The sequence below is a fragment of the Alkalihalobacillus deserti genome, from assembly GCF_020734105.1.
Classification (GTDB): Bacteria; Bacillota; Bacilli; order Bacillales; family Bacillaceae_D; genus Halalkalibacter; species Halalkalibacter deserti.
In genome coordinates this window covers 1-57671 of the sequence record NZ_JAJAFR010000007.1, presented here as the reverse complement: position 1 = coordinate 57671, position 57671 = coordinate 1, and the positions used below count along the sequence as shown (strand labels likewise).

General features: G+C 36.3%; 43 protein-coding genes, 14 tRNA genes and 4 pseudogenes (1 of these 61 running past the window's edge). 17 read left to right on the top strand and 44 right to left on the bottom strand.

What is annotated here, in order from left to right; translation table 11 throughout:
- The 3 genes from LDX58_RS14680 to LDX58_RS14670 form a co-directional block, all read left to right on the top strand.
- Positions 1-49, top strand: the 3' portion of a protein-coding gene (locus LDX58_RS14680) for a sigma-70 family RNA polymerase sigma factor (protein WP_227937582.1). The gene continues 455 nt to the left of window position 1, outside the view; 49 of the gene's 504 nt are visible here — the last part of the coding sequence; its start codon lies beyond the left edge, outside the window; the stop codon is at positions 47-49.
- 427 nt (positions 50-476) lie between these two features.
- The gene (gene ilvA / locus LDX58_RS14675) at positions 477-1682 is read left to right on the top strand and encodes a threonine ammonia-lyase (protein WP_227937581.1); all 1206 of its coding nucleotides are present in this window, start codon (positions 477-479) and stop codon (positions 1680-1682) included.
- A gap of 783 nt (positions 1683-2465) precedes the next feature.
- Positions 2466-3065: a CBO0543 family protein gene (locus LDX58_RS14670; RefSeq protein WP_227937580.1), complete on the top strand. Its 600-nt coding sequence runs from the start codon at positions 2466-2468 to the stop codon at positions 3063-3065.
- Between the two features lie 135 nt (positions 3066-3200).
- Here the strand turns inward: LDX58_RS14670 and LDX58_RS14665 are convergent, their stop codons facing one another.
- The 4 genes from LDX58_RS14665 to LDX58_RS14650 all read right to left on the bottom strand — a co-directional run bounded on the left by LDX58_RS14665 (position 3201) and on the right by LDX58_RS14650 (position 8822).
- Positions 3201-4583, bottom strand: coding sequence for an MFS transporter (locus LDX58_RS14665; protein WP_227937579.1), 1383 nt, complete (start codon positions 4581-4583; stop codon positions 3201-3203).
- Between the two features lie 336 nt (positions 4584-4919).
- Complete coding sequence (gene rocF, locus LDX58_RS14660) at positions 4920-5825, bottom strand: arginase (RefSeq protein WP_227937578.1); 906 nt, start codon at positions 5823-5825, stop codon at positions 4920-4922.
- Between the two features lie 571 nt (positions 5826-6396).
- Entirely contained in the window at positions 6397-8214 is a 1818-nt protein-coding gene (locus LDX58_RS14655) for a LysM peptidoglycan-binding domain-containing protein (RefSeq protein WP_227937577.1), read from the bottom strand.
- A 293-nt stretch (positions 8215-8507) separates the two neighbouring features.
- On the bottom strand, positions 8508-8822 hold the full coding sequence (locus LDX58_RS14650) for a hypothetical protein (protein WP_227937576.1): 315 nt from the start codon (positions 8820-8822) through the stop codon (positions 8508-8510).
- Positions 8823-9116: 294 nt separating this feature from the next.
- On the opposite strand from LDX58_RS14650, the gene LDX58_RS14645 reads away from it, so the two are divergent.
- On the top strand, positions 9117-9449 hold the full coding sequence (locus LDX58_RS14645; RefSeq protein ID WP_227937575.1) for a hypothetical protein: 333 nt from the start codon (positions 9117-9119) through the stop codon (positions 9447-9449).
- A 277-nt stretch (positions 9450-9726) separates the two neighbouring features.
- Here the strand turns inward: LDX58_RS14645 and LDX58_RS14640 are convergent, their stop codons facing one another.
- From LDX58_RS14640 to tnpA, 4 genes and pseudogenes are all read right to left on the bottom strand, one after another.
- Positions 9727-10365: a hypothetical protein gene (locus tag LDX58_RS14640; RefSeq protein ID WP_227937574.1), complete on the bottom strand. Its 639-nt coding sequence runs from the start codon at positions 10363-10365 to the stop codon at positions 9727-9729.
- A gap of 93 nt (positions 10366-10458) precedes the next feature.
- A complete protein-coding gene (locus tag LDX58_RS14635) occupies positions 10459-11178 on the bottom strand; it encodes a gamma-glutamyl-gamma-aminobutyrate hydrolase family protein (protein ID WP_227937573.1) in 720 nt (239 codons plus the stop codon).
- 1234 nt (positions 11179-12412) lie between these two features.
- Positions 12413-13465 (bottom strand): tetraprenyl-beta-curcumene synthase family protein, encoded by a 1053-nt coding sequence (locus LDX58_RS14630; protein ID WP_227937572.1) that lies wholly within the window; start codon positions 13463-13465, stop codon positions 12413-12415.
- A gap of 430 nt (positions 13466-13895) precedes the next feature.
- Positions 13896-14329: pseudogene (tnpA, locus tag LDX58_RS14625) on the bottom strand (IS200/IS605 family transposase).
- A gap of 262 nt (positions 14330-14591) precedes the next feature.
- Between tnpA and LDX58_RS14620 the strand changes: the two are divergent.
- Positions 14592-15017, top strand: a complete 426-nt coding sequence (locus LDX58_RS14620) for a hypothetical protein (protein WP_227937571.1) — start codon at positions 14592-14594, stop codon at positions 15015-15017.
- A 551-nt stretch (positions 15018-15568) separates the two neighbouring features.
- Here the strand turns inward: LDX58_RS14620 and LDX58_RS14615 are convergent.
- The 9 genes and pseudogenes from LDX58_RS14615 to LDX58_RS14570 all read right to left on the bottom strand — a co-directional run bounded on the left by LDX58_RS14615 (position 15569) and on the right by LDX58_RS14570 (position 24111).
- The gene (locus LDX58_RS14615) at positions 15569-16114 is read right to left on the bottom strand and encodes a CBO0543 family protein (protein WP_227937570.1); all 546 of its coding nucleotides are present in this window, start codon (positions 16112-16114) and stop codon (positions 15569-15571) included.
- Between the two features lie 632 nt (positions 16115-16746).
- Positions 16747-16878, bottom strand: a pseudogene (locus LDX58_RS14605) (family 1 glycosylhydrolase); the annotation flags it as partial.
- Positions 16879-16966: 88 nt separating this feature from the next.
- The gene (locus LDX58_RS14600) at positions 16967-17671 is read right to left on the bottom strand and encodes an OmpA family protein (RefSeq protein WP_227937569.1); all 705 of its coding nucleotides are present in this window, start codon (positions 17669-17671) and stop codon (positions 16967-16969) included.
- Positions 17664-19490 carry a MotA/TolQ/ExbB proton channel family protein gene (locus LDX58_RS14595; protein WP_227937568.1) on the bottom strand — a complete coding sequence of 609 codons (1827 nt, stop codon included), beginning with the start codon at positions 19488-19490 and terminating at the stop codon, positions 17664-17666. Before LDX58_RS14595 ends, LDX58_RS14600 begins: the two co-directional genes overlap by 8 nt.
- 400 nt (positions 19491-19890) lie before the next feature.
- Positions 19891-20931, bottom strand: a complete 1041-nt coding sequence (locus tag LDX58_RS14590; RefSeq protein WP_227937567.1) for a FecCD family ABC transporter permease — start codon at positions 20929-20931, stop codon at positions 19891-19893.
- Positions 20924-21819: pseudogene (locus tag LDX58_RS14585) on the bottom strand (FecCD family ABC transporter permease). Before LDX58_RS14585 ends, LDX58_RS14590 begins: the two are co-directional and overlap by 8 nt.
- Positions 21820-22029: 210 nt before the next feature.
- Entirely contained in the window at positions 22030-23070 is a 1041-nt protein-coding gene (locus LDX58_RS14580; RefSeq protein WP_227937566.1) for an ABC transporter substrate-binding protein, read from the bottom strand.
- Between the two features lie 145 nt (positions 23071-23215).
- Positions 23216-23767 carry a nitroreductase family protein gene (locus LDX58_RS14575; RefSeq protein ID WP_227937565.1) on the bottom strand — a complete coding sequence of 184 codons (552 nt, stop codon included), beginning with the start codon at positions 23765-23767 and terminating at the stop codon, positions 23216-23218.
- 206 nt (positions 23768-23973) lie between these two features.
- Positions 23974-24111 (bottom strand): hypothetical protein, encoded by a 138-nt coding sequence (locus tag LDX58_RS14570; RefSeq protein ID WP_227937564.1) that lies wholly within the window; start codon positions 24109-24111, stop codon positions 23974-23976.
- A 147-nt stretch (positions 24112-24258) separates the two neighbouring features.
- On the opposite strand from LDX58_RS14570, the gene LDX58_RS14565 reads away from it, so the two are divergent.
- Complete coding sequence (locus tag LDX58_RS14565; protein WP_227937563.1) at positions 24259-24429, top strand: phosphatase PAP2 family protein; 171 nt, start codon at positions 24259-24261, stop codon at positions 24427-24429.
- A 279-nt stretch (positions 24430-24708) separates the two neighbouring features.
- On the opposite strand, the gene LDX58_RS14560 is transcribed toward LDX58_RS14565, so the two are convergent.
- Positions 24709-27981: a DEAD/DEAH box helicase gene (locus LDX58_RS14560; protein WP_227937562.1), complete on the bottom strand. Its 3273-nt coding sequence runs from the start codon at positions 27979-27981 to the stop codon at positions 24709-24711.
- A gap of 551 nt (positions 27982-28532) precedes the next feature.
- Positions 28533-28994, bottom strand: coding sequence for an SRPBCC family protein (locus LDX58_RS14555; protein WP_227937561.1), 462 nt, complete (start codon positions 28992-28994; stop codon positions 28533-28535).
- Between the two features lie 399 nt (positions 28995-29393).
- Here LDX58_RS14555 and LDX58_RS14550 point away from each other — a divergent pair, with 399 nt between their 5' ends.
- Positions 29394-29597, top strand: a complete 204-nt coding sequence (locus LDX58_RS14550; protein WP_227937560.1) for a hypothetical protein — start codon at positions 29394-29396, stop codon at positions 29595-29597.
- Complete coding sequence (locus tag LDX58_RS14545; protein ID WP_227937700.1) at positions 29569-30594, top strand: MFS transporter; 1026 nt, start codon at positions 29569-29571, stop codon at positions 30592-30594. Before LDX58_RS14550 ends, LDX58_RS14545 begins: the two co-directional genes overlap by 29 nt.
- Before the next feature lie 612 nt (positions 30595-31206).
- Here LDX58_RS14545 and LDX58_RS14540 read toward each other — a convergent pair.
- Positions 31207-32058 carry a hypothetical protein gene (locus LDX58_RS14540; protein ID WP_227937559.1) on the bottom strand — a complete coding sequence of 284 codons (852 nt, stop codon included), beginning with the start codon at positions 32056-32058 and terminating at the stop codon, positions 31207-31209.
- A gap of 232 nt (positions 32059-32290) precedes the next feature.
- Here LDX58_RS14540 and LDX58_RS14535 point away from each other — a divergent pair, with 232 nt between their 5' ends.
- Both LDX58_RS14535 and LDX58_RS14530 read left to right on the top strand, forming a co-directional pair.
- Entirely contained in the window at positions 32291-32485 is a 195-nt protein-coding gene (locus LDX58_RS14535; RefSeq protein WP_227937558.1) for an alpha/beta-type small acid-soluble spore protein, read from the top strand.
- Positions 32486-32755: 270 nt separating this feature from the next.
- Positions 32756-34597 (top strand): cation:proton antiporter, encoded by a 1842-nt coding sequence (locus LDX58_RS14530; protein ID WP_227937557.1) that lies wholly within the window; start codon positions 32756-32758, stop codon positions 34595-34597.
- 382 nt (positions 34598-34979) lie between these two features.
- Here LDX58_RS14530 and LDX58_RS14525 read toward each other — a convergent pair whose 3' ends face one another.
- The 6 genes and pseudogenes from LDX58_RS14525 to LDX58_RS14500 all read right to left on the bottom strand — a co-directional run bounded on the left by LDX58_RS14525 (position 34980) and on the right by LDX58_RS14500 (position 40898).
- Positions 34980-35711: a YqcI/YcgG family protein gene (locus tag LDX58_RS14525; RefSeq protein WP_227937556.1), complete on the bottom strand. Its 732-nt coding sequence runs from the start codon at positions 35709-35711 to the stop codon at positions 34980-34982.
- 455 nt (positions 35712-36166) lie between these two features.
- Positions 36167-36446 (bottom strand): annotated as a pseudogene (locus LDX58_RS14520) (catalase); the annotation flags it as partial.
- 200 nt (positions 36447-36646) lie between these two features.
- Positions 36647-38341, bottom strand: a complete 1695-nt coding sequence (locus tag LDX58_RS14515; RefSeq protein WP_227937555.1) for a methyl-accepting chemotaxis protein — start codon at positions 38339-38341, stop codon at positions 36647-36649.
- A 336-nt stretch (positions 38342-38677) separates the two neighbouring features.
- The gene (locus tag LDX58_RS14510; RefSeq protein ID WP_227937554.1) at positions 38678-39004 is read right to left on the bottom strand and encodes a YnfA family protein; all 327 of its coding nucleotides are present in this window, start codon (positions 39002-39004) and stop codon (positions 38678-38680) included.
- Positions 39005-39477: 473 nt separating this feature from the next.
- Positions 39478-39630 carry a hypothetical protein gene (locus tag LDX58_RS14505; RefSeq protein WP_227937707.1) on the bottom strand — a complete coding sequence of 51 codons (153 nt, stop codon included), beginning with the start codon at positions 39628-39630 and terminating at the stop codon, positions 39478-39480.
- 308 nt (positions 39631-39938) lie between these two features.
- Positions 39939-40898: a LacI family DNA-binding transcriptional regulator gene (locus LDX58_RS14500; protein WP_227937553.1), complete on the bottom strand. Its 960-nt coding sequence runs from the start codon at positions 40896-40898 to the stop codon at positions 39939-39941.
- Between the two features lie 788 nt (positions 40899-41686).
- On the opposite strand from LDX58_RS14500, the gene LDX58_RS14495 reads away from it, so the two are divergent.
- A tRNA-OTHER gene (locus tag LDX58_RS14495) sits at positions 41687-41771 on the top strand.
- Between the two features lie 198 nt (positions 41772-41969).
- Here the strand turns inward: LDX58_RS14495 and LDX58_RS14490 are convergent.
- The gene (locus LDX58_RS14490; protein WP_227937552.1) at positions 41970-42362 is read right to left on the bottom strand and encodes a (2Fe-2S) ferredoxin domain-containing protein; all 393 of its coding nucleotides are present in this window, start codon (positions 42360-42362) and stop codon (positions 41970-41972) included.
- Positions 42363-42423: 61 nt separating this feature from the next.
- Positions 42424-43146, bottom strand: a complete 723-nt coding sequence (locus tag LDX58_RS14485; RefSeq protein ID WP_227937551.1) for a class I SAM-dependent methyltransferase — start codon at positions 43144-43146, stop codon at positions 42424-42426.
- 732 nt (positions 43147-43878) lie between these two features.
- On the opposite strand from LDX58_RS14485, the gene LDX58_RS14480 reads away from it, so the two are divergent.
- From LDX58_RS14480 to LDX58_RS14470, 3 genes are all read left to right on the top strand, one after another.
- Positions 43879-44811: a CobW family GTP-binding protein gene (locus LDX58_RS14480; RefSeq protein WP_227937550.1), complete on the top strand. Its 933-nt coding sequence runs from the start codon at positions 43879-43881 to the stop codon at positions 44809-44811.
- A gap of 120 nt (positions 44812-44931) precedes the next feature.
- Positions 44932-45792, top strand: a complete 861-nt coding sequence (locus LDX58_RS14475) for a metal ABC transporter permease (RefSeq protein WP_227937549.1) — start codon at positions 44932-44934, stop codon at positions 45790-45792.
- Positions 45793-45960: 168 nt separating this feature from the next.
- Positions 45961-46977, top strand: coding sequence for a metal ABC transporter solute-binding protein, Zn/Mn family (locus LDX58_RS14470; RefSeq protein ID WP_227937548.1), 1017 nt, complete (start codon positions 45961-45963; stop codon positions 46975-46977).
- A gap of 258 nt (positions 46978-47235) precedes the next feature.
- Here LDX58_RS14470 and LDX58_RS14465 read toward each other — a convergent pair whose 3' ends face one another.
- Positions 47236-48147, bottom strand: coding sequence for an AEC family transporter (locus LDX58_RS14465; protein WP_227937547.1), 912 nt, complete (start codon positions 48145-48147; stop codon positions 47236-47238).
- A 1038-nt stretch (positions 48148-49185) separates the two neighbouring features.
- Here LDX58_RS14465 and LDX58_RS14460 point away from each other — a divergent pair.
- Together LDX58_RS14460 and LDX58_RS14455 are read left to right on the top strand one after the other, a co-directional pair.
- Positions 49186-50268, top strand: a complete 1083-nt coding sequence (locus tag LDX58_RS14460) for a GerAB/ArcD/ProY family transporter (protein ID WP_227937546.1) — start codon at positions 49186-49188, stop codon at positions 50266-50268.
- Positions 50269-50337: 69 nt separating this feature from the next.
- Entirely contained in the window at positions 50338-51423 is a 1086-nt protein-coding gene (locus tag LDX58_RS14455) for a GerAB/ArcD/ProY family transporter (protein ID WP_227937545.1), read from the top strand.
- Positions 51424-51578: 155 nt separating this feature from the next.
- Here LDX58_RS14455 and LDX58_RS14450 read toward each other — a convergent pair whose 3' ends face one another.
- Together LDX58_RS14450 and LDX58_RS14445 are read right to left on the bottom strand one after the other, a co-directional pair.
- Positions 51579-52745, bottom strand: a complete 1167-nt coding sequence (locus LDX58_RS14450; protein ID WP_227937544.1) for a Ger(x)C family spore germination protein — start codon at positions 52743-52745, stop codon at positions 51579-51581.
- Positions 52742-54349: a spore germination protein gene (locus tag LDX58_RS14445; protein ID WP_227937543.1), complete on the bottom strand. Its 1608-nt coding sequence runs from the start codon at positions 54347-54349 to the stop codon at positions 52742-52744. Before LDX58_RS14445 ends, LDX58_RS14450 begins: the two co-directional genes overlap by 4 nt.
- 315 nt (positions 54350-54664) lie before the next feature.
- Between LDX58_RS14445 and LDX58_RS14440 the strand changes: the two genes are divergently transcribed.
- A complete protein-coding gene (locus LDX58_RS14440) occupies positions 54665-55288 on the top strand; it encodes a LysE family translocator (protein WP_227937542.1) in 624 nt (207 codons plus the stop codon).
- A gap of 741 nt (positions 55289-56029) precedes the next feature.
- Here the strand turns inward: LDX58_RS14440 and LDX58_RS14435 are convergent.
- The 13 genes from LDX58_RS14435 to LDX58_RS14375 form a co-directional block, all read right to left on the bottom strand.
- Positions 56030-56106: transfer RNA gene (locus LDX58_RS14435), tRNA-Arg, on the bottom strand.
- A gap of 7 nt (positions 56107-56113) precedes the next feature.
- Positions 56114-56198, bottom strand: a tRNA-Leu gene (locus LDX58_RS14430).
- A gap of 99 nt (positions 56199-56297) precedes the next feature.
- Positions 56298-56371, bottom strand: a tRNA-Met gene (locus LDX58_RS14425).
- Between the two features lie 157 nt (positions 56372-56528).
- Positions 56529-56604, bottom strand: a tRNA-Val gene (locus LDX58_RS14420).
- Between the two features lie 74 nt (positions 56605-56678).
- Positions 56679-56750, bottom strand: a tRNA-Glu gene (locus LDX58_RS14415).
- Between the two features lie 11 nt (positions 56751-56761).
- Positions 56762-56836: transfer RNA gene (locus LDX58_RS14410), tRNA-Asn, on the bottom strand.
- 6 nt (positions 56837-56842) lie between these two features.
- Positions 56843-56916: transfer RNA gene (locus LDX58_RS14405), tRNA-Ile, on the bottom strand.
- An 8-nt stretch (positions 56917-56924) separates the two neighbouring features.
- Positions 56925-56998 (bottom strand) — tRNA-Gly (locus LDX58_RS14400).
- Positions 56999-57167: 169 nt separating this feature from the next.
- A tRNA-Pro gene (locus LDX58_RS14395) sits at positions 57168-57244 on the bottom strand.
- Positions 57245-57266: 22 nt separating this feature from the next.
- Positions 57267-57343 (bottom strand) — tRNA-Arg (locus LDX58_RS14390).
- 14 nt (positions 57344-57357) lie between these two features.
- Positions 57358-57443, bottom strand: a tRNA-Leu gene (locus LDX58_RS14385).
- A 19-nt stretch (positions 57444-57462) separates the two neighbouring features.
- Positions 57463-57533 (bottom strand) — tRNA-Cys (locus LDX58_RS14380).
- 11 nt (positions 57534-57544) lie between these two features.
- Positions 57545-57616 (bottom strand) — tRNA-Gly (locus tag LDX58_RS14375).
- Positions 57617-57671 lie beyond the last annotated feature (55 nt).

The window sequence follows — 57671 nt, the reverse complement described above, 5'->3', positions numbered from 1 at the left end:
AAATGCTCTTAAAAAAATGCGGGAGAATGCCTTTGTTCTTAATCAATAAGGTGGCCAACTCATTCATGAAGTTAGTAAGTTTATTGGAGGTTGTTGCTTTAAGCGATTCATCAAAACGTAAGATTCGTATATTAAGAAAGAACATTTGTAGTATTTGAACATAAAACCTCTCTATAAAATAAAAAAGTCCTTCTGACAACTACATCTTCAGAAGGACTTAAATGTATCATAAAATGGCTTTTGCTCTTTCCAATCAATCATCTTTACAGTTAACACTTTAGGAGACCCAACCATTCATAATATACATTTTTTTAATCCTTTTCTTTATTTAAATCTCTACTTAAGTAGTTAATGCCCTATTGAATCAAGAGCTTAGCAGTAATGTTTGAATTTTGTTCCGAATAACCTTGTTCTTCCTGTAAAAACTAACGTAATACTAGTTCAACTGGTTTAAAGCACAACAAGGAGGGGCACAAATGGTTTTATTAAACGATATTGTAACAGCTCACGAAAAGATGATGGGCATCATACATAAAACTCCGTTAGACTACTCACTTACCTTTAGTGAATACTCAGATAACGATATTTATTTAAAGCTTGAGAATTTGCAAAAGACAGGTTCCTTTAAAGTACGCGGCTCCTACAATAAAATGATTTCATTGAGAAAAGAAGAATTAAAAAATGGGGTCGTTGCTGCTTCTGCAGGAAACCATGCACAGGGTGTTGCTTATGCCAGTACGATGCTAGGCATCCCTTGTACAATTATCATGCCAACAGGGGCCCCGTTAAGCAAAGTACAAGCAACAAAAGAATATGGGGCAAACGTTGAATTACAAGGAACCGTATTCGATGAAGCCCTTGCCTATGCTCTAGAGCTAAAGAATCAAACTGGTGCTGCTTTTGTTCATGCCTTTGATGATGAGGCCATCATCGCTGGGCAAGGAACTGTTGGACTCGAAATTATGGATCAGATTTCAGACGTCGATGCCATTATCTGCCCGGTAGGAGGTGGTGGTTTAATCGCTGGACTCGCAGCAGCAGTGAAAGAAAAAAATCCATCCGTCCAAGTATATGGAGTAGAAGCAGTGGCTTGTCCGAGTATGGCGCAGTCGCTTTTGGAAATGAAACCAATTACAGTCGATGCTAGCCCAACGATGGCAGATGGTATTGCGGTCAAAAGGCCAGGACAACACACTTTTCCATTAGTTCAACGATACGTGGATGACATGCTCTCCGTTGATGAAATGGAAATTGCCCAAACTATGCTCATGCTACTTGAGAGAAACAAACTACTCGTGGAAGGATCAGGCGCAGTTTCACTTGCTGCCCTGTTAAACCAAAAGCTTCCTATAAAAAACAAAAAAGTTGTACCCGTTATAAGTGGAGGAAACGTAGATGTCAGTTTTATTTCTAGAATTATTGAAAGAGGTATGGTAGAGGCCGGACGTTTTATGCGTTTCAATACCATTCTCAAAGATAAGCCAGGAAACCTTGAAAAGATTTTACAGGTTGTGACGGAACAACAAGGAAATATATTGGATATTTCCTTTAGCCATATGGGGGATAAAATTTACCCGAGCTATGCACAATTATCCATTTCTGTTGAAACACGAGATCGTCACCATATTGAAGAAATCTTTAAAGCGTTGCAGAAAAAAGGGTACACAACGGAATTGATCTAAAATCGAAAAAAGGTTCCAGACCGCCAGTACTTGCAAGCACTGGCGGTCTGGAACTCGTATAAGGGTCAGATTGCTAGCTGTTTAAAAGCAAAGTAAAAGAATCCTCCATTTAGAATCGTCAGCAAAGCAAGACTGATAAATACATTGCTATAGATGACCTCAGGAACCAAATCTAAGTACACCTAGCCTTTTATGAAGATTGTGTTCCTCAAGGCAGAGATTTGCCGCCGACTTCCTTCAGATTCTAGACGCCCCTGACACCCTTGTCTTAAGCTAACTCCTACTACTGTCTTCACAGTTCGGACTTGAACCCTAGAGAATGTGCGCATGCCTGGCGCAAAGCAACACAATTAATTTACATATTATGTTAAAAAAGGGTCATTCTAAGATTATACTCTGACTAAAAGATCCTTACTAGAAAACTAAGCAGTCCCTAGAGGACAAGACAAACACTAGTAGAGCTTGTTCAAAAAGGGAAGACCGCCCTTTTTGAACCTTTAATATCCTCTCTCCTAATGCGGCGTTGCAATGGCTTCACTCACTGCGCGTCTATCCGAGAAAACCACTCGGATCGACTTAAAACATTGCAGTGGCTTCGCTCATTGCTTAGAGCTTGTTCAAAAAGGGAAGACCGCCCTTTTTGAACAAGCTCTAGTATTTCCATATTGCATATTATTTTTTCAAAAGACAACTATTTTGAAAAAGAACGTTAGAATAGTCACAAAAAATGAGAGAACTCAAGTTTTTTAAAATGATGTTTCACATAAAAGGTGTGTAGTTACGATGAATGAATACATAAACATTGGACCAAATGTAGAAACCTTTATCTTTATAGGGGTTATAAGCGTTAGTATAATTGGACTATTTCTATTTATGAGATTAGATTGGAAACGGTATGGATCATTATTTTTATTTAGTACGATTGTCGGTTTTATACTTTGTTTTATATTTGTCAAATTAGGTTTTTACTCATATCCTTATCGTCTTTTCCCTAAACTTTCTTCTATGCCATTCATGACAATCGCAACCTCGTTTTCTTTACTCATCTTAGTAGGAGTGAGATATAGTCCGAGATCATGGCCTTGGAAAATACCTTTTTATTGGGCCATGATTCATATAGGTATTTTTTTTGAAACGCTCATGTTAACAGAGACGCGGATTATCGCGTATGGTTTCAAGTGGGATTTCTGGGACTCCTACACTTGGTGGTGGATTTACCTTCTCACATTTGAATGGATCGGTGGATTGATCATACCAAATCATTTACGTAAACCACTAAAAATCAGACATCTTCATTATGGGAAGATAGGTTGGTTTATTATCCATTTTATACTTATAGTGTCTATTTTCCTCGGTGGTTACTATCTAGGTTCGATACAATGACCAACAATTTATTAGCACCTCAAACCACAACAGTTATTTTTTCCTTACTGATCTAAGTGATATATTTCATTTTTTATAAAAAGATCCTGACCCCCAATGCTTTAAAGCGTTGGGGGTCAGGATCTCGTATAAGGGTTAGACCCCTAACTTTTTAAAAGTAAAGTAAAAGAATCCTCCATTTAGAATCGTCAGCAAGGCAAGACCGATAAATACATTGCTATAGATGATCCCAGAACCTTGGGCAACAGAAAATACGTTAAAGGCCTTGGTGCTTTCGTAATCTAACATTTTCCCGATTATGGCACTTCCAAAGGCACCAGACATTAGATTAAATAAATTATAGATCCCCATCCCAACCCCTATTTCATTTCTAGGCAGAGCTATTGAGATTAAACTTGCCGTCCCCGTCTGAATAAAGGGAAAAGCAATATAAATTATAATGATGACAATGCTGATCATCCAAGGACTACTTCCCGTAAAAGTCGATAACAGGAAGAACCCAACGGTCATGAGGACAAATGCAATGTAGACAACTTGCTTACTTCCCCTATTAACCGTTAACACCCCTGCCCACTTTCCTATATACGCAGCTGCCATCGCACCTGGAAAGAGAGTTAATCCGATAAATAGTGTATTTAATCCATTGACCTTACTTAGCATGAGAGGCATGATAAACATCATGCCAAACATCGTCATGATTCCAAAAAAACCGGCAATAATGGTTATTCGGTAAGGCGCGTTTTTAAACAAGTCAGGATGAATAAACGGATTGTCGCTATGGAAGATTCTCCAAGTAAACAAACTAAAGAAACAGATACTAATAACGATGTACCACCAAACAAAAGCCGTAATAAAAAGAATAAGAGTAGCTACCGCAATGGCGATAAATAACGCACCAAGGATATCCACTTTTCCTTCTTTCTTTTTTTCTTCAGGCATCCAAATACGAAAAAATGGAATCGTAAAAATAATTAATGCAGATATTAAAAATAAAAACTGCCAATTCAGTGCACCCGCAACAAACCCGCCGATCACCGGTCCAATCCCAGAGGCAAAGGCCATTGTACTTGAGACAATCCCAAGTACTTTACCTCTTTCTTCTGGAAAATACCTAGTTGGCACAATAAAAGCCAATGCAACGATAGAAGCTGCCCCCGCTGCCTGAATCATCCGTGCAAGAATAACGATCAAATAAGTTGGTGCAAAAAAACCTAAAAGTGAACCTGCCACAAAGAAGCTAATCCCAATCGTTAATAAAGTTTTCAATGGATATATATCGGCTAGTTTCCCATACATCAATGCCCCGACTGCATAAAGAATGATATACCCTATTACAACCCAGCTTACTTGTGAAGGCGAAAGGGAAAAGGAATTTGCAATATCAGGTACGGCAATCATGAACATGGTTCCATTCATAGCAGAAAATAATAAGACAGAACACATCAAGAAGATGATCTTCTTTTTTTCTGACTCGCTCAAATTATATTCCGCACTTTGTTGTCCAGTACTAGTTGTCACTTCTTCAGATCTCCCTTTTTCTATTATTTGTAAGCTATTTAAATAGCATAAACGGAACAACTGGAAAAAATCCAGTAAAGTGCTTCCGGAACCACACTTATCGACAGATGCTCGTGGTGTATATCCTTTTAATAGGATATGGATTTATAGGTCAAGCATTTCCGTCAATTGTTGATATGTTTTTCTGGCCAAGAGCTACAAAGTATGGTACGTTCTCGGGGGAGTTTTTTTAATACCACGCTAGAAGCTTTTTGGAACCCTAGGCCTAGCCTAGGGTTTTCATTTTCACAAAAAAGAGCGAACATTTAAACTGTCCGCTCTCTAAAAATCTTGAATTTAAAGGAGTTTCTTCCCTAATAAAGAACTAATTAATGCTGTAGCTATTTCTGCTGTTTGATTTTTATTGTCTAATATCGGATTAATTTCTACACAATCGGCAGATGTGACGATTTCAGCTTCCGCCAACATTTCTAAGGCGAGGTGCGTTTCCCGGTAAGTTATTCCTCCCATAACTGGTGTTCCGACTCCTGGTGCGTAAATGGGATCTACTCCGTCTAAATCTAAGCTTAAGTGAACTCCATCTGTTTTTTCAGCTAGATAAGCAATCGTTTCTTCAATTACTGTTGTCATCCCTAAACGGTCAATTTCATGCATGGTGTACACTTTTATGCCTTTTTCAAGAATGAACTCGCGCTCACCTTCATCAATCGATCTAGCACCTATTATCACTAGATTTTCAGGTTTGATTTTTGGTGCATACCCACCAATATTGACTAAAGAAGGGTGGCCGATGCCCAGGTTTACTGCTAAAGGCATCCCATGAATGTTTCCGGATGGTGAGGTTTCAATTGTATTTAAATCTGGATGTGCATCGTACCATATTACCCCTAAATTGTTGTAATGCTTAGCAATCCCAGCAATCGAACCGATACTGACGCTATGATCTCCACCTAATATAAGTGGGAACACTCCATCTTCATGAATACCATCCACTTTTTTATGCAACTCACTATTCACACTTACTACCTCATTTAAGTTTACTAGCTTTCCGCTTTCTGAAGGACTAGTAGCCTCTCTCTCGATAACTAAGTCACCACCATCTTTCACGTTATAGCCTAATCTCTCAATTTCTTCAATTAAACCTGCATACCTTAATGCACTGGGACCCATATCAACCCCGCGTCGTAATTGCCCTAGATCCATCGGTACACCTACAATGGAAACATGTTTGATCTTATTCATCTCAATGACCTCCACTTTTATCTAATTATATAAATGTAAATACTATATAAGCTTATATCTAAAAAGGGGAAAAAACACTCCTTTATTAAACCTATATTTCAAATATATCTTTCGTGTCACATTACCTGACTGAATTACTTACATCTCTTTAGTTACTTGTTATGATTAATTTATCAAAAAGAAATGAACATTTCAGGAGGAATACATGTCAAATACGCAACTTAAAAACCCAGGAATTTTAACATTGATGTTTCTTACATTTACGGTATTTTTCAATAAACCTTATTAATCATAAAAACTGAGTCCCTTATAGAGAGGTGGCTCAGTTTTTTCCAGGTTTGCACCGCCTGAATCTTGATGAAATTGCCTGGGAGTGGTGGATTAAACATGTGGGCAAATCACCATTCTGGCTTTAAGTACTTCTTAGTAGCGCCTGGTTGCTAACTAGTAATATGATTTTTATTTGCATTACAAGCGCTAAATTCTTAAGGCTTTAACATAATTCTCGACACCATCTCTTTTGGTATTATGAACAGCTACGTAACTACTTTGCATCGTTCGTAAAAAATAACTACCACAAAAATGTAAGTGTTGAGCTTATTTCGTTTAGGTGAGCCTGGTCCGCCCACAAGATAAAATAATTGTAAGTTATTCCCTCAATTTGAATTGGTTGTGGGTACTGGACGATCAGAGCTGCTTGACCTCTCATTTCTGGAGATTGGTCCTCTGACGGAAAAATAACACATGCCTCTTGTTGTTGAATTTGTCTTCTCATAATACGAGGATTAGAACCGTATGGTAATAATTGTTGGAATGCTTCATTTTGACATACACGGTTAATTGGTTCGTCTGACAAAATTGCTGAAATTTGAAAGAAGCCATCTGTACCTTCATATCTTTCATCCGTTATTTTTTGCCAATGTGCGGGATATTGAAATTGAATTTTATAGCTAGCACTGATATAGGTCTTTTTCAGCGGATAAGTTGGCATTGGGGACCATTGTAAAGATGTAATGACTACCCCTTCTATTAATCGAACAGGAACAGGGTGCGAGACCTCAATGGACCACATTTCGCTGGTAGTTCCTTGCTTATTACAGCCTGATAAATAGGCCAGCTTCCTACCATCTGGCGACCAGGTAACGGGAGTCGCCAAGCAATTCGAAATAGCTATTGTTCGGTCGTCCTCCCCTTGTCTCTCCGTCGTTCTAATAAGGGAAAAATAACCGATATCTTCGAAAGCAGTCGCACTGTAAGCGATAGTCGATGAATCAGGAGACCATACCGGAAAATAATTTTTCGCAAGCGGCCCTCCCCTCACTTCCCTTACTTTACCAGTTGCCATTTCCAAGGTGTAAATAATCGAGATGCTAACTCCAGGAGTTGTATATAGCACATGCGATCCATCAGGGGAAAGACGAACATTGTTAAACCGACCACCGGTATTTTGAGTAATTTGTCGTTTACTGGTTCCATCAGTTCGAATACGGAAAAGTTGACTGATCCCTGATTGATCAGGCGCTTGAAAAAGCAGTTCCGTCCCGTTTGGAAACCATTGGACATCAGTTGCACCAGACTGGGGGATTCTCTGGGCTTGATGTAAAAAAACATGATACAAGATTATATGATTCTGTTTCGTATAAGCTAGTTGTTGACTAGCAGGTGACCAATTTAAATAGATGCTTGCCCCATCTTCAAACTGGTCAATACGAGCAATGCCTCCTTCTGCTAAGTGGAAGACGTAAAGAATCCCATAACGTCCTACAAAGGCGATTCTACTACTGTCTGGTGACCAAAAAGGGATTGAAAAAGATTCTCCTAAGCCAGTTGTAAGCTGTATATTCACTCCATTACTAAGATTATATAGCCAGATATCATAGCTTCCCCCGCGGTTGGATGTATAAGCAATAAATCCTTGGTCGCCGGGAGGAGCATAAGGAATGATTAACTGCATCCCTGGAAAAATATCATTAGATGGAAGCTGGTTAATTTGTCTAATCAGCCCGTGGTTGCTGCTTCCTCCCGTTGTTACGTTAAATCGCCCAGCAATTTGAAACAGGGTGTCTCCCGGTTGAACTACATAGTAGGGGTTACCAGGTGGAACTTTCAACAGTTGACCGACTTGTATGGTATAAGGGGGGTTAAGTCGGTTTGCTTCGAAAAGAATAGCTTGTGGAACACCGAAAAATTGAGCAATTTCAAATACCGTATCTCCTGGTCTTACACGAATGACATCAACACCTGGAGGAACAGAAAGCTGTTGACCTACATAAATCGTATAAGGTGGATCCACATTGTTTGCGGCGATAAGGGATTCAACCGGAAGCTCCCAACGCCTCGCAATCTGATACAATGTTTCACCGGGACGGACTGTGTAAAAAAGTTGCATCATTACCCCTCCAATATTAACTTAATTTTAGTACTTACTCCGGTAAAAGGAGAAACTGCATCTCATCGATATATCAAGCGAATCCTAGAATCTTTTACATTAAAGTGAAAAAGTCATCATTAGTGCATCTTAGACGTACCGAATGCGTTGCAATTTTCGCCACTGTATCGATTTTCACACCATGTATTTTTCTACCTGCCTATAGATATTCACTTAAGCAGTCAAAGATTCATCTAAAAAAGGTTCCTGACCCCCAGTGCTTTAAACCATTGGGGGTCAGGAACCTTTTCAAATTAGGCTTTATTTTTGAAATTTATTTTATTAGGATCTAAGTCTCTTGGTCCTATAAGATAGCGAATTTTACTTATTTCTAAATTAGAATCAAATTCATCTTTGACTTCAAATACTTTAACCTCAACGTCTTCAATCTTAAAGCCATCACCTAAATTAAATCCGTCCCATTCTTCACCAAACTGTTGCTCTCTCAATTGTTTAGCGGTTCCCTCGAAGATAATCTTTTGATCAGATACCACTTCACCTAAAAAATAAGCAAGAATAACAATTGTAGGGTCTTTCAAGTTCAATTTTGCATTCGATTTTGGTTTCACTATCAACTCTCCTCTCGCCTATATATTCGACAAAAAAAGGTAATAACCTTCTTTATTCTACATTTACTCAAGTATTGCTGTTTGCTTAAACTTGCTAAAATATTCATAAATAACGTCAAGTTCATTATTTGTAGATATGCTATGTTTTATGTATAAAAAAATAGATTTAATTTCAACGGTAAAAAGTCGTATTCAATTCAACTGTTCCATTCAGGTGCCTAATTTTCATAAGGATAAGCTCTTATCCGCTACTTGTTCAATAGAATATCCTATCTCTTAAGAAAAGGTGATAATATGTTTCCATCTTCACTTCAAGGAATCAGGTCATTCTCTCCCTTAGGTTTTAGACACGGTCTCCATCAAGGGTATGGGTACTTCTGGCACCATCCTGGTTTCTACCCTGGATATCAAGGAAACGGGTATGAACACTTTGAATCTCAACTAGTTTATAATCACGGACATGAGTACCAATGGCATAACAAGTACCCTCCATATCAAGAACATCATGAAGCTCACTCCCAAGATAAACTTCATGTGAAGAGTAATAATGACTACCATTTGCATCATGGGTACCCTTATGGACAAGGTTCGGGTCAGTTCCCTGATTATTACAATCATCATTACTAATGCCAAGCAAAGTACTGTGTATATATGAGAGAAAAGGATGTTGAATTTACATTCCTGTGCGATATACCGTTGGTGACCAAATAACTGGAAAAATTTAGAGATCGCGTTCTTTGGAATTCTGTTATTACTATGACTATGCTAGTGATTGCTATTCTCTTTCTGATGACAGTGAAAATTGCAATGCTAGGGTCTCTACAGCAGCATTGTTGGTTTTATTTTAAGTTCCTGACCCCCACTGCACTTACGCTTTAGCACACTAGGGGTCAGGATCGCTAGACTAGTTAATCAATTTTCCTATATCACTATCACTATAACTACCCTTTACACCTGGTTTCGAAACAATATAATTTATAATTTCAGGATTGTGTAGCCCCACATACCTTTTCAAGCCTTCAATGATCATCGATAAATACTCCTTAGAGGGTTTATTAAAAGGTACATCTAAATCCCAATCAGCTGTAAAAGTATAGATCGGAATTCCCTCATCCTCACCTACATATAAAATGGTGCCATACCATGAATTTTTAAGTGTTTTATACCGATTCTTTTTCACGTAATCAAAATCAATATGCAACTCCTCACCGTTGTTTTCTTGTTTAACTACATCCATAAATTGCTCGATCGTTATTAAATACTTTCTGCTGTAAATAAGATGCTTCTTATCTTCTTGCAATCCTATAAAAGCAACTCCTTGACTTTGCCATCGAGTAGATTTTTTTGCGAAATATAGCGGGTAGTTCATTATATAAGTCTTTTCCTTTTTTGGTAACGTTTTATCTTTACAGCCAACTTCAGTTTTTTCAGATCCTTCCGGTTTTCCACCTCTTATGTAACATAAGAATCGATCCTTACTTAAATTTGAACCATAACTTGCATACCAAACATATTGAGGTGTTTGTTTATTTAGTACAATCATAATCACATCCTAGTTAAACCTACTTTATTTATTAATACGCATCGGTAAATGAGAATCTCATATCTCTTTGATTAGAACATACCTAATGAATTATCATCTGCACTCATTGATAAATGCTTCAAAAAGAAGTTGCATGGTCGGATCTTCACTAGCCATTTCTTCAGGATGCCATTGGACTCCCCACATAACTGGAGATTCAGGAATTCCCTCAACAGCTTCAACTGTACCATCTGGAGCTACCGCTATTTCTTTAAGATTAGATCCAAGCTTATCAATAGCCTGATGGTGCATGCTGTTTACTCGAATCGTAGATTTATGTAGTAATTTATATAACCAGCTATTTTCATTAATTTGAATGGAATGGGTGGGTTCTGGTCTTGCTGCTTTTTGATTATGATTGACCGCGTTAGGGTTGTGTGATGGAATATCCTGTACAAGGGTTCCTCCTAAAGCGACGTTTAACATTGTATTCCCTCTACAAATTCCTAAGATCGGCTTTTTCTTTTGTTTAGCTTGTTTTACGAGTGCTATTTCTAATTTGTCGCGCTTTTCATGCGTCTGTTTTAATTTGGGATCTGGGTTTTTATTAAATGAATGTGGATCAACGTCCTCTCCGCTAGTCAATATAATGCCATCACAGATGGAAGCCCATTCTTCAGCCATCTCATCTGTACCGCTTGGAATGATGAGCGGGATTCCTCCAGCTTTTTTAACTGATAGAACAAACCTTTGATGCAAATTCACACTCGGAATATTGTTGTGGTTAACAATTGAACTAGTCATTCCTATGACAGGTTTCTTAAGATTTTTCAAAGGTTATCTCTCCTAATGTACTTCTTCATTTTTGTTCAGTAAGCTTTAAGCAATGAGCGGAACCGTTGCTTTGTTTTAAAGCTTGCTATGAGTGGGTTTCTCATAGTAGGGGCGCAACGTGTGGAACCATTGCTGCTTCCTCGAATTTGCTAAAAGGGACTTTTTCAGTGTCCTCAAAAACCAGTTTTTTTCAGTGGCCTCTAATTACTTTTGTCTATTTCGAGCTAAAAAATACCCTGTTAACCTTAAGATATAGAATCAACTCATATTTAAAATTAATAAAAAGAAAACAACTTCAAATCCTAACCCTAATGGCTACACACATGTGCTCACTAAGTGTAATACTAAAGAAGCTGGTATCATTGGCGAGATAAGACCCTATCCTTGATTCAAGAGTCTTAGTTGTAAGACTTAGAGATTTTGTCCAAATTAAAACAAAGGAATGTAAGTCCTACTAAAAATATAATCCCATCAAACATGATGTTTAGGTGTTCATAATTTATCGTAGTTACCGTCACTCTTCGGTAGCTTGGAGGATGAAATGTTCGGATGTTCCGAGTACTCGTAGCTACCTACAATGCAAAAAACAGTGGGTTACCTTTTGGATATAACCTTGGCCTGACCTTCAAGAGAAAAAGGACATGGAGTTCTCTTTGAATACATAAGGCCCAAAAAGGCTGTCAAGAAACACCGCAAATCGCTTTAGTATATAGTGGGTTTTGAAAACCAAAAATAACCCCTTTAAAAGAAAAAGTGGTTTAAACATAGAGATAGTTGGAGACGGCACGTAAATATAGTCTGTCTCTAAAAAGGGATAGTGGTCCATTAATTAAGCGTCATTGCGTTGCAGCTTCCTACACCTCGATCATACCGAGGCCGCTGAAAAAGGTACGGTTTTCACCTTTTTTCAGTGGTCTCACCATACCAAGGGGAGCCTTTCTATTCAAACCTCAAATTTCTTCCTTACAGGAATGCTCCTTTATCGATATTGCTTAAGATAAACACCTCATTTTCCAAGTCTAATATCCAAATTATACGTAAAAAGGGAATTAATCTATTGCTTGTCTTAGTATAACTCGAGAGGAGAGATAGGCGAAAAGAGCTTTTATTTGGTTCCATCTGGTGAAACCTCATTGAGTCACCCTCATACATACCCCTCATCTCCCTAAACTAAGGCAATTTCGTTTATCATTTCTTTTGAATGTTATAATCGGATGAAAATAAATGTTTTTTCTTAGGTTCTGCGGAACACCCAACTATTCAAATAAAAGAACATGGTAGGTAAGCCTCCAAATCGAATGAACCGTTTCGCGGTTCTTTTTAACTCTTTATGCCCTTGAACTTTTTCATCGGCTAAATATAAAGCTAAAAGACCTTTGTTTATAAGTTGATGAAACTTCGAATCGGGCAGAGTTCGAATACTCTCTTCTGCTTTTTCTTTTACATACTTTATTCTTTCAACCATTTTTTCTTTATTATCATAGTAAGTAATAAAGTTCAGGTCACCCTCTATCCGATCTTCTTCTTGATCAATAAAATAATCAAGCATGATATGAAGACCTTGAATCCAAGGGAAATATCCGCTTTTTAATAAGTTTACACGTTCTGGTTCCATCATCCCATTTGAAGCATATGCTGCAATACAAAAAATTCCTAGTGTGGATCCTGCGCAGGCAGAAAATTCATACCATGTCATATCAGGCAATTCATGCTTATGCCCTTCATGCCAACTTTCTAGTAATTCCACACGTTGTTCTTTGCTCACATGTTTATATACCTGTAAATCACAATAGTACCCTGCCAATTTCCTCATCGCATTCTGGACGTTATTAAAACCAGGGAGATCATTAAGAACATCCTGACAAGTAGACACAAGAGAGGCTAAATATCCTCCATCATCCTGATCCTTCCGGTAGCGATAAAAATTTATTGTATTCTCTCCAGGAGACAAGGCGTGGTACATCGCTTTATGCAACTCCCGAAAGTCTCTTTCCTCTAAGGATGTGCTCCTATCACACAGATTATCTAGATAGTCACTAATCGTTTGGTAAGCAACAATAAAACGAATGATCTTATTTCGGTTTCCGCCTGCCAACAATCCGTAAACAGCACCGCCCTCACAATGGAATGCCTTATCATTTATACTAGCGAGTGCTTGCTCACGTAGTTCCTTATTTGGAATAGCTTTTGCCTTTTCCCTCCATTCGTTTAAATAATAATGAGCGTCTGGAAGTACTTCACGGTAAATCTTAAATAATAATGTCCATGGGGTAGTAGGTACTCTCAAGTGTTTAACCTCCTGGGTAGAAGTAATTTAAAGTTGATTTCTATCATGCTATTTAAAAAGGATCCAATTCCGATCTTGAACTACTATTAATAGCCAGATTTATTAGATGTTAAATTATCTAGCATATTATCCCTCCATTTAGGTAGAAACAATATATTTATTGTTTACATTATTAGGATACTCATACCACATTTCCACAAAAAGGCGATCTTTACTTAGCAGCTATTAAGACCTCCTCATGAGTATCGAAAAAAGAGTCTATGTGAATACATGGCTCACTAACCCTTGATTCTACCTTTTATTAATTCTTAAACGACCACCTGCTAAAGCAGGTGGATTTGGACATAATATGTCTAGACTAAAGTCGTTTCTTAAGACTGAAGTCATCTTAAATCCTATATACTTAAGCACACTAAAAATTTGACTAAACTCATTCTTCAATCGTGAATATGTCTTTCTTTTCTTCATTGAATTGGTTCGCAATATAATTTCTAATTGTTTCTTCTTCTACTGTTCCTACTGTGGCACAAAAATAGCCCCTTGCCCATAAGCGCTGGCCCTAATATTTCTTTTTCAATTCAGCAAATTGATCCTGGAGAAGCCTTAATGTTCTTCCTTTTAGGTACTGCAAAGATTATACTTGGAGCAAGGCTCGGTGGACATGATAACAGTAAGTGGATGTGATCTTTTCCAACACTTCATTGCAAGATTGAAATTCCTCTTGCTTCACACCCTTGCTTGATTAATTCTCGTGTTCTTACGGCAAATCGGACCCCGTACCACCTTATATCTATATTTTGTTACCCAGATTACATGAAACTTGATGTCAAAGACTGCATGACTATTCTTCTTATATCCGTCCATACTTTCACCTCACACCTTAAGTATGGACATCGAAGGATAAGGCTAAAAGCGTATACCGTCTAAAGACGGTATAGTTAGACCACGCATTTGGAAATTAAACTAGCTTCGAAACCAATCAATGATTTGAAATGGGAAAATTATCTTCATGTCTTAGGTGGCGGGTTTAAGGCTTCTCCATATAGTGGCTTTAGGACATGCTCTAGAAGCAATTCGATATACAAGTGCGACTATTAACCCTCTATCCGATATTAAGGTTTAACAAGTGAAAGTTCAGGGAATAGAAATACGTATAACCATTATGGGAGTGAAAACGGTGTTCGAAAAAGATAATTGGAAAGTGGTTTGGCAAGGAATTGAATATAATATAGCCGTTAAAGAGCGATTAGAAAACCTTCAAGTTTTAAGAAGAAACAATGATGACTACTTCATCGCAATGGTTGAGAATCCTATTTCAGATGTAAAAGTGAAGGAACTAGGATTAAAATATCAACATATTTATTTTATATATACATATCAAGAGTACGAGTACGAATATTATCGAGTGGTTTGCTATAGAAATAAAAAAATCGTTACCTCAGATACTACGTGGTTAAGTCTCATGGATGTACTGAAATATTTGTATAAAGGCTTTGGATTTAATCTTAAAGATGAATACGAAGTAATAAACGAAAGTGTAACGGACACTTAACCAACTATTTTAGAAAAACGTTCTACCGCACACTGAAAAGCGAAAAAGGGCTATACCGTTTTACACGTGTTAAATAGAAATAGGGGCGGGAAACTCAGACCCTCCCATACCATCACATGTACAATTCCGTAAACGGCGGTTCCCAATACTTCTTAGAGTGCTTTTGAATAGATACATGGTTAAAATCCCACTTCTATTATTCATTAAACTCCGCCTTTAATAGAACTTATTATCAGATCTTCATATTCTTTTCTATTTGGAAACAAAACCTCTTCTTTGCTAAGCACATTTTTTCACATTAAAACAAATACGAACTGAATCTGTCGGAAATCCTAAAAAAACTTCGAGGAAAATAAATCAGAAACCGTAACCTTTAGATCTTCCACCACGGTAGTTATCTCATTTTGGTTTAGTTGTATTATTACTCTTTTTAACGATAACACCATATTCGTTGCATCTCAGAATTCATTAAGTAAAAAAATCAAGATAATCAATTTCAATTTATCATGCAAGGCCAGTGGGTCAGGAACTTAATCCTGGTACATTAAAATTCAGTCAAAATTACGATACGATTTACCATTAAACATTTTATGAGAAATCAAATAGATAATAAAATAAAAAGTAAAGGAGTAGATATGCCTCCACCCTGTTGGCTGGTAAAAATTAATCCAGGTAAAAAATGGTTCTGCAATATAGGCAGCTAATCCTGCAAATAATAACGCTTTTAGATAATGGTTAATTTTTGGCTTAAATTGAAGAAATGCCAAAACTGTTACTGGCATTAGGGTAGTATCCCACGGAAAAAATGCAGGAATCAAAGGTAAAGGTGCATGTAAATAGTACCATAACCCCAATTGGACACCAATAGAATCTAATAAAGTCGAAATGAACATAACAAAAAAACCAACCGATAATAATCTCAACGTACTCTCTTTTCTTCTATATTTAATCCATAAAATCCAAGGGACAATACTGAGGCTTACTCCTATCCACCATTGCCAAGAAAACAACACACTATCAGCCCATATTGTAAATTTTTCAACAGTTTGTTCGCTTACGTCTTGATATAGTTCTTTAATATCTTCGGGCTTATGCACTTTCTCACCCCTTGTTAGTCTTGCTTTTTAGAATCCTTTGTTACCATTCACTTTATTCGAGCTTGTTCAAGGAAGACCGCTCTTTTGAACCTGTAGTATCCTCTCTCCTAATGCGGAGTTGCAATGGCTTCACTTTTTTCTTAAGTATCATCTGTCTTTTTTCCACAAAATATGTAATTACCTATTAGCGCTGTTTGAAATCATACTGAAGACTCTTTGAAGGTTCAACAGAAGGTCCGTGCCCTCGATGCGGATTAGAAACCTTATAGGACTTTTAAACACGAAAAAGACCAACCCCGAAGGATTAGTCCTCTATTACAAACTTCTAAATAGTTTGTCAAGCTATAGTACATTCTCGTTCATCAACATTTTTTAGCTGAATTTAACTGATTCAGGTTTTTTATCAAAGCCATCTGTTACTTTTTTGACACTTAACTTGATTTTAAAGGAGCAAATCCACTAATATATGATTCAACAACATCGCCGTCCCTAATAACAACCGGCCAGGAGAACCAGTCATAATGATATCTCCTGCAAGTAACGTCATGATCTTAAAATGAAATACAACAAGATACCAAGGATTATACCTCAGCTTGGCTAAGGGCTAACGACAATTCAATAGAGTACCTAAGTTACAATAATTCCCCATTACTCTCTATCACTTTTTTATACCAATAGAATGAATCCTTACGACGTCTTTCCAATGTACCTTTCCCCTCATCATCCTTATCTATATAAACATAACCGCAACGTTTAGACATTTTTTTAGGCATTTATATATCGTTAATCTATTTTCTATTCCGACTAAACTCGGCTTTGCGGAAACGATCATCCTCTCTAGCCCAAGGTTCGTCACTTTTTAATCGTACCACCCAACAACTCCCGCGTCTTCTCCAAAATCTCTTCATCCTTCAAACGAAACTTAAATTCCACTCTCCTTGAAGCCTGATTGCTATAATTCCCTGCTTCATCAGTCCGCCCTTCCGTATAGGATCTTCCATTGACCGTTAATTTCGTTTTTAAATGTTCTTGAATGTTTTTATAAGGGAAATCCTCACTCAGGATATACTCCGCTACACTAAAAGCTCTTTGTTGCGACAGTTCTAGATTGTACAAATAGCTGCCATTTTTATCAGCATGACCTTCGATGATGATTTCTGAAATATACTCATCATACCCATTTTCGAGTAACACATCTAAATAGGCGGGGACAAACTCATCTAAGAACTCAAACGCCTCTGGCTTTAAAACAGCCGCATCAAATTCAAATAAAATATCCGTATTAAAGATCAACGCACCCGTTTTCTCATCGATCTCAATACTCAGATCCGAACCGCTAAATTCTTCATTTAAATCCTGGATGATATTGACTCTAACCCCCATAATTTGATCGATGGTTCGTTTCATTTCTTCAATTTGAAATGATTTAATGACCATCATGATAATAAAAATGAGGATAAAACAAAGGAGGATCGCCGTTAATAAATCGGTGAATGACGGCCAAAAGTGACTTTCTTCCTCTTCGCGATGAAATAACCGTTTATATTTATTAATCATTGGTTCCAACCCTTATTCGACTGCTTTGCCTAATCGGATCTTGTGAAAAGGTCTGCAGCTGACGATTCAAATATTGAATTTCTTGGCTCAACTCTTGAATGGTTTGCTGCATAAAACGGGCACTTCTTAATTGGCTTTCTTCGCTTATTTCTCCTATTTGCTTAAATTCTTTCTTCATGGCGTCATTGATATCGACTACATAATCACCAATGTTCCTACTCACCTTCTCCAATTTATCGCCAAAGCTTCCTTCTAAATTAGCGACATATTTTCCGAGCGTATCCTTTAGCACACCTACGCTTGACTCCATCTGGTTTTCTCTATGAATAAACGAATCTGTCATTTGCGTCATCGTACGATTGATTTCATTTAGTAACTGCTGATTATTCGTACCTAGTTGCTCATAGAAACGGGAAGCATCGTTCAAGTATTTCTCATAGGCCTGAGAATTAGTTGAATGAGCTTTTAAATGATTGTGAAACTCATGGTTAAATTGCTTTAGTTCGTCAAAACGGTTTGACAGAAGATTTTTGTAGTCTCCCTGTGCTCGATTAATCGTTTCTAACTCATCAGGCAGACGCTCGATGAAGTTACCAAGTTTATAAAAGTCATTTCTAAGATCACTTAAATGCGTATTAATTCCTGATAGTTTTGAGCTAACATCATCTCCAAATATCCGTTCGAATTGTTGATTGTTGTCCTTCATCGTTTTTACGAGCTGATCACTCTGTACGTTCATTCTCTCAAATGCAGCATGGATTGATTCCTGTCTCCCGGCAATGGAGGAGAAATAGTCCTTTAAATCGACAACGGAATGTTGGAACTGATTCATCGTTTCGATCTGAGAGGTTGAGAGTTCATCTATTTTTTTATACGTTTCCGTAAAAGCACTCGTCATCTTTTCATTTCTTTGATCCATCTTGTAAAAATAAGAGAATAACTGATCAAAATTCTTATTTAGCTTTTTGACCCCTTTATCAAAGCCATCTGTTACTTCTTTGACACTATCAAAAATGACCGTGAAATCCTTTAGATTCTCCGATAACCCCTCATTAAACTTTGCTAAATCCTTCGCAGATTGCTGCAAGCCAACGGTGTATTCTTGAAAACCTTCAAAGGATTGGACAATGCTTTGTAACGATTCTTGATTGCTTTCCCGAAGTTCAACAATCGAGGAATTAATCGTTTCTGATACATTAATGAGACGATTCATTGCGTCTTGTTCGGTTTCTTCTAAATAAGATTCCGTTTTTAACATAATATCCGTTAATAGATATTCCGTATTCGCTACTCGAGTAACGACTGTCATGATCAACGATAATCCCATACCGACAATACTCGTATAGAATGCGACATCAATGCCAGCAAGGACCAGCGCCACATTCTCTACTAGCTGATCCCCTGTTGCATGAATACTTCCAAGGGACATAGCAAGTCCGATGAACGTTCCTAATACACCAACTAAGATGAAAATCGATACGGTCATCTGAATCATTTTAATAAGACTTACGACCGGCACATTAAACATACACCAGCTCGAAAACTTCTTTTGAATAAATGTCTCGACTTTCACCGATTCCTGTTGATTCTTATGTTCAAATTCCGTTTGAAACGTATTGACCGGTGCAATCTCCAATGAGTTCGTTTCACTTATAAAATTACGTATTCTTCTTAATTTACTATACAAAATAAAATGAATGAAAACGGCTACGGCAAATGTGACAAACAACACCATGAAAATAAGTTCGATCAATGGATTGGATACAATCGATTGGGCTTGCTGTTCACTCGTAAAAAATGTCAAAATCGCTTCAACCATGAAAAACCCCCCTAGCCTACATAATCGGTAACTTGCCTCTTCCACCTTTGTTTATAGCTATTCAGCAGTGGGACAAATCATGCATGAAGTAGGGGGTAGTTTCTGCGCCTATCTAATTCGCCTTACAACTCTAATAAGAATGAGAACAAAAAAAGTTTGGACGATATTGACCGTTATACAATAAGAAAGAGCGTTGCTTCGTATTTACGTGGATCTTTAACAATCACACCTTCCAACCAAACAACGCCCTGATTCGCCTTTCTATTCATTCTATTAAAAAAACATTTTTTACCATATCGCCATTTATATCGTCTTCTCGTTTCCCTTGTGAATATCCCTTTTATCGTAAATAGTCAGAATATGATGTGCATCGCGACACACTAGGTTTATCCTTCTTTTTTTACATATTTCGATTTCTATATAATAAATAAATAAAAAATGGTGCACCTATTCCAGCTGTAAATACGCCTGCTGGAATATCCATTGGTAAAAAGGCTGTCCTTGCCACACCATCAGCAATGGTAACAATGACACCACCTATTAACGCTGAAGTCCATATAAGTCCGCCAAAGGATCTTCCAATTAGCATCCTGGCAATATGAGGAGCAATCAATCCAACAAAGCTTATTCCACCTGCAAACGCAACAGCAGACCCTGCTAATGCCACACTAAAAAAAAGCAAGAAAAAACGATGGAGCTGTACTTTAACACCAAGACCTGTCGCAATATCGTCACCTAATTCTTTTACATTAACAATCCTCGCGAACAAAAAAGTCAAAGGAATAAAAATGAGAATCCATGGAAGCATTAAATAAACATCCTGCCAATTGGCGCCATATAGAGAACCTGTCATCCAAAGATAGGCTTTAGTCGTAACAGCCGTTTCACTAATAACGATAAACATAGTGACGATTGCCTTCATCGCTGCTGCTATTCCAATCCCTATTAAAACCAGTCGTATAGGGGTAACACCCTTTTCCCATGACAACACATACATAATGATTGAAACAATTGCCGCTCCTAAAATGGCAGCTAAAGGGAGCCAATTAATACTAACTGTACCCATAAAGTACACGATAAATATAATTGCTCCTACCGAAGCTCCACCAGTTATCCCAATAATATCTGGAGAGGCAAGAGGGTTGCGAATAATTCCTTGTAAAATTAAGCCAGATACAGCAAGTGCAGAGCCAACCATAAAAGCAACCAGCGCCCTTGGAATTCTTAACGTATGAAGGATAAAATCGTTTTCTCCACTACCATATCCAATTAACTGTTTAATAACGGCGATTGGGGTAACAAAACTACTTCCTATTGATAAGCTAAGTATAAAGATAGATAAGGAAAATAGAGTTAGAATGACTAAAGTAATCAGTGCCTTTTTATCTAACTGAAACGAAATTGAGCCTGATTTATTCCTTACTGAAAAAAATCTAGACACCTCGTGATACCCCCTTACGTGCGATATAAATAAAAAACGGCGTTCCTATTAAAGCTGTCATTACACCAATTGGCATTTCCTGAGGCATAATAACAAATCTTGCTGCTACATCTGCTAACAGTAATAGGATTGCTCCAACTAAACCGCTAAAGGGGATCACCCATCTGTAATCAGGCCCAACCAATCCACGAACCATATGAGGGACAATTAAGCCAATAAATCCAATCGATCCAGCAACAGCTACTGACCCACCAGCTAAGAAGATAATGGCAACGCCCACAATGAGTTTAATTAAAATCGTTCGCTGGCCCAAGCTTTTAGCGACATCCTCACCTGACATAAGAATATTAATTGCTCTCCCTAGAAATAAGGTTATAAGTCCAGCACCAATCATATAAGGTAATACAGGTAAAAGCATATCCATACTTCGCCCAGCAACCGAACCAGCTAGCCAAAATAAGATCGTTTGTATTTTTTGCTCATCAATGACCAATAATCCTTGCGTAAAGGAAACAAAGAGGGCTGTTATTGCTGCACCCGCTAATACAATTTTAATAGGAGATAGTCCATCTTTTCCTATAGAACCAAGAAAATAGACTAGTACCCCAGCAACCCCTGCTCCTAAAAAAGCTATCCACATATAACTGACCAATGAATCAACGAAAAGAAGGTCACAGAAAAAACAATAAAAAATAAAGCACCAGCATTTATTCCAAGAATATCCGGAGCTGCTAGAGGATTTCTTGTTAATGCTTGCATTAATGCCCCAGAAATAGCTAGACTTGCTCCTATCACAGTAGCAATCACTGCTCTCGAAGTACGAGATGTTGCAATAATTACATGTTCAGCAATTGATTCATCGTAGTTTAGAAAAGCATCGATTGCCATCGTTATTGGAATCGGTGTTTTTCCAAGTACAATACTTAAGCTAAAAGATATGATAAATAAACAAATAATGATTAATAAAATCACCATTTTTGGTACTCTGGAAAGTAAATTGCTCATTTTCTTCCTCTCTCTGCTACATTACTTAAATGAAAATAAAAACAAGAAAGGGGGGAGAGTTTATTTCCCCTCCTATCCTTTCTTCACTGTAGCCTATTTTTCTAGTTCAAATCGATCATAAATATCATCTAACATTAAATTAGCTGAAATGATTCCACCAGCCATATTCCATGTAACCTCATCTACCGTATAAACTTTGTCAGCTTTGACAGCATCAAGATTTTTCCAAAGTGGATGACTCGTCCACTCTTCATAGTTTTTTTGTACTACTTCCTCTTCACCCATGAACATATAAAATACATCTGCATTCATTTCCGTAATGCTTTCTTTATCCGTTAACTTGATTCCCCACTCTTCTCCTTGCTGATTTTCAGGACGAGAAAAGCCTAACTCAGCTAAAATCGAGCCTGCAAAACCAGTAAAGTAAATACGAGCATGGTCTTCTCTAAAGTTTAGAATCGATACGTTAAGTGGCCACTCGTCTCCTAACTTCTCTTGAACCTTCGTTTGGAAATCAGCTACTCGAGCATCCCAGTCAGAAAGTAGTTCGTTCGCTTTCTCTTCTTGGTTCATTGCTTGCCCCATTAATTCAACTGTCTCTTTAAATTCAAATACTGTTTCGTGGGAGACTGTTGGCGCAATTTGCGATAATTGCTCATAAACTTCTTCATGACGTAACTTTGAAGCAATAATTAAATCAGGCTTTAATTTTGCAATTTCTTCCAAGTTAGGTTGAGTTTCTAAACCAACAATTGGAACACCTTCTAAATCATCTCTTAGATATTTATAGATTGGTTGCTCTAACCAAGACTCTACAACCCCTACTGGTGTAACACCTAATGCTACAGCAGCATCAGTAGCACCTTGATATAAAGTAACAATTTTCTTCGGAGTTCCTTCGATCGTTGTTGTTCCCATTGCATGAGTTATTTCTCGTACATGTGTCTCTGCAACTTGTTCCTCTTCAGTTTCTGTTTCTTCTTGTTGTTCTGTTTGTTCCGTATCATTCTCACTTGTATCTTCTCCCTCAGTTGCTTGATTTCCACAACCAGCTAAGAAAATGACAAAAGTTAACATGATAGCAAGTAAAGAAAATGAATATTTTCTTTTTAATGAGTATGTAATAGTCGACATCTGTTCTTTCTCTCCTTTAGTCTTATTATGATAATGATAATCTTTATCATCGAAAGACTGAATTATACACAGAACATTTTATACAGTCAATATATCTTTTATCGATTTATTTGATGTAAAACTTGTATCAATTACCATTATACCCCTACCCAAAAACAGTAAATTTCTCTTGAACTGCTGTACGTGGTCTTGATTCAGGAACTCCCTCAAAAAAGCCCATATGTAAAAAACCAACAATCTTTTCTCCTGGTACTACTCCTAAAAGATCACGTACCTTTGGATCATAGATATGAGGATTTGTTTTCCAGACAACACCTAATTTCTGCTCCCATGCAAGTAATTGGAAGTTTTGAATTAGGCAGCTAACAGCACCAAAATCCTCTTCCCATTGTTTTTGGCGAGGATCTTCTTTCATCATAATGATAAGAAATGCACTTGGTTGACTAAAATAATTTCTTCGATTTTCTTGCATTTCCTTAGGAAACGTTTTCACTAATTTGTCAACAAATGATTCCTTCTTATCTGTTGGTACAAAGAGAAAACGCCAAGGCTCTCTCAATCCATGGTTTGGTGCCCAAACAGCATCGTTTAATAATTCTAGAATGAGCTCTTGCGAAACACCTTTATCTGTATAACCACTTTTAATGGAGCGACGTTCACGGATCACTTTTGCTAGTATCGATTTGCTTTGTTCCATCATATACTCCTTTTTCAGCATCGCTGAATTTTTTTATGTTAACGCTATCTTTTTCTTCTGAACATGATACTCATAGTCTTATGTATTTCCTACTCCATCATCAGTCACTTGCCGTTATTTCTATATCATACAAACCACAACAAGAACATTGATCATTATCATTGAATGATTCATCTTCAGCCATTTCTTTTATAAAACCACACCAATTACAATACATGATCTAGATTCATTCCCCTCCCTCGTTCAAAAAGTTCTTTATATTTATTTGTTACTTCCATAAACAACTTTTCTTTCCCTAAATCTAGTGCTTGATCACTCTGCATTTCCTTCAGTTGTTCTGCCATTTTCAAACTTATGGGAACAACATTGTTAAATAAAAAATAGTGAGAATGAACAGGCAGTGTACATTTAGAAACCAGTACTAATCTAACTCCTTCTACTTGAGAATGAGTTTCAATTGCATAAGTTTAAGTTAACAGTATTGATAATCATTGTCAATAGAATATGTTGATTTTCTAGCAGCTTTTTTAATACCACTTGCTAGCTTAATTGGATTTTCAAGAATGTATTTAGGCTTACATTACCCAACTGATTGCATCATTGGTGCGGTTCTGGGATTGATAAGTTCCATCATGATTGTGTATATCACAACACTTTTATAAGGTTGGTGGTCGCACTGCCTGCCACCACCTGAGAATTGTTAGTTTAGTCGACTTGACAGCTAAGTGGATTATTTTTGTCCTATAGTCCTCCTAAAAGGGTCGTTCTATTACTTGACAGTTGATGTTTATTCATTAACTGTCTCTTTTAGTTATTTTTAAACTGAACTATACACTGTTACTATTGAGTCGTTTCAAACAAGCATTAATGGGAAAGCCACTCACACCAACGCTTTAAAGCGTTGGTGTGAGTGGCTTTTTTTCAACCTTCAATAAAATCCCCTATATATTCAATATTTCCTTAATTTCTTGTTCGGTTATTTTTGATATAGCCTGATCTCCTGGTTGGACGACTGTTTCTATTAGTTCTTTTTTGTTTTGCTGGAGCTCATATATTTTTTCTTCTATCGTACCCTGTGTAATCAATCGGATCACTTGTACAACATTTTTTTGGCCCATACGATGGGCTCGTCCTGCCGCTTGTTCCTCAACCGCCGGATTCCACCAAAGATCATATAAGATAACAGTGTCCGCACCGGTTAAGTTTAGACCCGTATTTCCTGCTTTTAAGGAAATTAGAAAAACGTCACCATCCCCTTGATTAAACTGATCAACCATTTTGACTCTATCTATTGGTAACGTTTTACCGTCCAAATAAAAGAAATTTAAACCGGCATTTGTTAACTGGTCACGAATAATCGAAAGCATGCTAGTAAATTGTGAAAAAATCAACAGGCGTCTGCCGTTCTCCACGGCATTACCAACAATCTCCATTAATTGATTTAGCTTTCCCGAATCCCCTTTATAATCTTCCAAAAACAAAGATGGATGACAGCATAATTGGCGAAGTCTAGTCAAGCCAGCCAAAATTTTAATTCGGCTTTTTTGGAAGCCTTCCCCCTGGAGCGATTCTTTTGTTTCCTTTTGGATTTTTTCTAGATAGGCTAAGTACAGTTCTTTCTGCTGCTTCGTAAGTTCGGAATAGTTAACTGTTTCAATTTTGTCTGGCAATTCCTTTAGTACATCCTTTTTAACCCTTCGCAATAAAAATGGACGAATCATTTTCGCCACTTTTTCTGGTTCTAGCTGGCGAAATGCCTTCTGATTTGGGAAGAATTCAGGTATAACCGTTTGAAAAATAGACCAAAGTTCGTCAATAGAATTTTCAATCGGTGTCCCACTTAACGCAAAACACGTTTGCGCTTGAATCTCTCTGACCGCCTTCGCTGCCTTTGTTGCATGATTTTTAATCGCTTGTGCCTCATCTAAAATTAGTGTGCTGAATTCAAGATGATTATAGTGATCTATATCCTGTCTTAAGGTTGGATATGATGTGATCCATACATCCGGAATAACAGTGTTTCTGAGCATTTCAATCCGTTCTTGCGGAGTACCGTTCATCACTTCCACTTTTAAAGATGGGGCGAACCTTTCACATTCATTTTTCCAATTATAGATGAGCGATGCAGGCGCGACAATCAACGTTGGCTTCAAGTCTTTGTTCTCGTTTTTTTCTGATAAAATAAAGGCAATACTCTGCAACGTCTTCCCAAGACCCATATCATCTGCCAAGATGCCGCCGAGCCCATAATAGCTAAGTGCTTTTAGCCACTGGAAACCGTAGTTCTGATAGTCCCTTAATTCAGCCTGGAGTGTATCAGGAAGATCAAATTCAAGTTCTTCAGGGTTTTTCAGACGGTTTAATAACCTACGAAACTGCTTCCCATACTTGGCACTGCTTCCTATTCCCTTCACATTCATCACTTCATCAAGCTGCATTCCTCTGTATATCGGAAGCTGAAACGATTCCTTTTGCAGTTGTGATGGTTTAATGTTAAGTTCTTGAAACATATTTTGAATCGTTTGGAATTCTTCTGATTTTAATGAAACGAATGCACCATTTGGTAATCGATAGTATTTTTTCTTTTCAACAGCAAATTGCAGGATATTCTGGACCTCTTCCTGCTCGATTCCAGCCATATCAAAACTTACCTCTAGCCAATTGCCTGATGAGTCTATATCGATTTTGGTAACCGGTGCATGCCTGTCAGGTAAGACCAATGACTTAACAGCACCTGTCATGAAAATTTCCGCTTTGTCCTCAAGCCTTGGTACAATCTCATATAAAAACTCAAAAATGCTATCTTCGCCCTTTACATAGAGCAATTTCCCATTGAATCTAAGAGACGCAGATTCGATAACATCCATGATTGCCTGCTCCATCCCTGCATCTCTCATTAATATAGGGCTACCCTGTTCCGGTGTCACTTGTCCGAATGGGTCAATCCTATGTTCACCGTAATGGAATTCTATTGAAACATGAAGAAGGTCATCCACCTGGTCAACATAAACCTTTGCATGCAGAGGAAATTTCGCGATTTTGCTTGATACTTTATCGGCAATCTCTAATTTACCAATTTGATCAATTTTAGGTGCGACTTGAGAAAGAAATGGCTCAATTTGATCGTTGGCAATTGGTATTAAAGGACTGTTTGACAGGTTGACTAACTTTTTTAGTTCTTTAATGAATACCTGCTGCTCCGTTGGTATTTTATAAAAAGTACTAGCTTGAATGAAATATCCATACAAGTCTAGATATTTCATTGTAAGCAGCGCTGTTAAGTCCAGTTGAAATTTATCTTTCTGTCCTTTATCTAATTGAATAGAAAAGGGCAGTTCATTTTGACTGACTGTGATTTGATTAAAGACTTCAGCGCCACTTTCAAATCGAATTGCTCTGTTTTCCAAATTTGAAAGGAGGTCATCAGCAATCATCGGGGGAATAGTCAGCATGCGTTCATCAAGGGATCCTGAACTTCGATAAAAAGAAGAAACTTGGAATTCTTTATAGATCTCCTCATATTTTACGGCCTCTTGCAAGAAGTTAATAATCTCTTGATCTTCCCGTAAAAACTCTTGTTCTGTAGGATCATATGTAAAGGTTTTTGTAAAAGGATACTGCATCTGTTTTTCAATAGCCTTAACAAAATCCTTTATTTTCTTCACAACATACGTTCGCTTTTGTCCTACCTTCATCTCCAAGGTCAAGAACTGTTTTGCCGAGTAATACGGCTTATGTTCTTTAATAATCCACTCTACCATTAAAGGGTCCTTCACTCTTTCAACTTGTTCCAAACTCCCCTGTGAATAATTAGAAATAGTTTGAATGAATTGATTCGTAAGATGCTTTACATAAATGGCTTGTCTTGCTTGGCTTTGCCGTTCTTCTTCCTGTTGTCTCTTCTTCAGCTCTTCCTGCTTTTTTCGTTTCATATCAGAGAGCTTCTGATTACTTAATGAGAAACCAGGGTCACTATTGTAAATTTTTAAAAGTACCGCCGCGATATGTTTGCAAGGTTCTGAGTACTGATTAAAGGCCGGACAATTGCACTCTGATGAAATTTCATTGTCCTCTTCCTCAATCACTACTTGATAGACCTTTGTCCCTTTCACCTTTGCAGTCCAAATATTCCTTACTGGATCACAATACAAATCCCTGACACGACCTTCTTTATAGTAACCTTGTCCACGACGGAATGTAGTGTTTTTAAACATATCTTTATATCGTCGATTGCTAATAGATTTAACATTAATACACACCTCATAGTGATTATATCCTCTTTTAGTTTAAATAAGGAAGAACGATTTCATTAAAAATTTTATAATTAGCTTACTGTCAGCTAATCTCTGAAAAAATAAATACTATACTATTATACACTGGATTATTTATCAGTATAAGCTGTCATTTATATTTGTATAAAAGTACCTGCCTCCATTGCTTTAAAGCAATGGAGGCAGGTACTTTTATCGGACTCTATTCAATATCATCAGTAATAATAAAGAGTTAAACTCTTTCATAGTAATACGATTAGGTAGTTTCTTATGTTTGAACATACGCTAGCTCCATTCTGTTTTAACTAAGCTCTTTTAACCAAACCTACCACTTAACTAATCCTCCTTGCCTTTATCAGAAGGATGGGAAAATAACATTCGCCTCATCGTGTTCGACATTATGTTGTAAGTCAAGAAGCCTTAACAGCTTATAGAGAAACATTTGAGTGAGGCATCGTACGGACGACAGAAATAAATAATTGCTTACTACCTTCTTATCTAACGTCCATAGACTGACCTTCTTTTTCTAACACTTGGATCAAATTTTCTTTTAATTCTTCGCAATCACGTCGGAGCGTTTTTGTTAATACGACGTTTATCACCTTCGCAGCGAACCCTGTACCTGTCATATCCAGTTTGAATTCTACATCAGTTGTTTTCGGTCCTGTAGCCACAGCCTTGTACGAACCTTCTCCTTTTACACCCTCACTTTTAGCTTCTAAGGTGAAGGCAATATGTTCTGGTCTGTTTCTCTCTGTTACTGTTACAGTAAAGTCAACTGTTCGCTTAACGATTCCCATATCTCCCTTTAGAGCCCAAACCGAAACATTTTCATCTACTTGCTCAAAAGAAACATAACCAGGCATACATGTAGCCCAATTTTTCATGTTTTTAATGAATTCCCACATCGTTTCAATGTTACAGTGAATACTTCCCCTTTCGCTTGCTACCGGCATACTCCTAACCCCTTTCTCTAATGTAAAAATTTCTGTTTTCTTATCAAATGATCATATTCTTTTAGGCAATTAAACATTCATAGCTTTATGAGATGCATGTTTGTCTATGGTTATACACAAAAAAGTTCCTAAAACCCAAAGAAGGACTAACATTACTCCGATTTACATCTTCATCACATTTAGGACAACCAATGTATTCTTTAATAACAGCCGAAAAAATCTAGATTAGACTCTTTAGTTTATATAGATGTTTAAATCGTGATATAATTTTTGTGTTCTAAATATTTGAAAAAAATTACTTTAACGACAAAGCTTCCCAAGGATTTTTATTCTTTCTAGAAATGCAAAAATGTCAGATTTAGTCGCTCAGATAAAAACAATAGTAATGGGGTTAATAGCATGCAAACTTCTAAACCACGATTGTGGACAAAAGACTTTATTATCATTTGGCAGACAACTTTCTTACTTACTTTAATGTATTTTTTAACGATGACAACGATAACGGGATATGTAATAGAAAAGTTCGATACCTCCCAAAGTAAGGCAGGGCTTGCGGCTAGTATTTTCGTTATTGGTGTACTTACTCCGTTTATTTACGGGTAAGTACCTTAACATCATTGGAGGGAAAAAACTACTTTATATTGGACTTGTTTTAAGCTTTTTTGTCTCACTGCTTTTTTTTCCAATAGAAAACTTGAACTTCTTAATCTTTGTCCGTTTTGTTCACGGTGTTGTAATGGGTATAGCGCTGTCAGTTATGCAAATATCTGTTATGAACATGATACCCGTTAAACGACAAGGAGAAGGAATCAGCTATTATTCATTAAGTTTAATCCTTGCAACTGCCATAGGGCCCTTTATTGGTGTTTTCATTATGCAATTAGGAAATATGAGCATGATTTTTATCGTGTGTACTCTTTTGTCTATCATCTGTATCCTATTATCCTTATTTGTTTCAATCCCTAAAGTGGAGATGACAAGCGAACAACGCCAAGAAATGAGAGAGTTTAAGTTAAAGAACTTCATAGAAAAAAGAGTTCTTCCTATTACCTCCATGGTAGGGATATTATCCATATGCTACTCTGGTATTCTATCTTTTCTCGCTTCCTATTCAATGGAGATTCATTTACTGTCTGCGGCAAGTTACTTTTTTATTGTCTATTCTGTCTGTATTCTCATATCTAGACCCTTCACTGGCAGAATCCTTGATTCAAAAGGGGCTAATATTGTCATGTTCCCCGCTTTTATTTTATTTTCAGCGGGTTTAATTATTCTTAGTCAAGCGGACCACGGTATTACTTTACTAATAGCCGGAGCGTTAGCTGGACTTGGATTTGGTAATTTACAATCAGCGACACAAGCTATCGCATTAAAAAGGGCTCCCAGTCATCGGGTTGGACTTGCAACTTCCACCTTCTGGATTTGTTATGATTTAGGAATAGGTATTGGACCTTTCCTACTTGGGAGTCTCGTTCCATTCTTGGGTTATCGAAATTTGTATTTGACATTAGCGCTTGTCGTTATGGCTTGCACCTGTTTATACTATTTCCTCCATGTTAAGCAGAAAGCATTCAATAAGCAGATTACCAAGGTAAGTTAAAACATAAGCTTTTACCCAACAGAGACTGATCCGAGCTTTTAAAAAGGTGCCTGACTCACTGGCCTTACATGACTCAAGAAAATACCGTAGTTTCAAATTTTCGTATTTATACGCAGAAAAGTCCTCCTATTATAGAAAGGATTGAACTTGTTTTGTCTCTAAAACAGATCAGCCTTCTATATCAATAGGAGTTTTCACTTTGAGTGTGCTCCAAGTATACGGCACCATTCAAGTGAAAAGTAAGGTACATTAGCCGCTATTTCACCATCAATGAAGTATCCTACTTAAATGACGGCCATATCCCTTTAGAAATGTATAGAGAATAGCAGTTAAGAATTGGATCCTTCAGCGGATAGCTATTCTTGCTCGCGTTGAAGTGAACGGTCTTGCATATGGTTTGTATAAAATGTACGTAGGTTTATAGAAAACTTCACACATGTTTACGTTAAAAATGAGAAAGGCGAACAGGATACTTATTCGCCTCTCTTTTAACTATTGTCAACACCTACCCCTGGTGAGTTTGTTCTCTAGCACCTTGAAATTTGATTTAAGTCGAAAAGTTCTTCCATACTTGTGCTAATCATAAGTTTTTCAAATGATTGCTTCACTCTTTTACTGAAGCTGAATTGCCACGGCATAACCAGAAGCCGGTAGCGATTCCAAAATGCCACCATCTGTCCAAACTACTACTATATCGGATACATTTAATTGCTCTACTCCGATTGTGTTACCTTTGTTATCTTTAATCACCGTTGCACTATTGATCGAAACGTAAATTTGATCATCAATCAAGAGAACTAGGTTCTGTTCTTCACTTACCTCCATAATCTGGCCAACAATATAAGGTTCTCCTGTTGGAAGCCCGTTTTCATCAACTGAACCCATGACCCCTTCTTCTATTTTTATGAGTCCCTCACTTCCACCCGTTATTTCAGCGATCAGTTCTTCGTTTACATCTTCGAGTGCTGAGACATAAAGGTCGATTCGATTTTCCATTTCATTGATACCGAATGAAAGTACTTTTCGCTCCGTTACGATTAACTCCTCATGTGATGCATTTAATTGCTTTGCTACCTTTTCTAACGTTTGATACGAGTATGTGGCAGGCTTTAGTTTCACACGATACTCACCTTCACTACTGCCAGTTTGCTTCGAATACTCTTCTAGCTCAGCTGCAACGTCTTGATGTGAATACAATTCCTGAATCAAGATAACGAAATGTGTGAATGGTTCATGGACCAAATAAAGTCCTGAAAAAGCATTATCGTCTAGCTTCTCAGCAATAAAACTTCGAATGAGCTCAACAGCTTCCTCGTCAGTCACTGCCGCAATGGTCATTTCAACTTCTTCTGTTGGCGGTTTTTCTCCTTTGGGCCTTTGATCGGTTGCCCTATTATTTTCTACCTGTCCACATGAAGTAAGTAAAAATAAAAGTGTTGTAACCGTTATAAATATTTTTTTCACTATGTTCCCCTCCAGTAAAACTAGCCTATTCTTGGGATATTCTGTATCAAGTGTACTATTTATTAATTAGACGATTGTTTTTTTGTGAAAGTTACTTTAAATCTCTACTTTAAAAATACTGATACGTTAGAACCGTTTCATTTAAGGATTGTAATACGTTCAATGGGCAACCTATTATTGGGCATCTAATCGGTGTTCACAGTTCCTAAAATCGTTCAAAGAGGTGTTGGATATGGCTAGAAACAAATTGTTAGTGCCTGGTGTAGAAAATGCTCTCGATTCCATGAAACAGGAAATAGCGAATGAATTAGGAGTAGAGCTTGGAGCCGATACGACCGCTCGTGCTAATGGTTCTGTTGGTGGAGAGATGACAAAGCGTTTAGTCGCGATGGCAGAAGAACAACTTCGGAATCAAGAGCAATTTTAGTAATAGGAAAAGTGCCTGTCCCCAGTGCTTATATCAACAGGGACAGGTACTTTTTTTTAGGATAGCCGTTCTTTTTACAACCCACTTTTGTACTCTTAGGGGAGTTGGTCTCGCCCCTTCTGTTTGTATTACGGTAATTGAAATTCAAGATTTTCGAATGATGGCTGGCGGTTTCCAAAAAGATAAGCTTCTTGAGCGTTAATTAGAAGACAATTGTGTTATTTTAGTGATATAACCTTTTTAAGGATACTAATAAAAGATTTAGATAGGATGAGCTGTGTGGAATCTGTGTTATTTAGCATTATTTTAGTCATAGTTCTTGGTATTACTTCACAGTGGTTGGCATGGCGTATACAATGGCCAGCAATTGTTTTAATGTCAATTGCAGGTTTGATCGTTGGGCCTGCTCTTGGGCTATTAAACCCTGAACAACAACTAGGAGACCTTTATACCCCCATTATCTCTTTAGCGGTGGCCATTATTTTATTTGAAGGCAGTTTAAGCCTAGATCTTCGTGAAATACGAGGCATCTCTCATTCTGTTATTCGAATGGTTACGCTTGGCGCTTTTTTGGCATGGATGGGAGGAACGATTGCAGCCCATTATGTAGCTGGTCTTGACTGGGAAGTTTCATTCATTATTGGTGGATTGTTTATTGTAACAGGTCCAACAGTCATTATTCCACTACTCAGACAGGCTAAGCTTAGGCCTAGAGTAGCAACTGTACTCAAGTGGGAAGGCATTATTGTTGATCCAGTCGGTGTACTAGTAGCGTTGTTTGCTTACGAGATCGTCAAAGTGATTACTCATGAATCGATTCATGCAAATTACTTATTGCTTTTTTTCGGAGGTGCCTTATTTGCAACGGTGCTTGGATTAGCATTTGGACTTGCCATTAGTTATGCCATTGAAAAAGGTAAGATACCAGAATATTTAACAGCACCCGTTTTATTGGGTTTAGTAATCCTATGTTTTGGCATTTGTGAAGCAGTCATACATGAAACAGGTTTACTTGGTGTTACCGTGATGGGAGTGACATTAGCACAAACAAAGAAATATGTCTCTTCAATCGGGGAAATTCGACATTTCAAAGAAAATATATCTGTCCTACTCACTTCAACAGTCTTTATTATGCTAACCGCTTCTTTATCAAGGGAAACGATTATCGAGATATTTAGTTGGCCTATCATTAGCTTCGTTCTTATGATGTTATTTATTGTAAGGCCCGTTTCTATCTGGTTATCGACCATTGGAACAGAGCTGACCATTCAAGAAAAAACATTAGTAGCTTGGATTGCACCACGTGGGATCGTCGCTATAACAGTGGCTAGTTACTTTGCTTCATTATTGCTTAAGGATGGCTATGCAGATGCATCTTTACTTGTAACTTTGACATTTGCCCTTATCTTTATTACGGTATGCGCACATGGTTTTTCGATTGGTTATCTTTCTAAGAAATTAGGATTAGCTAGTTCAGAACCACCAGGTATTCTCATTGTAGGAAGTAGCAAATTTTCCATTGCTTTTGCCCAGTTTTGCAATAAGTTAGGTATTCCTACGTTACTTACAGACAGTTCAGAAGAACATATACAAGAGGCGACTAAACTCGGATTAAACACGTTTCACGGTGAAGTGTTATCAGAGAAAACTCAATTAACTGCTGATTTTAGCCAATATGAATATTTCTTTATTGCTTCTGATACATTTACGTATAATGCGTTAGTTTTCAGTACGTATGCACTACAATTTGGTCATGCGAATATGTTTTTATTGCCTACTTCTATGTCTAATCACCATAAGGACGATTTACCTCCATACATGAGGTCACATTTTCTTTTTGGTCCGAACGAAGTATACCAACAATTAAATTGGAAAATCGACAACGGCTATGTTTTCAAATCTATTAATATCCATGAAAAACATTTAATTGATAGAACTGAACTAGATAAGGACCAAACTGCACTTTTTGTTCGCCATGCTTCAGGCAAACTTACCTTTGCGACATTAAAAACCCAATTAGTAGCAGAAGCTGGAGATCAATTGATTGTATTCCAATCACCTAAATCATCTAGACCTGTTTTAAAGGAAACTTTTAAAAATGGAGGCTGTTGAGATTAATGATCTTACAGCCTCTTTTACAATGGTAAAAGCCATTATCAACTGACAGATTCCATATTTAGGAATTCATTTTAAGCCATTGAACAGCTTTAAGTTGGATACGGCGCCTGAATAAATCTTCATATTAAAAAAAAGATTGCCAACCACTAACCAATTTTGGAATAGAAGGTCGGCAATCTTTTTGATTTTCTGAAATACCTTATTCTTTTCATTAAAAAAGGAGGTCTATGAAGGAAATTTCATTACCGCTTTAAGTGAATTTCTTTCTCTTACCTTGATCTATTTAATTGCTAAAAGACAATCTGTCACGTTTAATAAACTGATAGTATGTAGGTCTTAACTTAGATTGTAAAGTGGATTTCGAGAGTTATTGTTTTTAGCTGTCTTTATGATGGAATGGACATTTCCCTTGAATTGGCTCGCTGTCATCGCCAATAAAGAATTGCTTCCACTCGTTGTGTTCGGTATCACCAAAGTGAGAAATATCGGGATGTTTCGGGAGATTATCCCACTTTTCAACCCGTTCCCTAACCTTTTCACGGGACATAATCCCACCTTTTTCCGTTCCTTCGAGCCCCTCAAAAATCTTCCGTGGTTGGAAACCAAGGACTAGGCTGTTCCCGAGATTACGCGTTTTTCGTTGTTTATAGGCGGGGGCATTTCCAAAAATAAAGATTGGTTCACCAGCAAAATGATAGTCCCATAAAAAATGCTCAGGATTCTTCGGTTTTTCCTCCGGCCAGTTCTTTTGATCATGTTCATGCAAGTATTGTAAGATGTCCCAAAACTTTTTACGGTAGTAATCAATGTCTCCTTCTTCCTCCTCAGGTTCAACAAAAACAAAAAGACCATGGCGAATGTACGGCGGTTCCTTAAACAACTTTAAGAAATCTGCCACAGCCTGTGGCAGATTTGACCAATCATCCCGTGTGATATAAGCATAGCGCAATTCGCCCTTATTCTCCGCCTTCATCCCAAAATAGCAAGGAAATGTCTTATTGGTCACGGTTTGATGAAAGATCTGATACTCGTGTATGACCCATTCAGGAACGATTTTTCGATCCGTCATATCTTCTTTTGTCAAAAGCTTCTTTAGTCCGGTCAACATATTCTATTTCTCCCTTTCTTTTCGCTATAACTATAAGTACCCGAAAAATGATTACTTAAAACTTCTGAATAAAGGTTCTTACAGAAGAAATCGTTCGAAAGTTGTAGTCTACATGGCCAGCTTTCTTAGAGAGTGTAGAAAATTGACCTTTGGCAGTCCATATTGGTCTCCTACATCTGCGCAGTCTCGATCACTTTTGAACTCATTCATAGAAGCGTAGATTAGATAGTTATTGAGCGTGAGCACATCGAGCTTACGCGCTTTATCTTCATAGCCGATGGCATCCTGAATAACGGCTACTTCTTCTTCTGAAACAATTTTTTAAAACAAATTGTGGTATGTGGTATTCTGTTTCATGAGGGCACCCCTTCTGTAGTTTGTTGTTGGCAAACTTTATTCTACAAGCAGGGTGTCCCTTTTGTGTATTCGTTTTTGGTTATTATTGGTTAATCAACACGTATGTATTTCTTCATTGAATCGTACACTTGAAATTCCCCATGAGCAATTGACAATTCGTTCAGGAATACGCTCATGATCAAAATGAGTCATTTTTTCCCGGAAATGAAAATCTTCCATCAACGTCGGTCCACGTTCACCTGCCTTTAAGGAAAATTCGTCCTCAGAAACTTTTACACCTTGATTGGTCGTTAGTTTTTTTCCCTGATCGTCGATTGTAAACTCTTCCAACTGTTCCTTTTTGACGTTGTTGTCTGTGCTTTTACGCTCATCCCTCATTTACAATCTTCCTCCCTTTTGGATAATAAATAATAGGTTAAAACTAATATATAGTCCGTTACCCGTATGAATGTGAGAGGAAACAAAAAAAGGTTCATGACCCCAGCACTTTAAAGTACTGGCGTCATGAACCTAATCTGTGATTTAATTTGACTATAAAAAGAGATAGATACCTAGCAGGCACCATCTCTTCTTAAACCCTACAATTTAAAATTACGTACTAATCCGTTCAGTTCCTCAGCCAATTTAGAAAGTTCATCTGATCTGTCAGCTACTTCTTCCATCGAGCTACTTGTTTGTTGTGTAGATGCAGAAGTTTGTTCAACTCCTGCTGCAGCCTCTTCCGCAACAGAGGCAATTTCTTCAATAAATGTACCCATTTCTTGACTGCTTGCAGACATGGTGGACAAATTACTCGTGATCGTTTGAATGTTACTAGACATTTCTTTAATGGCATTATCAATTTGTGTAAACGTCTCTCCTATAGTCTTAATTTGTTCCGTACCTTTTTCGACCTCTTGATACCCACCTTGTAAAGATTCAGCAACACCAGTCGATTCTTTTTGAATATTGCTTACAATGCCGGTAATGTCTGTGACAGAGACTGATACCTGTTCAGCAAGTTTCCTTACTTCATCTGCCACTACCGCAAACCCGCGTCCATGGTCGCCTGCACGTGCGGCTTCAATCGCAGCATTCAATGCCAAGAGTTTTGTTTGATCAGCGATATCTTTAATGACAGAAACTAGCTTTGATATTTCTTGTGACTGTGCATCTAATCCTTGTACCTTTTTAACGGATTGTTGTACGATCTTATCTATCATAGTCATCTGTTTAACGGATGCTTCCATCGATTGACTGCCTTCTCCTGTCATTTCTAATACTTTGTTAGACGAGTCATATATAAATTCCCCTTTTGAATTTGCCTCTTGCATTTTGGACAAGAACGTTTCCATAAGAGAAGAGAGATCTGCTGAGTTGCTTGCTTGTGATTCTGAACCAGATGCTAATTCTTGCATCGTAACTGCCACTTGTTGGGTACCTGCCTTTATTTCATTGGCAGATTGAGCCAGTTCTTCACTTTGGCCGCTAACCGTTTCAGAAACAGTATTGATTTGTTGTAACAAATGACGCATATTATCGTTCATTTCATTTGTTGCAACGACAAGCTGTCCAACTTCATCTTTCGACTTTGTTTTTAATGGTTTAAGACTTAAATCTCCATTTGCAATTGCCTTCATCCGTTCCATGACTACGTTAATTGGGTTAGAGATCATACGTGCAGTAACAAGTGCGGTAACTATACCAAGTACTACTACTAGAATTGAAACTACTAAACTGATAAATAATGTATTTTGACCACTCTCTATAATATGTTGACCTTCTTCTTCAATTAAGACCCTACGCTCTGTAGAAAGTTCCTCAAATCCATCCATAATTTCACGCGCTAATGGTTGAACGATTGTTTTCAAATTCTCCATTGCAATGTCTTCATTACCTTGGTCGTATGGTTCAAATACATCGGCAATAACAATTTTTCTCCACTCAATACTTTTATTAATTAGTTCCTTAACTTCCTCTGAGTTTGATTGTTCTAAAACAAGCTCTTGATATTGAACACTATCTTCCGTATACGCATTAAAATGATCCTTGAAATCTTGATCGCCAAACAAAACGTATCCTCGTGTTAAAGCGATACGTTGCGCCATGTTAAATGCTAACTGTTCGTCAGCAACTAATAGTGGAAGTTGTGTATCCATCATATCTTCTGTAACTGAATTAATCTTATTAATTGAAAAATAGTTATATACTCCTAAAATAAGCACCAATATAATAACTAGACTGAAACCAAACAATATTTTCGCTTTTATACTATTAAAATCTAATTTCTTCAATGTGTTTGTTCTCCTTATTATGTAATTATGATGTTTGATGGTGTTTGGTTACTTCCCTTTTTATAAAAGACTTCACATTAAACTTCTTTGCTCCTGCCTGTATCGCTTAAACGACCATCCACTGGCTTCTAATCGTCGAGTACATGATCATAGTCGCATTTCTTCATGCTTTGATCGGTTTGTTTCTTGCATGGTGCTATTTGACTAAGTCTAGTTGTCTTATACTTTTCTATCGTAACTTGTCTGTTTCTCTGCATTACCTATCTAGCGCCTGATTGTTGAGGACCTTTGCTTAAACATCCTCATGACAAACGCCCCGTATTTTAATAAAAAAATTTATTGACGTGGTGCAAACAACATCACGGAAACTCCTATAAGACATATTCCTGCACCAACCCAATCATATAAATCAGGTGTTTTTTTATCAATGCCCCATCCCCATAATACAGAAAGAACAATAAATACTCCTCCGTAAGCAGCATATACTCTACCGAATGAAGGGAAGGTTTGAAATGTAGCTATAACACCATATAAAGCCAAAGCAATTCCTCCGAAAACACCCCAATAGAATGGCTTTCCTTCTCTTAACCATAGCCAAATAAGATAGCCGCCACCAATCTCGGCAAGTCCTGCAAATATAAATAAAACTATTGCATAAATCATGTAATACACATCCTTAAAAACTTAACTAACATAGTAATTTATAACGAGTAACCTACCCCATTTTAGTTGACATTGATCAGCTACCTTCTATGTAAGCAGCAGTAATCTAACTAAACACACTAAAAACCTCCCAAAGTTTGGAACGAGGAAGGGTATTTATCAGGCTTACTTTTAGTATAGCATGAAGCATTTTAACTTTTTATGAAAAATGTTGACTATTTGCTAGTTTCGATAAACAAGGAAGCTTTATGACTCTAAAAACCAACATTCACCTTATCTATTCGAGCTTGTTCAAAAAGGGAAGACCACTCTTTTTGAACCTATAGTATCCTCTCTCCTAATGCGGAGTTGCAATGGCTTCACTCACTGCGCGTCTATCCGAGAAAACCACTCGGATCGACTTAAAACATTGTCAATTACAATGTAGATATCCACCTGTTTGTTGAAAAAGAACTTAATCTTTATCCAAATCATTATCTAAGAATGAAGGCTTTTTTGTTTGCTTGAAACTTCTCTTCAAGGAACTGACCCATTTTTGAACGGTTAATACCGTTTTTAACAGCATTTTTAATTACTAAATATAGAATAAATAACGATGCAATATAAAGAATTATTGTTTTAAACATCTTTAACACTCCCATCACAAATTACAACTACAAAAAATAACAAAAGTACACTTAAAATAACCTGCCTCAATGTTGAATAAGCTTTTATCTTTGCTTTTTATCTTAACATCAATTTCCTTTGGCAGATAAATAGTAAATGCGTTCCTACTGTTGTTGTAGGAACGCCTGTTAGTACAATATAGGAAAGGGGTCGTTCTTTGAAGCAACACCCCCCTTTAAATAACATAGAAAAAAATTGAAAATTATAAGCAGATTGTTAAGATCTATTTCTATTTATCAGAACGTAAATACTAAAGAGCTGAACAGATTCAAACCGTCCCTCTCTCAATCAGTTTAACGGACATTTCCTTGTTTGATAAATCACCATTTAATGCTTGAAGAAAAAGGTTTTTTCCCATATCTACAAGGGGAATTTCAATTGTTGTAATGTTCATTATCTTAGCTATTGGTTGATTATCAAAACCAATTATTGCGAGCTTATCTGGTATAGAGATATTCTGTTTTTGACAACAGGTAACGATTCCTGCCGCGACTTGATCACTTGTCACCAACAGCGCTGATGGTGGTTGATCCAAGGCTTTAATATGCTCTATTGCTTTTTCTCCATCCTCAAAATGAAGACATTCATTAATAATATAATCAGGGCGATATCGCAATTGATATTTTTTGACAAAATCTCTATATGCAAACTCTCTATCTTGACTATTTGTGCCCGAATTTCTAGCAATACAATAGCCAATTTTCTCATGACCCTTATGATATAAATATTCTAATGCTTCAAAAAAGGTTTTATAGTGATTTACAAAAGTGGTAGAGACCATTTTTCCCACTGTCTGTTCACATAATACAATGGGGCCAAATAATAAATGCTCTTCTATGATAGGCCAATCAATGGTTCTGGAGCAAATTATTAAAGAATCGATCTGCTTTTGTTTTAACATTTGCAAAGCTTCCATTTCCCTACTCTCCATATAATCGGTTTGAAATAACACCAACTTATAGTTGTTTTCTAACGCTTGCTTTGCTATTCCCTTTAATAACAAAGCGAAATAGGGATGATCCGAGAAAGGGAGAACTACACCTATCAACAGGGTTTTTCCTTTACTTAAATGAACAGCATTTATGTTTTTATGATAATTACTAACCTTAATAGCTTCCAAAACTGCATTCTTTTTTTCTTCCGTGACATATGGGTGATGATTTAATACACGAGAAACAGTTGTAACGGATACTCCAGCCATCTTTGCTAAATCTTTAATATTTGTCATGTACTCACCTCTTCATAAAAACAATAGTAACCATCATCAAAAATGATAAAACAGTCGATTACGTAGCTAAGTGGTACTTGTACTTCTTCAAGATTCAGTTCTCTTTCTACTCTATTTTCGACTGCTAAAAACCATGATCCGTGTATAGGTTGCATGAACAATATCACGATATTATTTGCAATAAACACTGTTTCGGTTGTATACCCCCCTCATTTGTTTTAGCAATACAAACAAAAATCCTGTTATTGAGTCAAACATAATATCGCCTCCAACAACTTACTTTTTACTTGAGGGTTATTAGCAAGACCCTTTAAATTTCACTTATTATCTATTTCTTCATTAGATTGGATAAAGTAATCATCAAAGGATTGAATTGGTCTCACTCCCATTGTTTGTCCAGATGCCTTCAAACAAAAATATGTTCCCAAATATATTACAAAGCATAGCATAATTAATGCAAACACAAGTATCTCTCCTCGCTTCCTGTTATTTTGTTAAGAGTGTAATTTATGAAACGCGTTTCATGTCAAATTGGAATCTGAGGAAAAATTATTAATTAATCATGGAATTGAAAATTTATCATGAAGAAAAAGGACCATCTAAGGTCCTTTAGGTGATTGTTTTAAAACTCCCAAATCAGGTTAAGATCCTTTTTTCTATTTGTTTTGGACTGCTCCTGTATTCATCAAGCATCCCGCCCGTTAGCTTAACAACGATTACATTCCTAAAATCACCTTCCCCATATTTATATGTATCAAAAAACGAATTTCAGCAAATAATACAGATTAGGACTTGTAGCTCAATGTTTAGAGCAGTCAACAGTTAACCTGTTAATTGTTGTTCTTCTTGTGGGTTCAAATCCCACCAAGTCCTATATTTTCCCACCTGAAAATGTTCCAATAAAAAAACATGTACCTCCATTTTTCACTTCACTATAATCCTTATTGCACTATGCTTCCTTTCACGTTGTTCATTCTTTTTTTCAAAAAAATAGAACTCTTATTATGAGTTCCATCCTTCCAAACGTTTCATTATATTCTTATAAATTTGACTTATTAGTGTTATATCATTTTATAATTGTTTTGAAACTCTCTTTACGATTTCCCCTTCTTTTTCAATTCCTTTTACCGTTCCTTCCGTTCGTTCAAAGCATTTCCCATTATACGAATGACTAATCTTGTCTTCTATCTCATTTCCTGTTATTAATGATTCAATCAAACGCGGAGCATCTTCACTTGACATTTCCTTGTACCAGTTACCATCGGGATAGGTAATCAGAACACATTTATCTTGACAGCGCCCATTACAAAGCGTTCTTGATGTATGTATCAGAGTGTCTAAACCTTTAGCTGCTATCTCATTTCTAATCGATTGAGTTAATTCTTCTGCACCTGCTTTATTGCAACTACTTCCATTACAGATCAGAATGTGATGTTGGGTCTCACTCAAATTCCATGTAGCCATTTCTTCAGCTCCTTTTGCTTTTTAATAAATGTCATAAATTGATAACTGGTATTATTACGATTTATTTCTTGCAAATATATAGCAATCTAGGTGAGCTTTGATCATATTTGCAGCCATCATAGTTACCAAATAAATGGATAATTTTTAAATTATTATTCTCTAACATTTTACTAATCTTGTTCTTTGAATATAGTTTCACTCGTTCTTCGTAATGACGGGTTGAATAGTTATCTTTTACGACTATTCGTTTAATAACGGCATCATTATCAATGTTTCTATATTGATCGATCGATGTTTGGTCAATAATCTGCTGTGAAAAGGGAACTAAATTTTTTCTTGTAAATGATGGATTTAAATAATCAAACAAAAAATATCCACCTTTCTTTAAAGAAGAGTGTACTCGTGTAAAAACACGTTCATTATCTTGATCATTTTCAAAATATCCAAAACTCGTAAAAAGATTAACGACGATATCAAATTTATTTTTAAATGATACTTCTCTCATATCAGACCTTATGTATGTGATGTTTAATGTGTCAGATTGTCTCTTTGCTTCCGCTAATAATGTACTAGATAAGTCTATCCCTGTAACGTTCATTCCTTTTTTAGCAAACCAACGGCTATGTCTCCCCGCTCCACAACAAAGGTCAAGTACCTCTTGCTGTGGTTTGTACGGAATAAAATTCATTAGATTTTCTAACTCTGAGTTTGCATTTTCTTCATTACGATGTTTATAGATCATTAAATAATCTTCTTGAAAGTGATCTTTATACCAATACTCCATAAAACTCCTCCTCTAATTAGGCGTTAAAAATTGACAAGAATACATATAATCTTATCAAGTAACGCATTGATCGAATGGTTCTTGAAACCATTGTTCATCTAAATCTTCAATATGAAAGATCCCTTTATCATAAAATTTGACACCTTCTTTTCATTTTTTTAGTGAAACTATTTCGGCATTATCTTTTTCATTCATTTCCAATAGATAATTCAAGTCGTAATGATTACGATTTGCATTCATTTTAATCTTTTGTCCTTCACTTGTCAAAAGTGTATTTTTAAAAATGTAGACTTTTTTCAAAATAAATTCTCTTTAACTCAAAAAAGACGACCGATAAAGGGGCGTCTTCATTCAATCATTATTCTATACTTATTTTAAATCCTGACTAATTTCCCTTATACATGTCTCAATTCAGACCTAATCAATTTATTCATAGCTTAGCCTTGTATTTTCTTACACCAGCAATTGCTCTGCCTAACATTGCCGCAGCCCAATATCTTCAGTTTAATTAAGCATTCTAAATAGTTTTCACAAACCAACAATTTCTTTATCGATTGTCACGTTCCTATCCCGCAATACTCGTTCCTCTATTTAATAGGACCGCAGCAATCATAAACTTTTATTTGCTTCATTGCCTCTTTTACATTAAAATAGAAAAATCACAAATCGTAATTATTTCGTTTAATATCTTGTTTTAAAAATAGTTATGACTTTGAGGAGGAGGAAATAAATTTGAGAACTAGTAAAACCGAAATTTTTATTCTTAGTGGTTTTTTAGGAAGCGGTAAAAGTACCTTACTTGCGAAACTATTAAAGTTTGAAAAGCAGCAAGGAAGACAAATTGGTGTGATCATGAATGAAATGGGAAAAGAAAGTATAGATTCAGAGGCGATCCCAAATGAAATTCCTTTAAAAGAATTACTAAATGGTTGTATTTGCTGTAATTTGCAAGGGGAATTAAGTTTACAATTAAAAGTTTTAACAGAAGAAAACGAACTCGATGCCATATATATTGAGTCAACAGGTGCAGCACATTTACTAGAAGTTGTAGATGCATGTACCCATCCATTATTAATTAATCATTTGGAAATTAAAGGGATTATCACTTTAGTAAATGCTAAACAGTGGAGAGATAGGAAAATGAGTATTAAATTAAAAAAGCTATTAAAGGAGCAGATCAAGTTTGCTAATATAATTATTTTAAATAAATTAGATACAATTGAAGAAGGAGAAATAGATTCTTTAATGAACAGTATAAGAGAGATTAATCCAAATGGTCACATTATTCCTTCGACCTATGCTGAAATTGATCCAAAAATATTATCATCAAGTAAAGTAGATACAATAGAAGATAGCCTTAAAGATTTAAATAATGAGCATGCCCATTTACATTTACAAACTTTTTCCTTTCCTATAAATAGTCCGATAAACCGGATTCAATTTGAGAAATGGTTAAGTGTTTATTCAGAACAATTATATAGAGCAAAAGGCTTTATTAAACTTATGGAGACTCCTGGAACTTTTCTTTTTAATTATTCTTATGGTACCTCAATGTTTGAGCGTTGCAAACTTAATAAGGACTATCCTGAAACACTAGTATTTATCGGCGAAAATCTTGATCACAAAGAAATAGAAACAATGTTGTTTAAACTACAGCAACGTTAAAAGAACTTATTTGTTTCCCATAAAATAATTCTATTTTTAATAACCCTCCTTCGCAGGAATAAATTGGTTTACTCCAAAAAAGTAAACAGCAGATCGATTATTACATAAGGTGGGGTACACATGATTGAAAGTTTAATAAAGTATCAATTTTTGCAAAACGCTTTCCTAACAGGGATTATGATTGGGTTAATCGCTCCAGTACTAGGCGTTTTCATCGTAGTAAGAAGGTTATCGCTTATTGCTGATGCGTTATCCCATGTAACATTGTCAGGAATTGCAGCAAGTTTATTAATAGAAAAAAAGTTTCCAGAAACAATCAACTTAAATCCTGTCTACTTTGGAATGCTGTTTTCTTTTCTTGGAGCAATATTTATTGAAAAGCTCAGAGCAGTTTATAAACACTATCAGGAATTAGCTATTCCTATAATGCTATCTGGAGGGGTAGGTCTAGGTGTAATTTTTATTTCTCTGGCAGATGGCTTTAATAATGATTTATTTAACTATCTATTTGGAAGTGTTAATGCTGTTACTCGTACAGATATGTGGAGCATTTTGATCATAATGCTAATTGTTATCTCCATTATTTTTATTTGTTACAAAGAATTAGTTATCTTATCTTTTGATGAAGAATATGCAACTGTCTCTGGAGTGAACAAACGTTGGATTCATCAACTCTTTATTATTATGGTAGCAATCGTTATCGCTTCTTCCATGAGGATTGTTGGAATACTTCTTGTATCTTCATTAATGACTCTACCAGTCGCATCAGCAATGAAATTTGCTAAAAGTTTTAAGCAGGCTATTTTCTTTTCTATATTAATAGGAGAAGCATCTGTTATTTTAGGGCTTTTTTCTGCCTATCATCTTGATATTGCTCCTGGTGGAACGATTGTTATGGTCTCAATCGTCATCCTTCTATGTTCTATTTCTTACAACAAATTCATAAAGAGATATCAAACTAGAACATTAAATATGAAGTGACAGAATGAATTTATAACCATGTATAGCAATCTGAAAAGCATCTTACATCTAAAGATTTATTAGCTTATTTATTCAAGTGATTAATAGTTTATTATAAAAACGACAATTCACAAATCGTAATAATTACGATAATTTATATATAGATCAAATTTAGAAGGAGAGATCATTATGAAATTAAAGTACATAACATTTGGGTTTATTTTAGTTCTATTTACCTTTTTAGCAAGTTGTAATACTCAACAAACAGAGACTTCTACATCAAAGGAAAATGAGAATGAAGCAACACAACAAGAAGAAGTCAAACCATTGAAAATATACACAACTCTTTATCCTTTAGAAGATTTCACAAAAAAAATCGGTGGTGAGAATGTAGATATTGAAAGTATTATCCCTCCTGGTTCTGATGCCCATACTTATGAACCGACATCTAAACAAATGATAAATATCGCAGAAGCCGATGCCTTTATTTATAATGGCTTAGGAATGGAATCCTTTTCTGAAAAAATTGCAGCAGCGCTCGAAAGTGAAAAAGTTATAATGGTAGAAGCTGCACATGGTATTGAAACAATTGCTCATGAGCATGACCATCACCATGAAGACGAACTAAATGAAGGTAGAGAGCACGAACATAAAGAAGATGAAGAACATGGGCTTGATAATGAAGAGTTTGATCCTCATGTATGGTTAGATCCTTATCGTTCTATTATATTAGCTGAAAACATTAAAAATGCTCTTGTGGAATTAAGACCTGATGCTAAGGAAGAGTTTGATAAAAACTATGAATTATTGAAAAGTGAACTTGAAAAACTAGACGAAGAGTTTCATCAGTTAGTAGCTTCCAAGATCGAACCAGAAATACTGGTTTCTCATGCTGCATATGGATATTGGGAAGAACGTTACGGAATACATCAAATTGCAGTAGCTGGCCTCTCTCAATCCGATGAACCGTCTCAAAAAGCACTAGAGAACATCATTGAGATTGCAAATGAAAAACAAATCAAATATGTCATCTTTGAACAAAACGTTACACCGAAAGTGGCCGAAGTCATCCGGAAAGAAATTAATGCTGAACCTCTTCGCTTACACAACATATCCGTTTTAACAGCAGAAAACATACAACAGCAAGAAGATTATTTTAGCTTGATGCAAAAGAATCTTGAAACATTGGACAAAGCATTAGATTAATAACAATGAAAAAAACAAAAATTTTATATTTAAGTTAAATAGCTAAAAACAACAGGAACGCACATATTAGATATGTCTAATATGTGCGTTCCTTAATTTGTTCTTAAACTAAAGCATTCTCTTCATTCGTTATCTATTATTCTACTTGCCCTTATTTTTTCCAACTAAATGTCTATCCATGATTCATAGGAGAATCTCCTTTATCCCCTTTCTATTTGAATATTATAACGATCAAAAAGTTTGTTTTATAGAGAGCATCTATAAAATAAAGTTAGCAAAAATATACAATATTACGATACTAATTAAAATCGTTATATTGGATATAGTGGCAATTAAACGGGTGGCGCTGGTGCTATATTTAAATTCTACTGCAAATACTAACGCAGATGCTGCAACAGGTAGTAACAGTCCAATCATAATTGTATATCGAAACATCTGATCGTATGGAAGAATGAAGTATAAGGCTAAACCAACTGACAAACCTAAACTATATCGGAAAGTTAAAAATTTCAATACAGGTTTAATAAATTGTTTTTCAAATTTAAAATTCAAATAAAGTCCCAATAGTAATAAGGATAAAGGTATATTTGCTGCTGATATTGTACTTGCAACATTAATTAACGTGGCAGGTAATTGAATATTACTAAAATTTAAAGTACTCGCAATAATATAGGTCATTAAAGGAATAGACTTGCCAAGTTTTTTTAAAATATCAATTGGTTTAAGACTTAGCCCTTCTTTCGAAAAATAACTTCCTATAATATAGGCGATTCCAAAGACAATAAATGATGTTCCAACGTCAAACATACTAAAATGCGTTAATCCTTCCATCCCCCAAATTGCAAAAACGAGAGGAAATGCAAATAAACCGACATTAAATCCGGAAGAAAGCATCAGCAAAGAACCTTTAAGTTCTCTTTCCTCATTTTTAAAAACTAAGAAACCGAGAAATGCTGTAATTAATCCATAAATAAGTACAATAACTGGTAAAAAAATTAAAGAAGTTTCAATTTTCACGGAATCAAATGTAACAAGGACTAAAGCAGGAAGGGTAATTTTAAAAATAATTTTTGAGATGACTTCTCCATCTTTTTCTTGTAAAATATTTAAACGTTTTAATAGATACCCAAAAACAATGATCATAATGATATAAAGAAATTCCTGGTTCATATAAAAAATACGCCCCTCTTATGAAGTAATTTCATTTTTATTTGTATAAATGAATGTCATCCTCGATCAATATCGTTAGCGTAACCTCTCTTACATGGTCTTCATATTACGGCAAAATTCAAGAACAAGTAAAGCTAGACGCATTCAATATTTTCACTTCATTTGTTTTCTCTTGAATTCGTTCGATTAACAGCCAAACCGCTTATTCTACTAAATCTTTCATTCTAGCATCGAATGTAGTGAGAGAGGTATTCTTATAAACCTTGAAAAGTAAATATTGTCAAATCCAATAACAGATAAATATTTGCTGTATCTAAAACACCTATGGCAATAACATCGGTACTGGGAAAAATAGCTGTAGGTGGATTACTTTCAAAAACGATCTTTTTCATAACCTTCTCGACCCTTTGCCCACTATAACATTGTTCAAGAAGACCATGTTCCTTTAAAGCATTCTTGAATCCTCGGACACGCTAATACTACATCTTAACCGTTTAAAATACTTCAGTCCTAGGATAAAAAAACTTCCCCTTTATTCTTCATTAGGTAATAGGTGTTTAACCTCCTCGTTTTTCCCACCTATTGTATGTAAAATTTTACTGGATTTTACAAATTGCATGTGAAGTGTTTCATTACTTCCAAAATTCATTTTAACTTATACAGAAGGTAAATACTCTTTTTAGCAGTTTTCATTGCCTCTTCAATATCAAGTTGAGGGTGAGCTCATTAAAACCAAGTACCTTTTTACCTTGATTTAAAACTGAAGAAGCTTCGATACTAACCATGTTATCTCCTTTTTCAATTCTACCTGTTTTTCGGTGAATGAGCATGCTGAGGTTGCCTTCTAAATTTGTAGATATACTTATAAAAATTAAAGTAAATGGCTAGGCTTGTTAGATATATATTAACAGTAAAGTGTCAAATGATGTTTGAAAGTTAAAATAACATTATATTGACACTTAGAAAACAGACTAAATGTGAATGGAATGGATGTGTTCCTTTTTAAAATTCCTGAAAAAACTAAGGAGATATTAATTAATGATCCGTATTTCGAACATTCAATTATTTGTACTTATTATAGTATTTGAAATAGGCAGTACAACTCTTTTTGCCTTAGGAATAGGAGCGAAGCAGGATGCATGGATCGTTGTGTTACTTGCAGCATTTATAGGATTATGCCTAGTCTGGGCATATACCCAAATCCCTAAATATTACACGAATAAAAACTTTTCTGAGGTACTAGATGATGTAGTAGGAAAAAAAGTAGCTGTACCTTTGCTGCTACTTTTTTCTATCTACTTTTATAGTCAATCGACCTATAATTTTTTTGAATTTGGTGTTCTTATTAAGATGACTGCTTTGCCTCAAACACCTTTAATTGTTATTTTATATTTGTTCATCATTGTCATCATTTATATTCTTTATTTAGGCTTTGAAGTATTAGCAAGAACAGCTGAAATACTATTGCCGTACTTTCTCATTTTTTTAATTATCATCTACATTTTAACTTTATTTTCAGGTCAATTTGATTTTGATGCTCTTAAACCTGTTTTAGGGAATGGGATTCAGCCTGTTTTAGAAGAATTACCTATTTCTATCGGTTTTCCATTTGGTGAAATCGTCCTGTTTCTAATGTTTTGGCACTTTGTACAAGATCAGAAATTTATAAGAAGAAATGCTTTTTTTGCTGTCGGTCTATCAGCTTTGTTACTGATCATTTCTTTAATTGTAATGATTTCTGTTTTGGGTACAGAACTAGCTGCAAATTCCGAAATTCCTTTATTAGATACGATATTAGTCATTAATATAGCACAAATCATTACGAATCTAGATAGTGTAGCCGTATTTATTATGTTTATCGGCGGCTTCTATAAAACGGCCTTACATTTCTATGGATTTTCCTTAGTGACCGCTTGGCTTTTTAACCGTAAAAACACAAAATTGTTTATGATCTTTTTCGGTCTTCTTTTACCATTTGTCACTATCAATAGATTTCAGGGACTTGATTATCAAAGGTGGTTGGGTGTTGGGAATTCAACATATATTATTCCGCTGATTGCTCTTATACCAGTATTTTTGCTCGTGATCATTTATATAAAAAAAAGAAAAGAAGGAAGGTGACTATTACCTCTTTAGCACATAGAAAACAGACTAAATTAATTTCTAAATAAACGAAGGAGATATGAATCAGTGATCCGTATTTCGAACATTCAATTATTTGTACTTATTATAGTATTTGAAGTAGGTAGTACAACTCTTTTTGCTTTAGGAATAGGAGCGAAGCAGGATGCATGGATCGTTGTGTTACTTGCAGCATTTATAGGATTTTTTCTAGTATCGGTCTATACACAAATTGCAAAATTATATCCGAACAAAAATTTTTCAGAAATATTAAATGAAGTACTAGGAAAGAAAGTAGCAGCGCCTTTACTCCTTCTATTTGCTTTATATTTTTACAGCCAGGCGAGCCACAACTTTTTTGAATTTGGTGTCCTGATTAAAATGACAGCACTAGAGAAAACGCCTTTATTTGTTATTTTGTATCTTTTTATTATTGTTATCATGTATATTCTTAGCTTAGGTTTTGAAGTTTTAGCACGAACTTGTGAAATATTATTACCGTACTTCTTAGTTTTTCTCATTTTAATTTATATTTTAACTTTATTTTCAGGACAATTTGATTTTAGTGCCCTGCGTCCTGTTTTAGGAAATGGATTAAAACCCATTTTAGAGGAATTGCCTAGTGTTATCGCCTTTCCATTTGGCGAAATGGTCGTGTTTCTTATGTTTTGGCATTATATAGATAATATCAAATCAATTCGTAAAACTGCGTTTCTTGCGGTTGGATTATCTGCGTTATTAATTATGACCTCTATAGTAGTGATGGTTTCAGTGTTAGGACCAGAAATTGCTGCAAATGCCGAAATCCCTTTATTACAAACAATCTTAACGATTAATATTGCTGAAATTATAACAAACTTAGATAGTATCGCCATCTTTTTTATGTTTATTGGAGGGTTTTATAAAACTGCCCTTCACTTTTGGGGTTTTGTTCTAGCAATCACTTGGTTGTTTCGCTTTAAAAGTACAAAGTGGATAATGATCATTTTTGGACTACTCCTCCCACTATTCGCTTATTATCGATTTCCAGGATTCGATTACCAAAGGTGGATAGGGACTCAGATGGGTATATTCAATATACTAGTTATTTCTATCCTTCCGGTTTTACTGCTTGCCATTATGTTTATTAAAAAGAGAAAGAAATCCTTATCTTGAAAGGAGAATTAAAATGCCACCTATTCAGTCAATTATAAAGGCAGATTTACTTTCTGGGATCCTCCTTATAGGAGGGGCACTTTACGTCTTAATCCTCTTGCTTATTATGCTCTATCATACTTTTACGTTACTATTTAAACGCTGAAATCGAAAGATCACTTTGGTTCAAGCGGTCCTTGTAGTAATAAAGAACTCGTTATGTCAACATTTGCATTTACTGTATATGGGACATCTGCAAATCGTTCATCCCAGTTATCCTTTACGTTATTCCAAACATCTGGGTAGTCTTTATTTAGAGCTCTTCCAAAACCGAATATATCTGTTTGAAATTCTTGTTGGGCTTTTTTCACTACCAAATTAACTTCTTCTTCGATTCTTTTTTTATTTTCTTCTTCTATCTTCCTAAAATAATCAACTTGTTCTTTTCTGTCTTTAAATTGGCCGGTAGCTTGTTGTTCGGCAATTCTTCCCTCTTGTTTAACCTCAATTGTAAAGGAGATTTGATTTCCTTTTACTTCCGGTTTAATCTGCGAAGTTACATTTCGTACTTCAATTGTTACAAATTTTCCTTTTTCTAGTACGGATGGAAGAGAAATAACTCCTTGATTAGCAGGCCCTTCTCCTGTCACGAAATGATATCCCCTCGTTTCACGTTCGGTCAAAAAACCTTTTAATTTATCTTTTTGAAAGACAGCTCCTCCTGAAAATTTCACACGTTCAAAAGGTTCCTTTTCAATTTTTTCAATGCTCAGAACACCTGCGACGGGATCTTTCTCTTCGCTTAACGCTTCTTTATTATAAGTAAGGAAGTTGATTTTAGCAGCCTCTTCTTCGGCATTTTCAATTAAACTATTTAAATAGTTTGCCGGAATACGTGAGATATTGTCTGACTTTATTTGTAAAACATTTTTTGCCTCAGTTCCCTTCGCGATACAGAGCCATACATATCCCCTTATATCTTTGCCTCTTTGAAAAGTATCCATAACCGGTATTAGTCCTTCTTTTGCAATCTGCTCATTAATAATAATTACTTTATTATGGGCGAAAAAACCTTCACGATCGGTCGTTTGACTTGATTTCCGTATTGCTTCAATAATAGTTTTTCCTGTCGTGGTAACTAGTAAAAAAGGTCGTTCGGGACTTGGTGTTTGTGTGCTTTCTGCTGATGGTCGTATGAAGAGGGAGGTGATTTCAAAATCTCCAGTATCGGGATTTTTATCAATTGCCAAAGCAGAAACGATTCCAATTTCAGTTAATTCCCTTCTATCCCAGCAACCAGTTACTAGCAACAGACAAAACAATACTATGACTAATTTCTTCAACCTTGACCCTCTCCTTTGTTAACTTTAGGATGTTCGGGTTTGTTGTCTCGTCCTTGTCTTTTTGACTTTCTCCATTCAATTGCCAGTGGCCTTACATTAAGCAACCATAATGGCATACGTAAAACAGAATCTTTCAAGCCACTCAATATAATTGGACCAACTGGAGCTAAATAAGGGGAACCGAATGAGCGTAAGGAACACATATGTCCGAGTATAATAAGAGTTCCCATTAAGATGCCATAAAAACCAAAAGCGGCTGCCAGAAAGAGAAGAAAAAATCTCATTATTATGACCGCATCACTCAAGGCAGTAACAACAAACCCAGTAATCGCTGTAAGGGCAACTACAATAACCATCGGTGCACTTACCAAACCAGCTGTAACAGCAGCTTCTCCGATGACTAATGCCCCTACAATGCTGATTGCTGAACCGACTGGGCGCGGCATCCGAACACCAGCTTCTCTAAGTAATTCAAAAACAATGGTCAACATTAATGCTTCAATAAAGACAGGAAAAGGCACTTTTTCTTCAGCAGCTGCCATTGTAGTAAGAAGAAGGGAAGGAACCATTTCTTGGTGATAAGATGCAACTGCAACAAATAAAGCTGGCGTTCCAACGGTTAAAAATAAAGCAAATATTCGAAGTAACCTCATTAATGAAGCTAAATAAGGGCGCGAATAATAATCTTCTGAAGCTTGTAATGTTTCAACAAATAAATGCGGTACCGATAATACAAAAGGAGTGCCATCACAAAAAATCGCAATTCTTCCTTCCAAAAGTTTCGCTGCAACTTTATCAGGCTTTTCACTATTTGCAATCGTTGGAAAGATAGAATAAGGATTGTCCTCAATATATTGTTCAATATATCCTGATTCTAATATTATATCTGTATCGATACGATTCAATCGATCCTTTACTTCTTCTACAACTTTCTGATTTGCAATCCCTTCTATATATCCGATTCGAACATTCGTTTTTGTTTGTTTTCCAATTTTCATGCTCTCAAATACTAAATTAGGGTTGTTTATTTTCCGGCGAACTAAAGCTGTATTTACCTTAAGAACTTCATTAAATCCTTCGCGTGATCCTCTGACATTTGACTCTGTCTCAGGTTGTTCCACATTTCTTGACTCAAAACCTTGAGTACTTACAAGAAGAGCAGAATCGTAGCCATCAATAAAGATAACGGTTTCTCCCGACAAGACTCTTTCGATCACATCATCCATTGAACATATTTCTTCAATACTAGATGAGGTTAAAATCCTTTTTTTTACGACTGAAAGAACATTTTCAAATGGTAAGCTACTAGCATGATTATTAGCAAAATTCGGTTCCATTAATGATTTAACCAAATGTACATTAATATAGTCTTCATTTACTAGTCCATCAATAAAACAAATAAAGACGCTTATTGAGGTTTGATAGTAAACTTCAAATTCTCTATATTTCACATCTATGCTTTTTCCTAATATGTTCTTTATTTGATTTAGATTTTGATTTACACTTTTATCAATTAGACCGTAACTTTGATTGGATGAATTCTTTTGGGACGAGGAGGCTTTATATGATTGTATTGTTTTTGTGAATGAAAATTTTTTAAGCATCCTAATCCTTCTTTCAATTGAATTTATTCTTTAGTATTATTTGGGAAAAGGAGAAAAAAATACATGGTTAAAGAAGAAAAAAGAGCTCGTTTTGTTCATTTAAAAAAGCGATTCTAATTAAAGAATCGCCTAGTTTGTTTAATAACATTTATAAGAATGAGACAACAGGGATATATGCTTAACAGAGCACCACTTACACTACAAGCGTTGCTCTATTGAACTCTCGCATCCTTTAGTTCAATAATACACTTTCTTTGAGATAAAAAGGGGTCTATAATATTTAAAGCTATTGATTTAAATATAGGAGGTTTAAGAATGGACTTTATGGTTTTATTATCTTTTTTAGGGGTGGCTATTTTTCTTACTTTGATGCCTGGTCCAGACAATTTATTCGTTATTGTCCAAAGTATCTCGCAAAATAAAATGGCTGGTATAGCAACTGCATTAGGGCTTTGTTCCGGATTAATAGTACATATAATCGCAGCAACAATTGGTATTTCGGCAATGGTTTATCAATCTTCAATAGCTTTTTCGATAGTAAAATATGCCGGGGCAGCTTACTTGTTATTTTTAGCCTGGCAGTCATTTAAGGAAAAAGAGTCTCTTTTAATAAATCGTAGCCAGAAGTCTTTAAATTACAAATCATTATACCAAAAAGGAATTTTGATGAATATTCTAAATCCAAAAGTATCAATATTCTTTTTAGCCTTACTTCCTCAATTTGTGGTTAAATCAGATATTGGTGTATCCGTACAAATGCTTATCTTAGGAACGATTTTTTTGGTGCAAGCTCTAGTAATTTTTATACTAATTAGTGTGTTTTCAGATAAAGTACGTTATATATTAATCAGGAAACCCTTTATAGCAAAACGAATGAATTTAATAAAAGGTTCACTACTCGCGTTTATTGGGTTACAAATTGCATTTAGTCAAAGATAAATTCAATCCTTCTCCTTAAAAGGGTGATAATTACTGCCCTCCCTTGTGGTGGTCAAACTAAAATCACCAAGTGGATATTTTCTTATCTTCAATGGATGAATTCAACCACACTTATCTATACGAGTATATGGATTGCCATTGTTTTTGGAGTGTTATCGGGAATTTCAAATGGGATCGAACGAATTATGCTTAACATATTTGGTCTAATTACTTTGGACGTAAGTATCCCGGCAACATCAAAGGAGTAGCGGTAACAGTTACTGTTATTGCATCCTCTTTTGAACCATTACCACTTGAAATAGGGTTTGATTTGTTTCAAAATTATACTCAGGTTTTATTATTGTTAACTGGATTTCGAGTCGTTAAGGTTTGATCTTTCTATGAAAACTGAAAAAGCCAACTATAAAGAGTTGGCTTCATAATATTGATATTGAGAAAAAGGATATTGACTGAGTTAATATCCTTTCTCTTTGATTTAACCATTTAATATCTTCTAAAGATAATTCTAAACTAAGGACCCTGAGGCCAATCCGGATACTGTATAGATTCCTAGTATTTCAAAAGGTCAACTAGAGTTATTCGAGAAAAAACATTAGCTACATCTGAACAATTTCGAATATGTTTCAAAACGTTGAGAGATGGAGAAGCTCTATGAAAGTGAAATGAAAAAAGACCAACAAAACAGTTGATCTTTTTTTTACATGTAATGTAAGTGAATTTGAATAAAGTGACGTAGCAATATGGCGTACCCTAGAGGATTTGAACCTCCGACCTACAGCTTAGGAGGCTGTTGCTCTATCCAACTGAGCTAAGGGCACAAAATAATGGTGCGGGTGAAGGGAGTCGAACCCCCACGTCATAAGACACTAGATCCTAAGTCTAGCGCGTCTGCCAATTCCGCCACACCCGCATACTTTATATAACTAAATGGTGGTTCAGGACGGGATCCAATCACCGACAAATAGACTTTCAATTGCTCTACCCTACTGAGTTAATGAACCAAATGGTATTGCGGGGATAGGATTTGAACCTATGACCTTCGGGTTATGAGCCCGACGAGCTACCAGACTGCTCCACCCCGCGTCGTTTTAAAGTATTCAGATGATGTTTTTTCAATGAAGAAGACATTTTCCTCTTCTAGCATTTTCATTGAAGTTAATGCGTCAATGTTACTCGAAGCGTATTCAGCGATGTTTTGCTTGTTGCTCCACCCCGCGTCGTTTTACATAAAAGATTATTATGGTGGAGGATGACGGGATCGAACCGCCGACCCCCTGCTTGTAAGGCAGGTGCTCTCCCAGCTGAGCTAATCCTCCATTTTCGAAGTAAGATATTTGAGATTAGAGGTCAGAAAACTTCTGATTTCCTACTCTTCTAATTAGTAGAATGATGACCCGTACGGGAATCGAACCCGTGATACCGCCGTGAAAGGGCGGTGTCTTAACCGCTTGACCAACGGGCCATCTATAAAAATGGCTCCACAGGTAGGACTCGAACCTACGACCGATCGGTTAACAGCCGATTGCTCTACCACTGAGCTACTGTGGAATATGATGGGCCTAAGTGGACTCGAACCACCGACCTCACGCTTATCAGGCGTGCGCTCTAACCAGCTGAGCTATAGGCCCTCAATTATTGGAGCGGGTGATGAGAATCGAACTCACATCATCAGCTTGGAAGGCTGAGGTTTTACCACTAAACTACACCCGCATATTGAACTAAATTGTTGCATAAAATCACTCACGCTAGAACATATCTTTTCCTCTACTAGCATCCCGGTGAAGCAAATGCGTCAAGACAACTCGTAGCTTATTCGGCAGATGTTTTGCTCGTGGCTGAGGTTTTACCACTAAACTACGCCCGCATATAAGTAAAATGATGGTCGGGAAGACAGGATTTGAACCTGCGACCCCCTGGTCCCAAACCAGGTGCTCTACCAAGCTGAGCCACTTCCCGTTAATGAAATTATCTTATTTAATGGCGCGCCCTGAGAGATTCGAACTCCCGACCTTTTGATTCGTAGTCAAACACTCTATCCAGCTGAGCTAAGGGCGCATAAGTTATAAAAATGCCGAGGGCCGGACTTGAACCGGCACGATAGTCACCTATCGCAGGATTTTAAGTCCTGTGTGTCTGCCAATTCCACCACCCCGGCACGACAGAAATTATTATGAAGGCGGTACCCGGATTTGAACCGGGGATAAAGGTTTTGCAGACCCGCGCCTTACCACTTGGCTATACCGCCGTATTAAACAAAGCGGAAGACGAGATTCGAACTCGCGACCCCCACCTTGGCAAGGTGGTGTTCTACCACTGAACTACTTCCGCACTGGCTGGGCTAGCTGGATTCGAACCAACGCATGACGGAATCAAAATCCGTTGC

Excerpts from the sequence above, each read along its gene's own strand:
- ilvA (WP_227937581.1), top strand. The coding sequence starts at position 477 with ATGGTTTTATTAAACGATATTGTAACAGCTCACGAAAAGATGATGGGC.
- LDX58_RS14670 (WP_227937580.1), top strand. The coding sequence starts at position 2,466 with ATGAATGAATACATAAACATTGGACCAAATGTAGAAACCTTTATCTTT.
- rocF (WP_227937578.1), bottom strand. The coding sequence starts at position 5,825 with ATGAATAAGATCAAACATGTTTCCATTGTAGGTGTACCGATGGATCTA.
- LDX58_RS14655 (WP_227937577.1), bottom strand. The coding sequence starts at position 8,214 with ATGCAACTTTTTTACACAGTCCGTCCCGGTGAAACATTGTATCAGATT.
- LDX58_RS14645 (WP_227937575.1), top strand. The coding sequence starts at position 9,117 with ATGTTTCCATCTTCACTTCAAGGAATCAGGTCATTCTCTCCCTTAGGT.
- LDX58_RS14640 (WP_227937574.1), bottom strand. The coding sequence starts at position 10,365 with ATGATTGTACTAAATAAACAAACACCTCAATATGTTTGGTATGCAAGT.
- LDX58_RS14600 (WP_227937569.1), bottom strand. The coding sequence starts at position 17,671 with ATGATTAATAAATATAAACGGTTATTTCATCGCGAAGAGGAAGAAAGT.
- LDX58_RS14595 (WP_227937568.1), bottom strand. The coding sequence starts at position 19,490 with ATGGTTGAAGCGATTTTGACATTTTTTACGAGTGAACAGCAAGCCCAA.
- LDX58_RS14580 (WP_227937566.1), bottom strand. The coding sequence starts at position 23,070 with ATGTCGACTATTACATACTCATTAAAAAGAAAATATTCATTTTCTTTA.
- LDX58_RS14575 (WP_227937565.1), bottom strand. The coding sequence starts at position 23,767 with ATGGAACAAAGCAAATCGATACTAGCAAAAGTGATCCGTGAACGTCGC.
- LDX58_RS14570 (WP_227937564.1), bottom strand. The coding sequence starts at position 24,111 with ATGGCAGAACAACTGAAGGAAATGCAGAGTGATCAAGCACTAGATTTA.
- LDX58_RS14560 (WP_227937562.1), bottom strand. The coding sequence starts at position 27,981 with ATGTTTAAAAACACTACATTCCGTCGTGGACAAGGTTACTATAAAGAA.
- LDX58_RS14555 (WP_227937561.1), bottom strand. The coding sequence starts at position 28,994 with ATGCCGGTAGCAAGCGAAAGGGGAAGTATTCACTGTAACATTGAAACG.
- LDX58_RS14550 (WP_227937560.1), top strand. The coding sequence starts at position 29,394 with ATGCAAACTTCTAAACCACGATTGTGGACAAAAGACTTTATTATCATT.
- LDX58_RS14535 (WP_227937558.1), top strand. The coding sequence starts at position 32,291 with ATGGCTAGAAACAAATTGTTAGTGCCTGGTGTAGAAAATGCTCTCGAT.
- LDX58_RS14530 (WP_227937557.1), top strand. The coding sequence starts at position 32,756 with ATGAGCTGTGTGGAATCTGTGTTATTTAGCATTATTTTAGTCATAGTT.
- LDX58_RS14525 (WP_227937556.1), bottom strand. The coding sequence starts at position 35,711 with ATGTTGACCGGACTAAAGAAGCTTTTGACAAAAGAAGATATGACGGAT.
- LDX58_RS14510 (WP_227937554.1), bottom strand. The coding sequence starts at position 39,004 with ATGATTTATGCAATAGTTTTATTTATATTTGCAGGACTTGCCGAGATT.
- LDX58_RS14505 (WP_227937707.1), bottom strand. The coding sequence starts at position 39,630 with ATGTTTAAAACAATAATTCTTTATATTGCATCGTTATTTATTCTATAT.
- LDX58_RS14500 (WP_227937553.1), bottom strand. The coding sequence starts at position 40,898 with ATGACAAATATTAAAGATTTAGCAAAGATGGCTGGAGTATCCGTTACA.
- LDX58_RS14490 (WP_227937552.1), bottom strand. The coding sequence starts at position 42,362 with ATGGCTACATGGAATTTGAGTGAGACCCAACATCACATTCTGATCTGT.
- LDX58_RS14485 (WP_227937551.1), bottom strand. The coding sequence starts at position 43,146 with ATGGAGTATTGGTATAAAGATCACTTTCAAGAAGATTATTTAATGATC.
- LDX58_RS14475 (WP_227937549.1), top strand. The coding sequence starts at position 44,932 with ATGATTGAAAGTTTAATAAAGTATCAATTTTTGCAAAACGCTTTCCTA.
- LDX58_RS14470 (WP_227937548.1), top strand. The coding sequence starts at position 45,961 with ATGAAATTAAAGTACATAACATTTGGGTTTATTTTAGTTCTATTTACC.
- LDX58_RS14465 (WP_227937547.1), bottom strand. The coding sequence starts at position 48,147 with ATGAACCAGGAATTTCTTTATATCATTATGATCATTGTTTTTGGGTAT.
- LDX58_RS14460 (WP_227937546.1), top strand. The coding sequence starts at position 49,186 with ATGATCCGTATTTCGAACATTCAATTATTTGTACTTATTATAGTATTT.
- LDX58_RS14445 (WP_227937543.1), bottom strand. The coding sequence starts at position 54,349 with ATGCTTAAAAAATTTTCATTCACAAAAACAATACAATCATATAAAGCC.
- LDX58_RS14440 (WP_227937542.1), top strand. The coding sequence starts at position 54,665 with ATGGACTTTATGGTTTTATTATCTTTTTTAGGGGTGGCTATTTTTCTT.